Raw genomic sequence first — 56767 nt, forward strand, 5'->3', positions numbered from 1 at the left:
GTCTTCCCGGCCCACCGCAAGCCCATCAACCGACCGTCACACGATCGAGCTAAAACGACCTCGTGCACGCTCCCAGCCACGCAGCTGTCAACCCCCGCGCCCGCCGCCGGCCCTCACCGCTGACCGCACCGGAACACTCACTCCAGAATGTGGCGGCCCTCGGGCTGAGCGCTGCACGAGGCCCGGAACGTGCAGTGGGTGCAGTGCTGGCCGGTCGTGGGTGTGAAGCGTTCGTCCAGGACCCGGCCCGCGGCCGTGGCCAGCAGGTCGGAGACCCACTCGGTGGTGGGCGGTTCCTGGGCCTGCACCTTGGGAAGGGCGTCGCCGCCCTCCTTCTTCGGGGCCGGCTGCCGCAGCTGGACGAGTTCGGCGCCACCGGGGGCGGGGCGGTGGCCGTCGAAGAACTCGTCGACCGCCCCCTCCCGGACGGCCAGCTGGTACACGGCGAGCTGGGGATGGCGGGCGACCTCGTCCTTCGTCGGGGACTGCTTGCCGGTCTTGAAGTCGACGACGTACGCACGGCCGTCGGCGTCCCGTTCGACGCGGTCCATGGAGCCGCGGATCCGTACCTCGTACTCCCCCGCTTCGAGCGTCACGTCGAAGTCGTGCTCGCTCGCGGCGGAGGTGCGGCCGGTGCGATCCATGACATGCCAGCGCAGAAAGCGTTCCAGGGCGACCCTCGCCTGCTCCTTCTCCTGCTGCGACTTCCAGGGGGCGTCGAAGACCAGCCCGTCCCAGACCGAGTCGAGGCGCTCCATCAGGACCGCCAGGTCGGCGGGGGTACGGCCGGAGGCGACCTCGTCGGCGAGTACGTGCACGACGTTGCCGAAGCCCTGCGCGGCCGTCGCCGGGGCGTCCGCCTTCACCTCGCGGCCGAGGAACCACTGCAGGGCGCAGGTGTTGGCCAGCTGGTCGAGTGCGCTGCCGGAGAGCGCCACGGGATGGTCCCGGTCGCGAAGCGGGACGGCCGAGCGGGTCGGCTCGTGCAGCCCCCACCAGCGGTACGGATGGGCCGACGGCACGAGCGGCTGCCCCTCGTCGTCCGTGAGCGCGGCCAGCCGGGCCAGCCGGTGGGCGGCCTCGTCGCGCAGGGCGTCGGAGGCATCGGGGTCGACGGTGGTGGCGCGCAGCTCGGCGACGAGCGCGGCGACGGCGAGCGGGCGGCGCGGGCGTCCGGTGACGTCGCGCGGTTCGATGCCCAGCTCGGTGAGGAAGCGGGACGGCTGGTCGCCGTCGTCGGCGGGGGCCTTCACCGCGGTGACGATCAGCCGTTCCCGTGCGCGGGTCGCCGCCACGTAGAAGAGGCGTCGTTCCTCGGCGAGGAGGGCGCCCGGGGTGAGCGGTTCGGCGAGGCCGTCGCGGCCGATCCGGTCCGCTTCGAGCAGGGAGCCGCGGCGGCGCAGGTCCGGCCAGAGCCCCTCCTGCACCCCGGCGACGACGACCAGCCGCCACTCCAGACCCTTTGAGCGGTGCGCGGTCATCAGCCGTACGGCGTCGGGGCGTCCGACCCGCTTGGAAAGGGTGTCGGCGGCGATGTCCTGGGCGTCGACCTCTTCGAGGAAGTTGAGCGCGCCGCGGCCGCCGGTGCGTTCCTCGGCGCGGGCCGCGGTGTCGAAGAGCGCGCAGACGGCGTCGAGATCGCGGTCGGCGTTGCGGCCGCCCGCGCCGCCGCGCAGCGCGGCGCGTTCGAGCCGCCCCGGCCAGGGGGTGCCCGCCCACAGCTCCCACAGGGCCTCTTCGGCGGTGCCGCCGCCTTCGAGGTGTTCGCGTGCCTTGCGCAGCAGCGCGCCGAGGCGCTGGGCACCGCGGGCGTACGTGGGGTCGTGTGCGACGAGGCGTTCGGGTTCGGCGAGCGCGCGGGCCAGCAGCTCGCCGGAGGGCGGCGGTACCCGGTTCCCGGCGGCCCGCTCCTCGTCGCGCAGCGCCCGGCCGAGCCGGCGCAGATCGGCGGCGTCCATGGAGCCGAGAGGGGAGGTGAGGAGGGCGAGGGCGGTCTCGGTGTCGAGCCAGGGGGCGTCGGGCTCCTCGGACGCGGGGGCGGCGCCGTCGTCCGGGGCCGTCGGCTCCGCAGCCCCCGTGCGGTGCAGCGCGGCCGTGGCGACCGTGCGGAGGGCGGTGAGGAGCGGGGCCACAGCGGGTTCGTGGCGCAGCGGGAGGTCGTCGCCGTCGACCTCCAGGGGCACGCCCGCCGACGTCAGGGCGCGGCGCACCGCGGGGATCGTGCGGCCCCCGGCACGTACCAGCACCGCCATCTCGTTCCATGGCACGCCGTCCTCCAGGTGGGCGCGGCGCAGCAGGTCGGCGATGTTGTCCAGCTCGGTGGAGGCGGTCGGGTAGGTGTACGTCTCGACGCGCCCGCCCTCGCGTACCGCGGCGAGCTCCCGGTGGGCGCGGACCTTCGCCGACGGCAGCCGGGTCAGCGGCATCCGGCGGGTGAGCAGCCGGGTGGCGGCCAGCAGCTGTGCGCCGGAGCGGCGCGACGTGGTGAGGACGCCGACCGGGGCCGGGCCGCCGTCCGCCCGCCGGAACGTCTCCGGGAAGTCGAGGATGCCGTTCACGTCGGCGCCCCGGAACGTGTAGATCGACTGGTCCGGGTCGCCGAACGCGATCAGGTCCCGGCCGCCGTCGGCCCCCGGCGCACTCCCGCGGTTGCCCGCCAGCGCGTGCAGCAGCCGCACCTGCGCCGGGTCCGTGTCCTGGTACTCGTCGACGAACACCGCGTCGTACGCCCCGGCCAGCACCGCCGACACCTCGGGGCGCTCGGCGAGGAGCACCGCCCGGTGGACCAGCTCCGCGTAGTCCAGCACCCCCTGTGCGTCGAGCACGTCCAGGTACTCGGCGAGGAACGCGGCGGCCGCGCCCCAGTCCGGGCGGCCGGTGCGGCGCGCGAAGTCGGCGAGGGCATCCGGGCCGAGGCCCAGCTCGCGGCTGCGGGCGAGCACCGCGCGTACCTCGTCGGCGAAGCCACGCGTGGTCAGGCAGGCCCGCAGCTCGTCGGGCCAGCGGATGTGCGCGATGCCCTCCTGCTCCAGTTCGAGCTGGCCGGCCAGGAGATCGCGGACGGTGACGTCCTGCTCGGGTCCGGAGAGCAGCCGCAGCGGGTCGGCGAAAAGGTCGGCGTCCTGATGGGCGCGGACCAGTGCGTAGCAGAAGGAGTGGAACGTGGTGGCCTGCGGGCCGCGGGCGGCACCGAGCCGGGCGGCCATCCGGTCGCGCAGCTCCACCGCCGCCTTGCGGCTGAACGTGAGGACCAGGATGCGGGCCGGGTCGCCGCCCCTGGCGACGCGGGCGGCGACCGCTTCGACGAGCGTGGTCGTCTTGCCGGTGCCCGGTCCGGCGAGGACCAGCAGCGGGCCGCCGGGATGATCGACCACCGTCTGTTGCGCTGCGTCCAGAACAGGGGGGTCCACGGAACCCGGCCGGGTGCGCACCAGTCGGTACGCGCCCGTGGTCCTCCCCCTACGCCCCTGCGGGCGTGGGGGGACCCCCTGCCGTGCCTGACGGTGCGGACTGTGCCGGGTGAAGGAGGAGGAGCTCACGTGGATCGCCGGTCCTGGGGGTGTGCTGATGGTGAGGGGGCGGGGGTGCCTGCCGCGAACTGTCGACGCTACGCCAGCGGGAGCGTGGGATGCGGCGGGTCCACTGCGTCGAACGTCACGTTCCGCGTCGCACGGCAGGTCACGCAGGATTTCTCGTCCATCGAACGGGCCCGGCTGCGCCCGTCATGGGGCCGAATGGCGGAAGCTGTCAGGTGTGAGCTCCCCCGACCCCGTCCTGGTCCTCGTCCCGGTCGGTGCCCCCGTCCCCACCGGGGACGCCGTCCCACCGTGCGCGCTTCATGTCGAGGCGCGGCACGTGGCCCTCCGCGCTGCGCGAGGCCTCGCGCAGCGGGGTGCTCTCCTCGCGGTAGTGCTCCAGCGCCCGCAGCTCGTGACCGGGCAGCAGCGCCCCGTCGGCCCGCACCACCCGCCACCACGGCGCCGCGGCGCCGTACAGCGCCATGACCCGGCCGACCTGGCGCGGGCCGCCCTCCCCCAGCCACTCCGCGACATCGCCGTACGTCATGACGCGGCCGGGCGGGATCAGGTCGGCGACATCGAGCACGCGCTCCGCGTACTCCGGCAGTGCGTCGTACTCCGGCGACGCGTCGGGCGCCCGGTCGCCCCTCGCCCCGTCGCCGCTCGTCCGGTGTTGGCTCATCCGGCCCATGGTGCCGTACGCCACCGACAGTCCGGCCCGGTCCCCGGCCGAGGGGCGCGTAGGCGTGTATTCACTGAGTGTGCACGCGAGAGCAAAGGGGCGTATCTTGCGCATCGCGCGACCGTGCAGTGCACCCTGATAACCCCCTCTGTCTCCAGGCCGTGCCACCATCATGCGGGCGGTGACCGGTGATACGAGACCACGAAGACCAATCAGAGGCGACGAAGGAGCAGGGCGTGCAGCCACCGAAGGCGGCCGACGCCTCTGACGCCGAACGGCGCCCGGAAGAGCAGCGGGAGCAGCAGGGGCCGACGCAGAAGCGCGAGGAGCGGGAATCCGCCCCGCACCGTCTGGTCGGCTCCACCCTCTCGACCGTCGCAGAGGCCGAACAGGCCGACCGGGTCTCCGGTGACGAGCCGCTGCTCCCCGCCCGGGTGCACCGGCCCTCCGACCTCATGCGGCTCCTCGTCGGTGTCCTGGCGATCGTCGTCCTGTTCTCCATCGCCGCGTTCGCCCACGGCACGACCACCGGTCTCGAAAACGACATCAACAAGGGCACGGACCAGGCACCCGACGTTCTGATCAAGCTCGCCGGCCTGGTCTCCAGCATCGCGGTGCTGCTGGTGCCCGTCGCCTTCGCCATCGAGCGGCTGATCAAACGCGACGGGCTGCGGATCGCGGACGGTGTCCTCGCCGCCGTCCTCGCGCACGGGGTGACGCTCGCCACCGACCTCTGGGTCGCCAAATCCGCCTCCGGCACCATTCAGGACGCCCTCACCCAGCCTCAGCCCGGCGCCGCGCTCACCGATCCCGTACACGGTTATCTCGCACCGGTGATCGCCTACATGACGGCGGTCGGGATGGCGAGACGGCCGCGCTGGCGGGTCGTGCTGTGGGTGGTGCTGCTGCTCGACGCCTTCGCCATGCTGGTGGGCGGCTACACGACCCCGTTCTCGATCGTCCTCACCGTGCTGATCGGCTGGACCGTCGCGTACGGCACGCTGTACACGGTCGGCTCGCCGAACGTCCGGCCGACCGGTCAGCATCTGATGGCCGGTCTGCGTCACGTCGGCTTCCGCCCGGTCACCGCGATGCGCGCCGAGGACACCCCCGACTCCGGCGACCCGAGCGACCGGGGCCGCCGCTATCTGGTCTCCCTGGAGGACGGTCCACCGCTGGATGTGACGGTCGTCGACCGGGAACAGCAGGCACAGGGCTTCTTCTACCGGGTGTGGCGCAGACTCACCCTGCGCGGCATCACCCAGCGCCGGTCCATCCAGTCGCTGCGCCAGGCCCTGGAGCAGGAGGCGCTCCTCGCGTACGCGGCGATCGCCGCCGGAGCCAACGCCCCCAAGCTGATCGCCACCTCGGAGCTCGGTCCCGACGCCGTGATGCTGGTGTACGAGCACATCGGCGGGCGCTCCCTCGATGCGCTGGAGGATGTGGAGATCACCGACGACCTGGTGCGCGGCGCCTGGCGGCAGGTGAAGGCGCTCCAGTCCCGGCGGATCGCGCACCGCAGGCTCACCGGCGACGCGATCCTGGTGGATCGTTCCGGAACGGTGTTCGTGACCGATCTGCGCGGCGGTGAGATCGCGGCCGGTGATCTGGTGCTGCGGATGGACATCGCGCAGCTGCTCACCACCACCGGTCTGCGGGTGGGGGCCGAGCGGGCCGTCGCGGCGGCGCTCGAGGTCCTCGGCCCCGATGCCGTGGCGGACTGCCTGCCGCTGCTCCAGCCGATCGCCCTCAGCCGCTCCACCCGGGCGGCGCTGCGCAGGCTGGCCCGTGAGCGGTCGCAGCGCGAGCGCGAGGCGGTGATCGCGGCGTCGGACGCGGCAAAGCTCGCCAAGGCCCAGGAGGCACAGGCGTCGGTCCCTGCCGACCGCAAGGCGCTCCGCAACGAGAAGCAGGCGGAGAAGCGCGCGGAGAAGCGGGCGATAGACGATGCCCTGGACGAGGCCCGGGAGGAGGATCTGCTGACCCAGATCCGCCGACAGGTGCTGCTGATCCGGCCGCAGGCGCCCGTGGAGCCGGTCCGGCTGGAGCGGATCAAGCCGCGCACGCTGCTCAGCTTCATCGCCGGTGCGATCGCCGCGTACTTCCTGATCTCGCAGGTCACGGAGGCCGACTTCGGCGCGGTCGTCGAGCAGGCGGAGTGGGGCTGGGTGGCGGCGGCGCTCGGGTTCTCGGCGCTCAGTTACATCGCGGCGGCGATGAGCCTGCTGGGGTTCGTGCCCGAGCGGGTGCCGTTCGGCAAGACCGTGCTGGCCCAGGTGGCCGGTTCGTTCGTGAAGATCGTCGCGCCGCCCGCGGTCGGCGGCGTGGCGCTGAACACACGGTTCCTGCAGCGTTCCGGGGTGCGCCCGGGGCTCGCCGTCGCGAGTGTCGGCGCCTCGCAGCTGTTCGGGCTCGGCTGCCACATCCTGCTGCTGGCCGCGTTCGGATACCTGACCGGGACCGAGAAGACTCCGTCGTCGCTCGCCCCGTCCAGGACGGTGATCGCCGGACTGCTGACGGTCGCGGTGCTGGTCCTGGTGGTGACCGCGATCCCGTTCCTGCGGAAGTTCGTGGTGACGCGCGTGCGGTCACTGTTCGCCGGGGTCGTACCGCGCATGCTCGATGTTGTGCAGCGCCCGCAGAAGCTGGTCACCGGTATCGGCGGCATGCTGCTGCTGACCGGCCTGTTCGTGATGTGCCTGGACGCGTCGATCCGGGCGTTCAGCGGTCCCGACGTGCCGCAGCTCAGCTACGCGAGCATCGCGGTGGTCTTCCTCGCCGGCAACGCACTGGGGTCGGCGGCGCCGACGCCGGGCGGTATGGGTGCGGTCGAGGGCGCGCTGACGCTGGGACTGATCGCGGTCGGTCTGCCGAAGGAGGTCGCGGCGCCCGCCGTGCTGCTGTTCCGGCTGATGACCCTGTGGCTGCCGGTGCTGCCCGGCTGGCTCTGCTTCAACCACCTCACCCGCAAGGGCGCCCTCTGACACGCCGCCGCCACCCTGGGGAAACCGCCCACCGGGGAGAACCCCCATGGCGCCTGCCCCGGGTCGACCCCGTACCCGGGTGCCCTGGGCCACCCACTTGGACCGGTGTCCCGCGCGCCGCCCCGCGCGCCGTCGCACGATGGGGCGATGAGGACCTCCCCTGCCCTGCGCGCCGCGGCTCTCGCGGCCACCGCCACCGTTCTGCTGCCCCTCACCGCCTGTTCGGACAACAGCGGCAACGAGGCCGCCGGTACGGACCGTACGAAGAACTCTCCGCACGCGGCGAACGCCGCCGACACATCCGGATCGGCCGACCTGGCCTCCCAGAAGTTGACGTGGAAGCCCTGCCAGGCCCCGTCCACGGCGCAGGGCGGCGGAACCGCCCCGACCCCCCTCCCCGGCGGCGCCGTCTGGGAGTGCTCCTTCATGAAGGTCCCGCTCGATTACGCGAAGCCGCACGGCGACACGATCGCGCTGGCGCTGATCCGCGCCAGGGCCGTCAACCAGAACAAGCGAATCGGCTCGCTCATCTTCAACTTCGGCGGCCCCGGCGCCTCCGGCGTCGCCACGCTGCCCGCCTTCGGCCCCACGTACGCCAACCTCCGAACCCGTTACGACCTGGTGAGCTTCGATCCGCGCGGGGTCGGCCGCAGCTACGGGGTGAAGTGCGAGAACGACCAACAGCTCGACGCGCGCTTCCAGAGCGACGCCACCCCGGACGACGCCGCCGAGGAGCAGGCCCTCCTCAACCAGCAGAAGAAGTTCGCCGCGGCCTGCGAGAAGAACTCCGGCTCCGAACTCCCCTACGTCGGCACCACCAACGCCGCCCGCGACATGGATCTGATGCGCCAGGTGCTCGGCGACGACAAGCTGCACTACTTCGGCATCTCGTACGGCACCGAACTGGGCGGCGTCTACGCACACTTGTTCCCGGAGAAGGTCGGCAGGGCGGTGCTCGACGGGGTCGTCGACCCGACCGAGGACTACAAGCAGTCCTCCCTCGGTCAGGCGAAGGGCTTCCAGCTGGCGCTGGACAACTTCACCCGGAACTGCGCGGATCGCGGCGCCGCCTGCAAGCTTCCCGGTACCACCGGGAAGGAGGTCGAGCAGGGGATCGCCGAACTTCTCGACCGGCTGGAGAAGCAGCCGGTCCCGGGGCTCGGCTCCCGGCAGCTGACGCAGTCCCAGGCCACCACCGGAATCGCGGCCTCGCTCTACTCCAAGGAGACATGGTCGCTGCTGGAACAGGGGATCGACGAGGCGGACGGCGGGAACGGCGCGCTGCTTCTGGCCCTCGCCGACTCGCTGAACGGCCGTTCGGGGAACGGCCGGTACGACAACTCGACGGCCGCCAACGCGGCCGTCAACTGCGCCGACTCGAAGCAGCGGTTCACCGTCGACGGGACGAGGGCGCTGATTCCGGAGTTCCAGAAGGCGTCGCCGGCCTTCGGCGACTATCTGGGCTGGGGTCTGATGCAGTGCACCGGCTGGCCGGTGGCGGGTGCGTGGAAGACCCCGGATGTCAGCGCTCCCGGCGCGGCCCCCATCCTGGTCATCGGCAACACGGGCGACCCGGCGACCCCGTACAAGGGTGCACAGGCGATGGCGGAAGAGCTGGGGCAGGGCGTCGGGGTGCAGATGACCTACGAGGGCCAGGGGCACGGCGCGTACAACAGCGGCAACGCCTGTGTGAAGAAGACGGTGGGCAGCTACCTGCTGGACGGCACGGTCCCGGCAGCCGGTACCGTCTGCCGCTGAAGCTGTCGGCGGCGGCGCCCGGGGCCCCTTCCGGATGACGCCGGGCTCACGGGGTCTGGCCTGCCGCCGCACGCCGTACGCACAGGCACCAAGGGGAGGGACGTACACGTGGTCCACCATGCACGCGCCGGAGCGCTGGCCGCTGCCGCACTGCTGTTCACGGGGGTACTCGCGGGCTGCGGCGGGGGTACGGACCCGGCGTCGGACGACAAGGCGAGCGCCGGCGCCGCACCCACGTCCACCGGATCGTCCAAGGCCTCGGACGGGAAGCCGGCTCTGCCCGCCCTGCCCGCGTCCCTCACCTCCCAGCGCCCGGACTGGAACCGGTGCAAGGCCCCCGAGGGCGGCACCGCACCCGGCGTCGACTGGCGGTGCACGACGGTCAAGGTGCCGTTGAACTACGCGAAGCCGGACGGCAGGACGATCGGGATTGCGCTGATCCGCAAGGAGGCCCAGGACAAGGGCCGCCGGCTCGGCTCGATGCTGTTCAACTTCGGCGGCCCCGGCGGTTCCGGCGTCTCGATACTGCCGCGCGCCGCCGGCTCGTACGGGAAGCTCAACGCCCGCTACGACCTGGTGAGTTTCGACCCGCGCGGGGTCGCGGCCAGCGCCGGGGTGAACTGCCGCACCGACCGGGAGCAGGATGACGCCAACCGGAAGGTCGACATGACTCCGGACACGGCGGCGGAGGAGGCGGCGTTCATGAAGGACGGCGCGGACTTCGGCGCCGGCTGCGAGCGCCGTTCGGGCAAGGTCCTGCCGTACGTCGGTACGACGAACGCCGCCCGGGACCTGGACGTGATCCGCCAGGTTCTCGGCGACAGGAAGATGACGTACTTCGGCATCTCGTACGGTACGGAACTCGGCGGGACGTACGCGCACCTCTTCCCGAAGAACGTGGGACGCACGGTCCTCGACGCGGTCGTCGACCCGACCGCCGACACGATCGGGCACGCCCGCAACCAGACGACCGGCTTCCAGCGGGCCCTGGAGAACTACTTCAAGGATCGCGGCCAGGACCCGAAGGCCGGCACACAGCGCATCGCCCGGATGCTGGAGCGGATCGACAGGAAGCCGCTGCCGACCGGTTCGGGCCGCGAGCTCAACGAGGCGATGGCGGTCACCGGCATCGTGCTGCCGCTCTACTCCAAGAGCAGCTGGCCCGTCCTGACGAACGCGCTGGACGAGGCGGAGAAGCAGGGCACCGGCAATCTGCTGCTGCAGCTGGCCGACCAGTACAACGGTCGTGACGAGAAGGGGCACTACGACACCAAGAACCACTCGCAGCGCGCCATTTCCTGCGCGGACAGCAGCCTCCGGCCGACGGTCGCGGAAACCAGGGCCCTGCTGCCCGAGTTCCCGAAACTGTCCCCGGTCTTCGGCCCGTTCCTGGCGTGGGACACGGCCGGCTGGTGTTCGAACTGGCCGGTGAAGGGTGAGCTGGATACCCCGGAGGCGAGCGCTCCGGGCGCCGGTCCGATCCTCGTCATCGGCACGACCGGCGACCCTGCGACACCCTACGAGGGGGCGCAGAGGATGGCGGACGAGCTGGGCAAGGGCGTCGGCATCATGCTCACCAACAAGGGCGAGGGCCACGGCTCGTACGGTGTGAGCGGCTGTGTGACGTCGACGGTGGACGCGTACTTCCTGGACGGGAAGGTCCCGGCGGACGGCAAGACCTGTTCGTGACGGAGAGAACGGAGAAGGGGCCGGCCGCATGACGCGGACCGGCCCCTTCGAAGCTTTTCGCCTCTAGTGCCGTGGCCGGCAGTGTTTGCCCCATGAGGAGCGTCGTCCGGTGCGTGTGATCGCAGGGCGGCCGGACGTCCCCCAGTGGGGTATCCCCTGCTCGAACGAAGGTGAGAGCTTGGGGAAGGAGCTACCAGGGCTTGTGGCCAACGCGGCGAGCGGGCGTGCCGGGCGGCGCGACGGGGCAAAGCTTGCCGGGAGGGGCACTAGTACACCGGCTTCTCGGGCTCGATCTGGTTGACCCAGCCGATCACGCCGCCACCGACGTGCACCGCGTCGGCGAAGCCCGCCGACTTGAGGACCGCGAGGACCTCGGCGCTGCGGACGCCGGTCTTGCAGTGCAGGACGATGCGCTTGTCCTGCGGGAGGTCCTGAAGGGCGTTGCCCATCAGGAACTCGTTCTTCGGGATCAGCTTCGCGCCGGGGATCGAGACGATCTCGAACTCGTTCGGCTCGCGGACGTCGATGATCTCGATCTTCTCGTCCGCGTCGATCCACTCCTTGAGCTGTTTCGGAGTGATCGTGGAGCCGAGCGCCGCCTCCTGGGCCTCCTCGGACACGACGCCGCAGAAGGCCTCGTAGTCGATGAGTTCTGTGACGGTCGCGTTCTCGCCGCAGACTGCGCAGTCGGGGTCCTTGCGGACCTTGACCTGGCGGTACTGCATCTCCAGGGCGTCGTAGATCATCAGTCGGCCGACCAGCGGGTCGCCGACACCGGCGAGCAGCTTGATGGCCTCGGTGACCTGGATGGAACCGATGGACGCGCAGAGCACGCCCAGCACGCCGCCCTCGGCGCAGGACGGGACCATGCCGGGGGGCGGCGGCTCCGGGTAGAGGCAGCGGTAGCAGGGACCGTGCTCGGACCAGAAGACGGACGCCTGGCCGTCGAAGCGGTAGATCGAACCCCACACGTACGGCTTGTTCAGCAGTACCGCAGCGTCGTTGACGAGATAGCGGGTGGCGAAGTTGTCCGTGCCGTCCACGATCAGGTCGTACTGGGAGAAGATCTCCATCACGTTCTCGGCCTCGAGCCGCTCTTCGTGAAGGATCACGTTCACATACGGGTTGATGCCGAGGACCGAGTCCTTGGCGGACTCCGCCTTGGAACGGCCGATGTCGGACTGGCTGTGGATGATCTGGCGCTGCAGGTTCGACTCGTCGACCTCGTCGAACTCCACGATGCCGAGCGTGCCGACACCGGCCGCGGCCAGGTACATCAGGGCCGGCGAGCCGAGACCGCCGGCGCCCACACAGAGCACCTTCGCGTTCTTCAGCCGCTTCTGCCCGTCCATCCCGACATCCGGGATGATCAGGTGGCGGGAGTACCTGCGGACCTCGTCGACGGTGAGCTCAGCAGCTGGCTCGACCAGGGGTGGCAGCGACACAGGAACCTCAACAATGCAGGTGGTCGGTTTCTACGTACTTCATCTACGTACGGTTGTTCTTGCCGTAACACTGCCACGCCCCCTCTCATTCCGAGATACCAGGTCCGATCCGCGAGACGATTTCGTCCCAGTACCCGGGCAGCGCCGCGAATGGATCGATTTGCCCCCTGCTGCCCCTCCGCACGGTACGGTCGGTGAAGAAGATCGTGCCCGCGCCCTGCCAGCGGGCGATGCGCATGGCCTCGTCGAGGTGGGTGCGCGGAACACTGTGCACGAAGTGCGCGAAGCGTCCCGGCGGGTAGGCGGCGGTCCACTCCGCCACCTGCGACCAGCGGTAGTCGGTCCACGCCCCGGAGAAGGTGACCAGCTGGTCGGCGGTCTCGGCGTAGCCGGGATACGGATGGGTCCCGTGCCCGAGCACCAGCAGCCCGTCCTCGAGGAGCGTGGCGAGCGTGCCGGTGAGGCGACGGACCGCCGGGAGGTCGGCGCGGTCGGCGGGACACCGGTCCAGGTAGAAGCCGTCGACGCGGTACCAGTCGAGGAAGGACTGCGCGTCGGTGATCAGCTCGTCGAACGGACGGTCGCCGTGGGCCAGATCGAGGTGGCCCAGCAGCCGCCCGCCGCCTGCCCGGACGGTGTCCTGCGCGGTCTCGCCGTGCAGGGCCCGTTCGCGGGCGTTGCGGAGCCGGCCCGCGGCTTCCAGACAGTGCGGGTCCGGCCGGGCGCCAGGACCGGTGTCGATGTTGAGGACCGCCCAGTGCAGGTGGGTGCCGGGGCGGGTCAGTTCGGCCCATTCGGCGGGGGCGAGCAGCGGATGTGCGTAGCCGGGGATGCCGAAGCCGAGCTGCTCGGCGCCGCCGGTCCTGCGTGCCGTTCCGGCGCTGGTCAGATGCGGCATGCCGCCTCCATCCAGATGTCGGCGAGGGACTCCTCCAGGTTGATCCGGGGCCGCCAGCCGAGCCGGTCGCGGGCGGTGCGGACGTCTGCCTGCTGCCAGGCGCCGCAGCCGTCGGGGTACGGGGACGGGGTCGCCGAGAGGTGTTCGATGACGGACTCGGAGGAGGTGCGGGGGGCGCCGATGGGCATCCGGGCGGGGGGCGTGTCCAGCTCGTGGAGCGCACCCGGGTAGCCCGCGACCTTGGCAAGCACGGCGGCGGCGTCGCGGAGCCGTACGGCTCGGCCGGTGCCGATGTTGACGACTCCCTGCGCGGCGGAGAGCGAGGCGGCATGCACGGCGCGGGCGACGTCCCGTACGTCGACGAAGTCGCGCTGCACCCCGAGGCCGCTGAGCTTCAGCTCGCCGTCGCCGGACTGCATGGCGCGGCGCATCGCCTCGGCGAGCCGGCCCAGCGGGGAGCCCGCCGGGGTGCCGGGGCCGACCGGCGAGAAGACCCGCAGTACGACCGCGTCGAGGCCGGAGCCGAGGACGAGTTCGGTGGCGGCGAGCTTGGAGACGCCGTACGGCCCACCCGGGCGCGGGATGGCGTCCTCCGCCGTCGAGGAGCCGGGCTGCGAGGGCCCGTACTCCGAGGAGCAGCCCACCTGGACGAGGCGGGCGCTGCAGCCGCTGCGCCGCATCGCCTCGCAGACGGTGGCGACGGCGACGGTGTTGTGCCGGGCCAGGTCGCGGGCGCCGCCGCGGGTGGCGCCCGCGCAGTTGACGACGACGCCGGGGTGGACGGCGTCCAGGAAGCGGGTGAGTGCTCCGGGGGAGCCGCCCGCGAGGTCGAACCGTACGTCGGCGTCGTCGCCGCGGCCGAGCACCGTGAGGTGCACGGCGGGGTCGGCGAGCAGCCGGTCGGCCACGAAGCGGCCGAGGAACCCGTTGGCTCCGAGCAGCAGAACCCTCATCGGGTGCCCCCTTCGTGCCGACGGCGGGCTGCCGGTGCGGGGGATTGGGGGGTCATGTCCGGTGTCTCCTTGGGGAGGTGGTGAGCGGTAAGTGCCTGCCGGCTCCGCGGGGGTCGTACAGGGAGTGGCTCTTCATCGCGGCTTACGCGGTGGTGTGGGCGGACGCCCTGGAGAGGGCGACGGTGGCGTGGATCAGCAGCCCGAGCGCGGCTGCGCCGCAGGCGATGGCGGGTACGGCTCCGGTGCCGCCCGCCTCGATGACCGCATCGACGGGGCGGGCGAGGACATGGAGGCCGGGCAGCCGCCCGGCCAGGATCAGCGCGGGGGCGGCCGCTTCGACGGCGCAGGCGGCGGCGAGTCCGGTGGTGGCGGGCTCCGGGAAGCCGTGGACGGTCAGCAGCCGGGCGAGCAGGAGGAGTACGCCGAGTTCGGCGGCCGCGACGAGGGTGCCGCCGCCTCCGTACCCGAGCTCGGCGAGGCGGAGCAGCCCCGAGAGCACGCAGAGGAAGAGGGCGACGGTCCCGAAGAGGAGGGGGCGCACCCCTGCGGCGAACTCCTCCAGTGCGCGGCTGCCGGTGAGTCTGCGGTGTGCGTGTACGGAGAAGAGGTGTGCGCACCAGGCGGCGGGGGCGACGGCGAGCGCGAGTCCCAGCAGGGGTGCGGGGGTGAGCGCCCAGGGGCCTTCCGGGCCGCCGCTGAGGACCTGGTCGAGCAGCGCCTGGCCGTACAGGACGTAGCCGAGGAGCCAGCACGCGTACAGAGTGGCTGCCGCCGAGGAGCGGCCCTCCGGGGCGCGCAGGGGGCCACTCCGCAGGCAGAGGCCGAGCCCGAGGAACGCGACGAGTGCCCCGACGAGGGACACAATGAGCCGCGCCCCACCGCCGAGTGCGCCTTCGGTGAGTTTCAGGACGACGGCGGTCGCGGTGCAGGCTGCACCGGGCAGCAGCGCGAGGAGCGACCAGACGGCGCGCGTCTCGATGTCGCGCACCGGCGCGGAAGGCACCGCGCGCGCCGGCTCCCCCGTCACGGCGGGCACCCGCGCGTAGAGCTCCTCGGCGAGCGAGAAGACATCGCGGTGCCGGTAACGGGCGGCGGTGCGGTCGGTGACCCCGTGGGCTTCGAGCCCGGCGGCGATCTCCAGCGGGTCGACGGCGCGTTCGCAGAGGTCGCGGTGGCGGTGCATGAGGGTCTTCACGGGATCGACGGGCCCGCGCCGGGAGGCGCTGAGCTTGCGTGCGGGGGTGGCACGGGTGCGCGCGATCTCGGGGGCCCGGGGGGTGGGGGCGGGTGCGTCGTCACTGCCGGGGTGTGTCCGGGTCGGCGTCTGCGTCCGCACCTCGGCAGGCGTGTCGGTCCGTGTCTCGGTCTCGGCCGCCGCCGGGGCGCAGGCGGCGGGCCCGGCAGGGGGCCCGGCCTGCTTGAGAGCTCCGGCCTCGGGCGGTGTGCCGGCCTCGGGCGGTGTGCCGGCCTCGGCCTCCGCGCGGACACCGTCCTCGGACGCGCCTCCGCTCTCCGCCACAACACCGGCGCCCTGCGCAGCGCCAGCCGCACCGGCACCAGCACCAGCACCAGCACCAGCACCAGCACCAGCACCAGCACCAGGCTGTGCGGGCTCTGCGGGGTCCGCACGCACATCGGCGGCTCCGACGCCGGTGAGCGCCCAGCCCGTGACGGCAGGGGACTCATCCGCGGTCGCGGGGCGGTCGGGTGCCGGACTCCCGGTCACGTCCGGCTCCCGCGCCGATTCCCGATCCGGCGCCGGGTCCCGCAGCGAATCCGCGTCCGGGTCCCGTTCCTGCGGGAAGTCCGGCCCCTCGGCCGCCCCCCTCGCCGGCGACTGCTCCATCAGCGCCACCGGTCGCAGCGGTCCCACCCCCGCGAGGCCCGGCATCGCCCCCGTCCCGGGCCGCTCCCAGGCCGGGGCGGAAATCTCCGTGACCCGGGGTTCGGAGACCCGGACTTCCGAGCGGGGGTTCCAGCTTCTGTCGGTCGTCGGGGTGCCGGGGACGTCGAGCGCCTCGGTCGGGCGGCCGCCCATGGGAAATCCTCCGTGATCCATGCCGAGTCCGCCGGACCGGCTCGTCCTTCTGTCCGTCTGCTGCTCACACATCGCGGTCCGCCGTCCCGCGCGCACCCGCGCACACGCCCTCGATGGCCCAGCTCGGGGTGTGCGCGGGAACCGTCCAGCTGCCCAGGACCTGGGCCTCGGGCGGAGTCGCGAACGGGCGCGGGGCGCCGTCCGCCTCCCTGCGCACCGGGGAGCGGGAGATCAGCTCCAGGTAAATGTCGCGAAATGCCGCGAGGTTCTGTTCGACGGTGAAGAGTTCGAGCGCGCGGGCGCGCGCCGCCGCGCCAAGACGTGCACGGCGCTCGGGGTCGCGCAGCAGCGTGATGCACGCGTCGGCGAGCGCCCGGGGGTTGCGCGGGGGCACCACAAGACCCGTACCGCCGATGACTTCGACGACCGCGCCGACATCCGTCGACACCGTGGCCCGTCCGCAGAACATCGCCTCGACCAGACTGATCGGGAAGCCCTCGACGACGCTGGAGAGGACGACGATCCCGCCCGCCGCGTACGCCTCGGCAAGGTCCGCGACCTCGGCGCCGCCGATGTCCTCGAAGGAGACCGGGTTGTCACCGACGGCATGTGCGTCGGCGGCCTCGTCCGGGAAGAGCTGGGCGGCGAGTGCCCTGCAGTGCGCGAGGTACGTGGCGCCTTCCGCGCCCGGCGCCGGCGCGCCGACGATCCGCAGCCGGGCGTCCGGTTCGGCCTTCCGTACTTCTGCGAAGGCGTGCAGCAGTGCGATCAGGTCCTTGGACGGCTCGATCCGGCCGACCCAGACCAGGGTGTCGGGACCGCCTTCGTCGTTGCTCTCCCCCAGGGCTGCGAAGCGGGCCGCCTCCATGCCGGGGTAGACCGTGCGCAGCTTGGCGCGGTCGGCGCCGCACCGTTCCTGCCAGCGGCGTGCGTGCGTATTGCCGGGGGTGATGAGGGCGGCCTGCCGGTACACCTCGGTGGCGAGCCGTCCGTGGAACGCGGCAAGCAGGGCGCGTACCGGTGCACCCAGGGGTGTGCCTGTCGCTGAGAGGTAGTGGGCCCGCAACTGCACGCCGTGCTCGGTGACCAGCAGCGGAACGCCGAAGAAGCGTTTGGCCAGCAGCCCGGGCAGGGCCGCTGCCCCGCCGGACGCCGCGTGGCAGAGGTCGACCGCACCGAGGCTCTCCTCGTCGTACCAGTCGAGGGAGAGCGGGCGCAGGACGCGGTCCAGTTCCGCGGCGAGGGCGAGGAGGTCGGGGACGGTCGCGGCCTGGACGGTCCGCCCGGTGCCCGGGGCGCGGCAGGCTGCTTCCAGTACGCGCACAGCGGTCTCGGAGCGGAGCGCCGCGGGAAGTCCGCCGTGTTCGCGGGCCAGTTCGGCGAGTCCGTACAGCCCGTCGGTGAACTGTGTGCCGGCGGCGCCGGCCGTGGATCCGCCACCGCCGGCCTCCGCGGTCGCTTCCACCGTGCAGATCGACGTGGCGAGCGCCGTGAAGTGCGACGTGAACCGGCGCCGTTCGCGCCGTCCGTACGACCGCCCGCCCCCTCCGGTCACCAGTCGGGCGAGCAGCCCCTTGGGGGCACGGCCGCCCAGGATGTCCTCGTCGGTCATCCACAGCGGCGCCGTCCGTACCCGGCTGACCTGGGGCGGAAGCTGTACCCAGCCCTGCGCCTCCTGCTCGGCGGAGCGGCTGAGCGCGTAGAGGTCGAACTCGTGCTGCGTCAGCCCGCGCACCAGACGGTCGCACCAGAGTCTGGACTCACCAGTCGCATACGGATAACCACCGTCGGTGAGGAGTCCGATCCGCACGAGCGCACCCCCGATCTTCCTTAGTGGGCGGCCGCCGTTGGTTTGGCGACTCGCAGCGGGACGACCGTAAGCGGATACGCCGGTGGCGCGACGGACGGTTGTCCGTCGCGCCACCGAAAGGGGTGAACCGTCGTAACTTTCCCGTCCCCGTAGCGTTCTGTCGCGCTATAAGGATGCTCGGTTACGCAGGGTCAGGCTGTGGCCAACTCCTTGCGGGCCGCCCGGCGCACCGTCGCGAGCGCCGGATCGAGCGCGGGTACGGCGGCGAGAAGCTGCTTGGTGTACGGATCCTGCGGTGCCCCGTAGACCTCGTCGACGCTGCCCTGTTCTACGATCCGGCCCTGCCGCATCACCGCGACCCGGTCGCTGACCTGCCGGACGACGGCGAGGTCATGCGCGATGAAGACCAGCCCGAGCCCCAGTTCCCGCTGGAGTTCGGCGAGGAGTGCGGTGACCTGCGCCTGGGTGGTGACATCGAGCGCGGAGACCGGTTCGTCGCAGACGATCACCTTGGGGTCGGCGGCGAGTGCGCGGGCGATACCGACGCGCTGGCGCTGCCCGCCGCTGAATTCGTGCGGGTAGCGGTCGTACCGGTCGGGGTCGAGCCCGACGCGTTCCAGCAGTTCCCGGACACGACTCCGGATCCTGGTGTCGTCGAGCACGCCCGCGGCGCGCAGCGGATCGGCGACGGATTCGCCGATCGAGCGGCGCGGGTTGAGCGAGGCGACGGGGTCCTGGAAGACCATCTGGAGCTCGCGCCGGTACGGCCGCAGTGCTTTGTCGGACAGGGAGCCGATCTCCGCACCCCCGTAGTGGAGCCGGCCCCCGGTCGGGTCGAGGAGGCGTACGAGCATCCGGCCGAGCGTCGTCTTGCCGCTGCCGCTCTCGCCGACGATGCCGAGTGTCTCGCCGCGGTGGACGGTGAGCGATACGCCGTCCACCGCGGTGACCCGGTTGCGGCCCTGCCCGAATTCGCGTCGCAGATCGACGGCTTCGAGCAGCGGCTCGCCCGCCTGCGCCACGCGAGGCACGGCACCTTCGGGCCTCGGCCCGCCCGCGTCCGCGACACGAGCCGCCGGCACCTGCACCGGTTCCGGGCGCTTCGTGTCCACCCGCGGTACGGCGGCCAGCAGTTCGCGTGTGTACGGCTGCCGCGGCGCGCCGAGCACCTCGGCGACCGGCCCGCGCTCCACCTCCCGGCCCGACTGCATGACCAGCACCTCGTCGACGCTCTCCGCGGCGACGCCCACATCGTGGGTGACCAGCAGCAGTCCCATGCCGGTCTCCCGGCGCAGGGTGTGCAGCAGGTCCAGGATCTGGGCCTGGACGGTGACGTCCAGCGCGGTCGTCGGCTCGTCGGCGATCAGCAGCTGCGGCTCGCAGGCGAGCGCCATCGCGATGAGGGCGCGCTGCCGCATCCCGCCGGAGAACTCGTGCGGCCGGGACCGGGAACGCCGTGCCGCGTCGGGGATGCCGACCTGGTCGAGGACCTCCACGGCCCGCGCCCGCGCCGCCCGCCGTGAGGCGCGCGTGTGGACCCGGTACACCTCGGCGATCTGGTCGCCGACCACGTAGTAGGGGTCCAGGGACGACAGCGGGTCCTGGAAGACCATCGCGGCCTTCGCCCCGCGCAGCGCCCGCAGTTCCGCGTCGTCCGCCGCCTGTACATCCACGCCCGCGACCCGGATCGAGCCGCCGACGGTGGCGCCTGTCCCCCGGTGCAGTCCGAGCAGGGCGTACGCCGACGCGCTCTTGCCGGAGCCGGACTCACCGACGACACCGAGCGCGGCGCCCGCCTCCAGCGTGAAGGAGAGTCCGTCCACGGCCCGGACGCCTGCCGCGCTGTCGAAGGAGATCGTCAGATCGGAGACCTCGACGAGGCTCATGACAGCACCACCCGACGGTCGGCCATCGCCTGCAGGATGTCCGCGACGGCATTGGCAAGGACGACGAAGAAGCCGGTGACGAGCACCAGGCCGACGACGACCGGAATGTCGACGTTCTTCACGGCGACGACGAGTTCACGTCCGACGCCGGGGATGTTGAACAGCGATTCGGTGAGGACGGCGCCGCCGAACATCGAGCCGATGTCCAGTGCGCCGAGCGCGATCACGGGGCCGAGTGCGCCGCGCAGCGCATGCCGCCCGACGAGTCCCCGCTCGCTCACCCCGTATGCGCGGAAGGTGCGCACATGGTCCTCCGCGAGGGTCTCCAGCATGGACGACCGGGTCATCCGGGCGTACGGAGCGGCGGAGACCAGCGCCAGCGAGACCCAGGGCAGCAGCAGGTTCCAGGCCCACTGCTCCGGGTTCTCGGTGAGCGGTACGTAGTCGGGGAACGGCAGCATTTGAAGCGCCGAGCAGAACACGATGATCAGCAGCAGACCGATGACGAAAACCGGCGTGGCCATGCCGGCCAGGGTCAGTCCGGTGAGGATCCGCTCGGTCGCACGGCCGCGCCGCCACACCGAGAGCAGTCCGGTGCCGACGCCGAGCAGGATCCACAGCACGAAGGCGCCGATGGCGAGCGAGGCGGTGGCCGGGAGCTTGGTGAGGATCATCTGGGTGACCTGCTGGTCGTCCTGGTAGGAGCGGCCGAGGCAGGGGGCCTGGCAGTGCAGGATCCCGGTGCCGGTCGAGTAGTCGCGGCCGACGAAGATCCCCTGGAGGAAGTGCGCGTACTGCAGGTACAGCGGGTCGCCGAGCCGGAGCTGGTCGCTGACCTGCGCCACCTGGGCGGGTGAGCAGCGCGGCCCGCAGGCGATCTGTGCGACGTTGCCCGGGGCGACGTAGAACGCGGCGTAGACGACGACGCTGAGGGCGAGGAGCACGAACAGCGCCCCGCCGAGACGCCGCAGCAGGAACCGGGTCATGCTCCGGCCTCCTTCTTGCGTCCGGTGCCGATCCGCAGCCGCGAGGCGACGCGCGGGTCGAGTGCGTTGCGTACGCCCTCGCCGAGGACGGTCAGCGCCAGCACGGTGATGAAGATGAGCAGGGCGGGGATCAGCAGATAGGTGGGCGCCGCCTGGTACCAGGTGTCGGCGTCGCTGAGCATCTGTCCCCAGGACGGCGTAGGCGGCTTGATGCCGACGCCGAGGAAGGACAGCGCCGCTTCGACGACGATGTTGCCGGGGAAGAGCAGCACGGCGTACGTGATGACGGGTGCCGCGAGCGCGGGCAGCAGTTCGCGCCGGGCGATCCGCAGGCCGCCCCAGCCGCTGAGCCGGGCGGCGGCCACGTGGTCGAGCGACTTCAGTGCGAGGGTCTGGGCGCGCACGATCTTGGAGATGCCGGACCAGCCGACCAGCCCGACGATCGCGGCGATCAGCACCGGGCGCGGGAAGCCGGCGGGGACGACGGCGAGCGCGCCGAGCGCGATCACCATGACGGGCAGGGCGACGACGATGTCGGTGACGCGGCTGAGCGCCTGGTCGACGAACCGGTTGCCGAGTCCGGCGGCGAGACCGACGACCACGCCGATGATCACCTGGAACAGGGTCGCGGCCAAGGCGACGCCGAGCGAGACCCGCGCCCCGTACACGACGCGGGCGAAGAGATCGCGGCCGGTGAGCGGTTCGACGCCGAGCCAGTGCTCGGCGCTGATGCCGCCGAACGATCCCAGCGGTACGCCGCCGGTGGCGGAGTCGACGAGGTTCGCGTGGTACGTGGTGGGGTCCTGACCCTCGATGCCCGCCAGCAGCGGCGCGGCGAGCGCGACCAGGACCAGCAGGGCGACGACGACGGCCGCCACGACGGCGGAGCGCCGCGCGCGCAGCCGCCGGCGGAACGAGGAGGCCCCGGAGACGGGGGCCGCCGCAGCGGCCCCCGTCTCCTTGACCAGCAGTGCTTCGGCCATGGCTACTTGACCGCGACCTGCGAGATGTCGAGCACGCCGGTCCAGTCGCTGATGACGACGTTCTTGACGGCCTCGCCGTACAGGCGCTTGTAGACCGGGTGGAACAGCGGCACGGTCACCGCCTGGTCACCGATCTTCTTGTCGAGTGCGCCCCAGCGCTTCGCGGCCGCGCTCAGGTCGGTCAGCTTGTTGATCTCGTCGACCTCCTTGTTGACGGAGGCGTCGTCGAGCTGGGAGGCGTTGAAGTTGTACCCGTTCTTGACGATCTGGCGTCCGTCGAAGATCGGTGCGAGGAACGGGCCGCCGGACGGCCAGTCGGCGCCCCAGCCGGTGAGGAAGAAGCCGGGCTCGCTCTTCACGTTGTAGATCTTGTCCGAGTAGGCGTTGCCCTCCAGGCCCTCCAGCTGGACCGTGATCCCGGCCTTCTTCAGCGCCTCCTGGACGGCGGTGGCGATCTCCGGGCTGGTGGCGAAGTTCTTCTCGTTGGAGTGCGTGAGGGTGATGGTCAGGCCCTTGGCGTAACCGGCCTCCTTCAGCAGCTCCTTGGCCTTGGTGGCGTTGCCCGACTTGCCGGCCGGGAAGGCGTCGTACGCGCTGTAGCCGAAGGACGCCTGGTCCGGAAGGAAGGTGGTGGCGGGCTCGGCGAGCGAGGAGCCGCCGGCCGCGTTGATGACCGAGGTGCGGTCGATGGCGTACGAGATCGCCTGGCGCACCTTCGGGTTGTCGAACGGCTTCACCTTCGGGTTGAAGGCGATGTAGTTCGTGTAGCCGAAGTGGCCGGTGCCGACACGGGCGGCGAGCTTCTTGTCGCCGGTGACCTTGGCGAGCTCGGCCGGCCCGAGGTTGGTGTCGGTGGTGACGGCGGCGGCGTCCGCGCCCCGGGAGGCGGAGAGCCGCTGGTTGATGACGGCGGAGTCGAGTCCGGAGCGTACGTCGATCCGGTCCGGGTACGCCTTGCGCTCCTCGTCGGTGGCGGCCGACCAGAACGTGTTGCGCTCCAGGACGAGGCGCTCGCCGTCGCCCTCGTTCTCGACGACCTTGTACGGACCCGAGGAGATCGGGTGGTTCTCGTACTTCGCGCCGTTGTCCTTGGCCTTCGGCACCGGGGTCGTCTGGGTCTGCGTCGCCAGGTAGGGGAACTCGCCCTCCGGCTTGTTGAGGTGGAAGACGATCGTCTTCGCGTCGGGCGTCTCGATCGAGGCGAGGCCCTTCTTGTCCTTGTACGGGCCCTGGTAGTCGGCGCCGCCGATCAGCCAGTCGCGCAGGTAGGGCGCACCGCCGGAGAGTTCGGCAGCGAAGGAGCGCTCGATGCCGTACTTGATGTCGGCGCTCGTGATCGCGGTGCCGTCCTCGTACTTCAGGCCGCCCTTGAGCGTGTACGTCCAGACGGTGGCGTTCTTGCTGGGCGTGCCCAGGTCGGTCGCCAGGTCGGGCACGACCTTCGCGCCGGCCGCGCCGTCTTCCCGGTTGCGGGTGGTCAGCGTACGGAAGACCAGGGACGGGACGTTTCCGCCGCCGGAGGTGTAGAGCCGCGCGGGGTCGAAGTCCTCCTGCGGGTTGCTGTTGAGGACGGTGAGCGTGCCGCCCTTGGCGGGCTTGCCCGCAGCGCCGGAGTTGCCGTCGCTGCCCTTGCTGTCCTGGGGCCCGCACGCGGCGGCGCCCGAACCCACGACGAGAACCACGACGGCCGCTGCCACGCGGCGCGATATGACGGACGGTTGACGCATCGGAAGATGACCTCTCGGAGTACTGCTGACGGAAGAAGGCTGAACGAGGATCCGTGCAGGCAGCAGCGAGGGTGCGGGGTGAGACAAACGGTCAAGGATCAGGATGAACCGGACCAGGACCCCAAAACTGCCGCGCCTGCGGACGGAGTGCGCCCGGTGCGGCAGTCGGGAAGAGCCGTTCCCTGCGAGACAGGGCTCGGGGAAAGGGAGTCGACGCGCGCTCAGGCAGGCGTCAGCAACAGTGAATGTCGGCGACGCTGTGCCCGGTCACACCGATGAGCGCCAGCTCTATGGCGGCGCGTTCGAAGGTGACGGGGTTGCGTGACATGCCGAGAAATATGCGCGACGGCACCCTTGATGTCAACGCAGAATGAGACAGCTGTCCCACATGCTGGACACCCTTACCAAGGGCCGGACGCTCGGCCCGATCGCGGGCATCGGCCGGGAGGCAGCCGGCGGGGGCCGACGGGCGGTCCGGCCGGACTCAACTGCTCGGATACACCCAGGCGTTGGGCCGGCACTTGATTCCGTCGATATCGAGGGACTTGGTCTGCTGCTGCATCACGGGAGCCAGGGCGCCCGGCGTGCGGCAGCTCACATGATTGCGACCCAGCCGGTGGCCGACCTCGTGGTTGATCAGCATCTGACGGTAGGAGAAGAGCTTCTTCGGGCCGAACGTCGACGATCCCTGCGCCCAGCGATAGGCGTTGATCATCACGCGCTCGGTCGCCGCCGAATCGCACGAGACATTGTCTTCGGTCGTATCGAGACCCGACTTCCCGCACCAGTCACCGGTGGTTCCCGGGCTGGCCAGAGTGATCACGAAATCCGGATCGCCCGAGGAGATCCGCTCGAAAGTCATAGCGCCGTCGTGTGCCCAACTACGGTCGTCGTTAAGGGTTCTCTGGACCGCCTCGGCAAAAAGTCCGGCGTCGAGACCGAGACCTTTCTCGACATCGATCCGATAGCGATACTTATGCCCCTGGCCCGGAGCCTTCGCCGTTCCCGGGACCGTCTCGAAGCGTCCGGAACCCTTGAGTTCCGGAGCGAGCGGATAGGCCATGGCCATCTTCTGTCCGTACGAAAGAGGCGCGACCGCCACCGCTTTCGGCGCCTGCCGGTCGTCCGAGCGGGAGGAGCTGTCCTCGCCACTGTCCCGGTCGACGCCCGCCCCGGGTGCGGCCATGCCGACCCGCCCGCTGCCGTCATGCGCGACCTGACCGGCCACGACCACCGCCAGCACGGTGGTCACGGCGGCGGCCGCGACACCGGTGAGGGTGCGCCCCTTGCTGCTCTTGGTGACCGGCGGGGCATCGGCGTCGCCGGGAGGCGGCTGCTCGTCCCCGTCGCCGACCGAGGTGAACGGGTCGACCGGCGGGGCCGGTGGGGCGGACGGAGAACGAGGGGCGGGTGGCGCGGGCGGTGCGTCGAAGGCGTCGACGAACTCCCGTCGCGGACCCGGTATCAGCGACCGCGTACCGGCCGCAGGCTGCCGGTCCGGCCGGGCCATGGGCCGAGGCATCTGCGGCGTCCCGGGCCGCAGACCCGGGCCGCCCGCCCGCCCCGGAGCCTGCCGGTCGCCGAACACCGGCTGCGGTCCGGTCCCCCAGCCACCGCCCGGCTCGCGCTGCTCGGGATGGCCGCCACGCACCTGCGGGACCCCCTGGAACGGAGTGTGCCCGTCCGTGCCGGGCGGTGCTCCGGCCACCCTCCTGCGCCGTCCGCTGCCGGGCTCCGCCCGGATCGCCTCACGAGCGCCACCCCGGTCCGCCGCGGCGGCATCGATATCTCGCTCGCTGACTTGGGGCCCTTTTCGGCTGTGTCGTCCCACGCCCCGGATCAGCTCCCGCCGCATTCGTCGAGCAGTTCCCGGAACGCCTGGGCGACCGCTTCCGGGTACTCCATCATCGCCACGTGCCCGGCATCGGGCAGTGTCAGCAGCCGCGAATCGCGGAAGGCCGCGGACGCTCTGCGTGCCATCCGGTACGAGACAAGCTGGTCCCGTCCGCCGTACACGAGCTGGGTCGGCGCGAGCACACGCTCGGCCTGGCGCCACAGTCCGTGCTGCCCGCCCAACGTGTACGCATCGACGATGCCACGCGCCGAGCGCGCCATCGCATCCCAGAAGTACGGCAGTTCCAGCCGTCGCTCCATTTCGGCCACCGCTTCGCGGAAGCCGGCTTCGGAGACGCGCGCCGGATCGCCGTAACAGAGTGCCATGACTCCGCGCGTCCGTTGTTCCGCCGTCATGTCCTTGGTCATCCTGGAGAACAGGGATGCGACCCCCGGAACGGCGAGCAGTCCGGTCGGTACGGCGGGCCACTGCACCCGGATCTCGGGCAGCGCCGGCGAGATGAGGGTGAGCGTCCGCACCAGGTCGGGGCGGACGGCCGCGACCCGGGTGGCCACCGCGCCGCCGAGCGAATTGCCAAAAAGATGGACGGGGCCGCGCTCCCCCGCGTCCAGGAGCCGGATCACCGCGCGGGCGTGCCCGGTGACCGAATAGTTGCCGTCGTCCGGCGGCGGGGAGTCCCCGAAGCCGGGCAGGTCGACCGCCTCGCCGTCCACCACGTCCTGGAGCAGCGGCATCAGCGCCGACCAGTTCTGCGAGGAGCCGCCGAGCCCGTGCACGTAGAGCGCGGGCGGCAGCCCGGTCCGCTCCGGCGGCCGGGTGCGGACGTTCAGCGCCAGGCCGGGGAGCGCGACGGAGCGCAGCTCCTCCCCCTCGGCGACCCGGACGGTGCCCACCGTGGGGGCCGCCGCTGCAGCGGCGGCTCGGACTCCCGGCAGCTCGGTCGAAGACATGCGGCAATGTTACGAGACGATCACGCCGTGGTTCATGTGTTCGCCGTCACAGATCGCATAGCGCCGTGCCGGGGTAGCTCCTACGCTCGAAGCTAAGGAAGGGAGTCACCATGACGGTCGACCCCAGCGACCCGGAGACCTTCGAGAGAATTCAGCCGGACGAGCCGGACCCGGAGGCACCCGAGGCTGACGCGGCCGAGCAACAGGCCGATCTCCAGCCGAAGAGCGACGATCCGCTCACGGACATCGACCGGGACACCGCAAATGAGGCGGATGCGGCGGAGCAGGCGCGCGTCGTCGCGGAGGACGAGGACGATTACCGCTGATACGCCCCGCTTTGCCGTGCAGGTCGACGAATCTGTGGCTACCGCAGCCGTCCGGTCCGTGAAATTCTGCGTCCGCGCCGCGCGCACCCGGGTTACTCAAAAGTACGATGGCTGTACGGCGCAGCGTGCAGAAAAAAAGCTGTGTTCGATCACAATTTTGGGAGGCGGCGTGACAGCCATCGAGCAGACAGAGGCGGCGCGCCCGCGGGGCACTCGCCTGCCTCGCCGCGCCCGACGCAACCAGCTGCTGGGCGCCGCGCAGGAGGTCTTCGTCGCGCAGGGTTACCACTCCGCCGCGATGGACGACATCGCCGAGCGGGCCGGCGTCAGCAAGCCGGTGCTCTACCAGCACTTCCCGGGCAAGCTGGAGCTCTATCTGGCTCTGCTCGACCAGCACTGCGAATCGCTGCTGCAGGCGGTCCGTACCGCGCTGGCGTCGACGACGGACAACAAGCTCCGTGTCGCCGCGACGATGGACGCCTATTTCGCGTACGTCGAGGACGAGGGCGGCGCCTTCCGGCTGGTCTTCGAGTCGGACCTGACGAACGAGCCGGCGGTACGGGAACGGGTCGACCGGGTCTCGCTGCAGTGCGCGGAGGCGATCTCCGACGTCATCGCGGGGGACACGGGGCTCTCCAAGGACGAGTCGATGCTGCTCGCGGTCGGTCTGGGCGGCGTGTCCCAGGTCGTCGCCCGGTACTGGCTGTCCAGCCAGTCGGCGATCCCGCGCGACACGGCGGTACAGCTCCTCACCTCGCTGGCCTGGCGTGGCATCGCCGGGTTCCCTCTGCACGGCATCGATCAGCACTGACGTCCGGTCGGTGCTCCTCCGTATCCGCGGTACGTGTTCGCTGCGGGCGTTGCCTGCCGACCTCTGACAGCTCCGCTCACCGGGCTAATGTGTGGTGCGTACGGCGCGGCTCACGCGCAAGAGGACTGACCGTCGGAGGGACATAGCCGTGGAGGTCAAGATCGGCGTGCAGCACGCACCCCGGGAGATCGTTCTGGAGAGCGGGCTTTCCGCCGAGGAGGTCGAGAGCGCGGTCGCCGAGGCTCTCACCGGCAAGACGCAGCTGCTCAGCCTCACGGACGACAAGGGCCGCAAGGTCCTGGTGCCGGCCGACCGGGTCGCCTATGTGGAGATCGGCGAGCCGAGCACGCGGCGGGTGGGGTTCGGCGCGCTGTAGGGACAGAGGCGCAGCAGTTCGAAGCGGCCCGGAGGGGTATATCCCCTCCGGGCCGCTTCTGCGTTCTGCCGCTGCTCAGTGCCGGTTTCCGCTGTGCGGCACCTGTGCGGAACCTGTCCCAGGAGGGTTGCGTTCCGCAGCCCACGGGTAGTACGGCCTACGACCGATTTGCCCTCCCCCATCGCTCTGGAAGCATGGGAGATACCCCTCCGCAACCCGCGAGGTGATCGTCTGTGATCTGGGAATCCCTCGGCTCCGTCGTGCTCGGACTCGCCCTCTCCTGGGCGGCGCTCCGCTCGCTGCCCGGCCGGCTCCCGTCCCGCCGTGCCGTCTACGCCACCGGTGCTCTGGGTGCCCTGTTCGGCGCGTATCTGATGCACTCGGTGCTGGGACCAGGGCACGTCCTGCCCACCCTGATCGGCGCGGTGCTGATCGGCGCGGTGACGCTCTCGCTGCTGATCCGCCCGCGCAGCCGCCGCCTGAGTCGATCAGCGGCGGCCTGAGGGGGCCGTCGGCGGTCTGTCAGGCAGCCAGTCCGAGCGCGGCCATCCGCTTGGTGTGCGCCTCGGTGATCCGCGAGAACATCCGGCCGACCTCGGCCAGGTCGAACCCGTCCGCCACGCCGCCCACCAGCATCGTCGACAGCGCGTCGCGGTCGGCAACCACCCGCTGGGCCTGGGAGAGCGCCTCACCCATAAGCCGCCGGGCCCACAGCGCGAGCCGGCCGCCGACCCGCGGGTCGGCCTCGATCGCGGCACGCACCTTCTCGACGGCGAAGTTGCCGTGGCCCGTGTCGTCCAGCACGGCGAGGACGAGCGAGCGGGTGTCCGAGTCGAGGCGGGCGGCGACCTCACGGTAGAAGTCACTGGCGATCGAGTCGCCGACGTACGCCTTGACCAGACCCTCCAGCCAGTCCGACGGGGCGGTCTGGCGGTGGAAGTCGTCGAGCGCCTTGGCGAACGGCTCCATGGCCCCGGTCGGCTCGGCCTCGATCGCGGTCAGCCGGTCCGTCAACCGCTCGAAGTGATGGAATTCGGCGGACGCCATCTTTGCCAGCTCCGCCTTGTCGGCCAGCGTCGGCGCGAGTTTTGCGTCCTCGGCGAGCCGCTCGAAGGCCGCCAGCTCCCCGTACGCGAGTGCTCCCAGCAGATCCACGACCGCGGCACGGTACTGCGGCTCAGCGGATGCGGTGGCCCAGTCCTGGGCGGCGATTCCGGTGGGTGCGGGGGCTTCAGTGGCGTTGTCAGGCGTCTCCATGAACGGCAGAATAGCCCGCCCGTCGAAGGATGGAAGGGCCTGGTCAGCCGGTGACATCACACCGTTCCGACGAATTCGCCCAACACACATGCGCGAATCCGGGGTACAGTGGTATTGCGGCTACTGAGTATTTTGGATGTACTCGTGGCGCGAAATTGAATGAGGATGCCCGGTCGGTGGCCCGATCGGCTCCGACCCGACAGCCCTCCACGCGGGGCGTACGCCACGTACGACCGCAGATGAGGGGCCCCCTCAGCGGCACGAGCGCTCGAGCGACGGCAGTGGTCCCGCGCCACCCGGCCCATCCACGGCCGGATGACCAACCCCGGCACGGTACGACCCCCAGCGTTCGCCTCGGACCGCGTCTCACAGAAGAGGCAGCACCCTGACTACGTTCCGAGACCTCGGGATTCTTCCCGAGACGGCCGAGGCCCTTGAGGCCGTCGGCATTGTGTCCCCCTTTCCCATCCAGGAGATGACGCTCCCCGTCGCACTCTCCGGCTCCGACGTGATCGGACAGGCCAAGACCGGTACCGGCAAGACGCTCGGTTTCGGTCTTCCGCTGCTGGAGCGCGTCACCGTCCCCGCGGACGTCGAGGCGGGCCGGGCCAAGCCCGAGCAGCTGACCGAGGCGCCGCAGGCGCTGGTCGTCGTCCCCACGCGTGAGCTCTGCCAGCAGGTCACCAATGACCTGCTGACCGCCGGCAAGGTACGTAACGTCCGCGTTCTCGCGATCTACGGCGGCCGTGCGTACGAGCCGCAGGTCGAGGCCCTGAAGAAGGGCGTCGACGTGATCGTCGGCACCCCGGGCCGCCTGCTCGACCTGGCCGGCCAGCGCAAGCTCGACCTGTCGCACGTGCGTGCCCTCGTCCTCGACGAGGCCGACGAGATGCTCGACCTGGGCTTCCTGCCCGACGTCGAGCGAATCATCACCATGCTGCCGCCGACCCGCCAGACGATGCTGTTCTCGGCGACCATGCCGGGTGCGGTCATCGGCCTCGCGCGGCGCTACATGTCGCAGCCGACGCACATCCGCGCCACCTCGCCCGACGACGAGGGCGCGACCGTCGCCAACATCTCGCAGCACGTCTTCCGTGCCCACTCCATGGACAAGCCGGAGATGGTCTCGCGGATACTGCAGGCCAACGGACGTGGGCTGGTGATGATCTTCTGCCGCACCAAGCGGACGGCCGCCGACATCGCCGAGCAGCTGGAGAAGCGCGGTTTCGCGTCCGGCGCGGTCCATGGCGACCTCGGCCAGGGCGCCCGTGAGCAGGCGCTGCGCGCCTTCCGCAACGGCAAGGTGGACGTGCTCGTCTGCACCGATGTCGCGGCCCGCGGTATCGACGTCGAGGGCGTCACGCACGTCATCAACTACCAGTCGCCGGAGGACGAGAAGACCTACCTCCACCGCATCGGCCGGACCGGCCGTGCGGGCGCCAAGGGCATCGCGATCACGCTGGTCGACTGGGACGACATCCCGCGCTGGCAGCTGATCAACAAGGCGCTGGACCTGAAGTTCCCCGACCCGGTCGAGACGTACTCCACGTCGCCGCACCTCTTCGAGGAGCTCGACATCCCGGCCGGCACCAAGGGTGTCCTGCCGCGCACCGAGCGGACCCGTGCGGGTCTGCGGGCCGAGGAGATCGAGGACCTGGGCGAGACGGGCGGCCGCGGCCGCAAGTCGTCCGCGCCGTCGGCTCCTGCCGCACGGGAGGAGCGGGCGCCGCGTACGCCGCGTCAGCGTCGTCGCACGCGGGGCGGATCCGAGTTCGCGGACGGCGCCGCTGCCGCGGTGCCGGCGCCGGCCACGGAGCCCGTGCAGGCTGCGGTGGCCGCGTCTGCCGCTGACGCCCCGGTGGAGCCGCGTACGCCGCGCCGCCGTCGCCGTACGCGGGTCGCGGTCCCGGATGTCGCGGCCGAGGCCGCGGTGGCCCTGGCAGAGGCTCCGGCCGTCGTCGGGTCGTCGGCCGTCGTCGAGGCGGAGGCCGAGGCCAAGCCGCGTCGCCGTCGGGCCCGCACCGTCACCAAGCCTGCGGACGAGGTCGACTTCCAGATCGCGCCCATGACCGAGCCGGTGGTGGAGGCGAAGACGGTGACGAAGCCGCGGCGCCGCGCCCGGATCGTCGCCAAGCCGGCCGAGGACGAGGTCGACTTCCAGATCGCGCCGATCGCCGAGCCCGAGCCGGACAGGCCGCGTCGACGGACGCGGGCCGTCGCGAAGCCGAAGGCGGAGACCGTGGTGGAGGTTCCGGTCGCGGAGGGCGAGGCCAAGCCGCGGAGGCGGCGGGCGCCGCGCACTGCGGCCAGGACCGAGGGCTGAGCACACGCCGATGGTCGTTCGGGGCTCCGCCCCGGACCCCGCTCCTCGACTGCCGGAGGGGCTTGATCGTGCGGGACGGGCTTGAGGACATCCTCAGGCCCGTCCGGCGTTTGAGGACGCAGTCGGCCCGTCCGGTGGGTGAGCACATCCGGCCTGCCCCGCGGTAGGGAGTGGGCTCCCGACGCCCTGCGACTCCGCTTGCGGCGTCGTCGTCAGTCACCGACGCTCCGCGTCGACTCCGTCCTCCGCCTTGCCATCGAAGCCGCACGACGCCACTCGCTGATCCACTCCCTACCGCGAGGGAGGCCGATAGCCTCGTGTCATGAGTCGGCCGCCCACCTTCACCCCGCCCCCCTGCACCCGCGCCCACGCGCTGCCCACCGCGCGCGGGGCCTTCGCCGTGCTGGATGCCTCGCCGCCCGCCCATCCGCGCGGCACCGCCCTTCTGCTGCCCGGATACACGGGCAGCAAGGAGGACTTCATCGCGCTCCTCGAACCGCTCTCCGCCGCCGGCTACCGCATCGTCGCCGCCGACGGGCGCGGGCAGTACGAGACTGATGGAACGGACCATCAGGAAGCCTACGTACAAAGCGAGTTGGCTCGCGACGTGCTCGCGCAGGCCGATGCGCTCGGCGGCTCCGTACATCTTCTCGGGCACTCGCTCGGCGGGCAGATCGCCCGCGCCGCCGTGCTGCTCGACGCCTCACCGTTCCGTTCGCTGACGCTGATGTCCTCCGGCCCCGCCCAGGTGGTCGAGGCCCAGCAGCTCAAGGTGAAGATGCTCAGCGACGCGCTCGCGACGCTGAGCATGGCCGAGGTGTGGGACGCGATGCGCGCCCTCGACCCGCCCGAGGACGCGGCGGCAGCGGACGGCGAGGGGCTGCGCCGGCGTTGGCTGCGCCACCGCCCCGCCCAGCTGATCGCCACCGGGCAGCAGCTGGCGACCGAGCCGGACCGGGTGGCCGAACTCGCCGCCGTACCGCTGCCCGTCCATGTGCTCTCCGGCGAGCGCGACGACACCTGGCCGGTGCCGTTGCTCGACGAGATGGCGCAGCGGCTCGGCGCGCACCGCAGCCGGATCGCAGGCGCCGAGCACTCCCCCAACACGGACCGCCCGGAGCAGACCGCTGCCGCGCTGGCCGCCTTCTGGGACGGCGTGTAGCTCAGACCGGCCGGCAATGGGGGGCGGCGTCACGGGGCCGGGGCACGCACCTCGCGGCGTTGTCGTCAATCACCATGGCTCCACCATGGCTCCACCATGGCTCAATCCTCCGCCTTGCGATGCACGCACCCCAGCCCCGCTCCTTCACCCACCCCCCAATAGCCGGCCGGTCTCAGTACTGCGCCTGCAGGTGCTGCCAGAAGCCGTCGCGCAGCGCCCGGCGCAGATGGGCGTGGCCGCGCAGCGAGTGCTGGAGCAGCCGTTCGGCCTCGACCAGCAGGTCCTGGTCCACGGAGCCCGGCAGGTAGGGGTGTCCGGGCAGCAGGTCGGCGAGGGCGTCGCGGCCGCGGGCGGAGAGCCAGGCGGCGGCGATCTGCGCGCCGACGAAGCGGACGTCCTCGCGGGAGGGGGCCGGAGTGTCGTCCTCGTACGTGGTGACGGGGCGTCTGGTGACGTACGGGCGGCAGAAGTCCAGGTCGAAGGTGCGCTGGCTGTCGACCTCCCAGAGCAGCGGTTCGGCCTGGTTGCGCCCCTCGCCCGCCTCGATGCCCCAGAGGTGGACCCGGGCCCCGTAGCCCTGCGCCGCCTCGACCGCGGACACCAGGTCCTCGTCACCGCCGACGAGCGCCGCGTCGCTGATCGCGCGGTGCCGGGCGAGGGATTCGAGGTCGGTGCGGATGAGTGAGTCGACGCCCTTCTGCTGGTTGTTGGCGTTGAGGTTGCCGAGTCTGACCTTGACGTCCGGAAGTTCGGCGATGGACTGCTGCTCGACCGTGTGGATCCGGCGCCTGGCCCCGTCGTACCAGTACACGCGCAGAAGTCTGCTGTCCGCGAAGATGGTGCGGGCCTTGTCGATGAAGGCCTCGATCAGCCCTTCCGCGTCGAGATCGAAGGAGCGCCGGTCCTCCGTGCCGGTGACGAGCAGCCCGGCCGCGGCGTACACATAGCCCGCGTCCACGAAGATCGCGTGGGTCGAGGGGGTTTTGGACACCTCGGCGAGCATGCGCTGGAGCAGCTCGTTGGTGCGGTCCAGGCGTTCGCCGATCTCCGCCTCGTTCATGCGGACCTCATTGCCCGCGCACGGCCGATTTCCCGCTGATACTTAGACATCCAAAAAATTTCCTTAGCGTAGGGAATGTTTGCCGGTGGCAAGCCGTTGTACACCTTGTGGAGCGCGGGACGCCGATGTCCGACGCTCCACATCCTTGCGGACGGATCACCCGTCCTCCCAGTAGTTCTCCAGCAGGAGGATCAGACGAAGGGAAGCCATATGCGCTTCGAGATCATGCGACTCGACGATGTCGACGGTACCGCCGTGGACAGCACCGTCGTGGACGCCGCCTCCGTCAACCGGATCGTGCAGCAGGCCGCCTCGATAGGCCAGCGCATCTATATCCGCCCGGCCGAGAACTCGGCTTCGTAACGCCTCACCGACGTACAAAGACGAAGCGCCCCCGCACGGACGGTCCGTGGCGGGGGCGCTGTGGTGTCCGGGGCCGCGTCAGGAGTTCTGGATGACCTGAGTGACCCCGTTGATGATCTGCTGAACGGCGATGGCCGAGAGCATCATTCCCGCGAGCCTCGTCACCAGGACGACGCCGCCGTCCTTGATCACGCGGATGATCAGCAGCGAGTAGCGCATGGTCAGCCAGAGCACGAGGTGCATGGCGACGATCGCCGTCCAGACCGAGAGCTGACTCCCGAAGCTGTCGGCGTGCTGCACCGCAAGGATCACCGAGACGATCGCGCCGGGGCCGGCGAGCAGCGGCATGCCCAGCGGTACGAGCGCGACGTTGACGTCCTTCGTCTGCGTCGGTTCGTCGGTCTTGCCGGTCAGCAGATCGAGTGCGATCAGCAGCAGGAGCAGCCCGCCCGCGATCATCAGGGCGGGGACGGAGACATGCAGATAGTCGAGGATCTGCTGACCGAGCACACCGAAGACGGCAATCACGCCGAAGGCGACGGCAACCGCCTGGAGCGCCATCCTGCGCTGCATCTTGGCGGGCCGGCCGGCGGTGAGGGCGAGGAAGATCGGGGTGATTCCGGGTGGATCCATAATCACAAAAAGCGTGAGAAATAGGGATCCGAAGACAGCAACGTCGAACACAGTGAGGCCTTGCGAGAAGAGAGCGGGTCGAGACGGGACGTTCACAGCCCGCAGCCGTGAGCGGCCGGGCGTGCGAGAAGAGGTGAGGAGGGACGAGATGCGCGGACAGGCGCTTACGCGTTGCGGGGCCCGCCGGCGCCCGGCACCGGGAAGGCTCCCGTGGCACGCCGGGTGATCTCGCCGTAGATCTCCGGGTCGGTGGTGTACTCGCCGAGCTGTACGGTCTTCCGGCTGCCGTGGTAGTCGCTGGAGCCGGTGGCCAACAGCCCCAGTTCCTTGGCGAGCCCGCGCAGCCGGGCCCTGGTCGGCTCGTCGTGGTCCATGTGGTCGACCTCGATGCCGTCGAGGCCCGCGGCGGCGAGCCGCGCGATGGCCGCCTCGGGCACCACTTCGCCGCGCTTGACGGCGAGCGGGTGGGCGAAGACGGTGACGCCACCGGCGGCCCTGACCAGCCGGATCGCGTCGAACGGGTCGAGCTCGTGCTTCCGTGCGTACGCGCGTCCGCCGTCCGCGAGCCACTCGGGCGTGAAGGCGTCGGAGACCGTCTCGACGACGCCGAGCTCGACGAGCGCGGTGGCGATGTGCGGCCTGCCGACCGAGCCGTCCCCCGCGATCCGTGCGACCTGCTGCCACTCGACCGGGACGCCGAGCTCCTGGAGCTTGCGGACCATGGTCTGCGCGCGCGGCACCCGGTCGTCCCGTACCAGCTCGCGTTCGCGTGCCAGTTCCGGCTCGTCGGGGTCGAAGAGGTACGCGAGCATGTGCAGCCCCACACCGTCGACCCGGCAGGAGAGCTCGGCGCCGGTGACGAGGGTGAGGCCCTCGGGGAGCGCGGCGATCGCCTCGGCGTGGCCGCGGGCGGTGTCGTGGTCGGTGAGGGCGACGACATCGAGGCCCGCGGCGGCGGCGTTCCGCACCAGCTCCGCGGGGCTGTCCGTGCCGTCCGAGGCGGTGGAGTGGGTGTGCAGGTCGATGCGCACGACGCGTACTCCAGTGCTCGCAGCCGGACAGGGGGACCGCCCAAGGATAACCGGCATTCGAACAGCGCCCGGCCGGTCACGACAGCGCCCGGGCGCGCGTCCGGCGATCAGGGCCGGTCGAGCAGCCGTGGTGTGAGCGCCCCGCACGGCACGAGTTCTGCCTCCGCCCCGGCCTCGCGCAGATCGGTCAGTATCAGTTCGTCGTACATCAGCAGCCCGGACTGCTCGGGCCAGACGATCGCCCAGAGCCAGAGCCCGCGCGCCTCACCGGCGAAGACCGCCCGGTCCTCGGGGGCGCCCTTGACGTGCCAGAGCGAGGTGGGGCGTCCGGCGGCGAGCACCTTGGCGTCGGGAGGTCCGTCGACACTGAGGTACGGGCCGGGGTCGGGGCCGTCGATCCCGGCGTAGCGCGCACCGAGTCCGACCCCCAGCTCCTCGGCGACGAGCAGCAGCTCGCCCATACCGCCGAGTGGACCAGGGCCCGAGCAGGCGACGACGGTGGCGCGGCCGCCGCTGCGGTCGTCGCCCGCGTACGAGACACCGGTGAACAGCCAGCCGACGGGCAGCGGCCAGGGCATCCACACCGGCACCCGGGCGCGGGCCACCACCACCCCCAGCGCCTCGACGCTGGGCGGGATCACCGGCTGCAGCGGATACACGGCGCCATGCACCGCGCACTGCCAGGTGTCGGCGAAAAGACCGGGCGCCCTGACCCGGCCTCCGCACTTCGGGCAACTGGGTTCGCCCCTCATAGCGACCAACGGTCCTCCCCGGCTGTCGCCGCGTCAAGGACGATCACCCGTCCGCAGCGTGGCCCCCATCAGGGAAATTAGATGTAATTTGCATTCATTAGCTTCTCTAACTTATTCTGTGCAATACGCATCGATCTAATGGAGAGCGAGAAGACCCATGCAGGGAGAGGATCCGTTCGACCAAGGAGCGGGCAGCATCCTGCGCCAGCCGAAGGCCGTCTGGGCCACCGCGGGCGCCTCTGTTGTCGCGTTCATGGGAATCGGGCTGGTGGACCCGATTCTGCCGTCCATCGCCAAGGGGCTCGAGGCGACGCCCAGCCAGGTGTCCCTGCTCTTCACCTCGTACTTCCTGATCACCGCGGTCGCGATGCTCGTCACCGGCTTCGTCTCCAGCCGGATCGGCGGCCGCAAGACCCTCCTGACCGGTCTCGCGCTCGTCGTCGTCTTCGCCGCACTCTCCGGCACCTCGTCGTCCGTCGCGGAACTCGTCGGGTTCCGGGCCGGCTGGGGACTCGGCAACGCGCTCTTCGTCTCGACCGCGCTCGCCGTGATCGTCGGCGCGGCGGCCGGCGGCAGCTCGGCGGCGATCCTGCTGTACGAGTCGGCGCTCGGCCTCGGCATGGCGTGCGGGCCGCTGCTCGGCGCGCTGCTCGGCGACGCCAGCTGGCGCTACCCGTTCTTCGGCACCGCGGCCCTGATGGCGATCGGCTTCATCTGCATCACGGCGTTCCTGAAGGAACAGCCGAAGCCCGCCCGCAAGACCTCACTGCTCGACCCGGTCAAGGCGCTCGGCCACGGCGGCCTCGCCTCCGTCGCGACCTCGGCGTTCTTCTACAACTACGCGTTCTTCACGATCCTGGCGTTCACGCCGTTCGTGCTGAACATGACGCCGTACAAGTCCGGAGCGGTCTTCTTCGCCTGGGGTCTGCTGCTCGCGGTCTTCTCGGTGCTCGTCGCACCCCGGCTGCAGAAGCGCCTCGGCTCGCTCAAGGTGCTCGGCGCCTCACTGGTGCTGCTCGCCGCCGACCTGCTGATCCTCGGCTACGGCAACCACACCACGGCCATCGTCTGCACGATCGTCTCCGGCGCCTTCATCGGCATGAACAACACCGTCTACACGGAGCTGGCGCTCGGCGTCTCGGACGCGCCGCGCCCGGTGGCGAGCGCGGGTTACAACTTCGTCCGCTGGTTCGCCGCGGCAGCCGCCCCGTACCTCGCCCCGAAGATCGAGGAATGGAGCAACATCCACATCCCGTTCGTGGTCGCCGCGTTCGCGGCCGTCGTCGGCGCCGCCGTCGTCCGGGTCCGGCGCACGGCACTGACCCACGAGGCGGAGGAGCTGGAGCCGAAGCACGCCACCGAGGACGGTGTCACGGCCTTCGCCGACTGACCGCTGCGCGAACCCTGTTCCGCCCCGCCCGCGGCTCCCCCTCCTGGCCGCGCGGCGGGGCTTCCCCCATGCCCGTATGGCGTTCGTCTCAGAGCCTGTCGGGCGACCTTCGATCGGAAAGCGGACACGGTCTGGTGCGTGCGATTCCAAGGCGCTGGAAGGTCCTCGGATGGGGTCTCCCCTGCTCGAACGAAGCTGAGAGCTTGGGGAAGGAGCTACTAGGGCATTTCGGCAACGCGGGAAGCGTGCGTGCCAGGGCGTGGCCGCCCGATCAGAGGTCACCCGACAGGCTCTCAGACCGACCGGCAATTGGGGGGCGGCGTCACGGGCCTGGGGGACTCACCTCGCGGCGTTGTCGTCAATCACCATGGCTCAATCCTCCGCCTTGCGATGCACGCACCCCAGCCCCGCTCCTTCACCCACCCCCCCAATTGCCGGTCGGTCTCAGTCCAAGGTCACGGAGGTACGCAGCGGATCCCGCAGATCCGTCCCGTGCGACAACCACCGCTCCTGGAGCTCCTGCGCCCCGCGGACCCGCTTCCACGCCGCCTCGTTGGGCGTCATCGGCAGCAGCGGCAGGAACCGCACCGGCTCCATCGGCCCGACCGTCTCCCCGCCCCCCACGGAGCCGCTGCGCGGCGCAGGCTCATTCAGTTCCAGGTCCTCGACCAGCCCGCCCGGCTCGGCGACCAGTACGGAGCTGAACGGCGCCCCGGGCCACAGCGGTTCACCCAGGTCCAGCGAGGCGCCGGGAGCCACGATCAACCCCTCGACCTGCGGGGAAGCCGCCAGCACGGCCAGTCCGCGGAGCACCTTGTCGGTGTCGGCGAGCCCGGCCCGCACGGAGAGGACGAGCTCGGCGCGCGGCCCCTTCACGGGGTCCGCGAGGGCCGCGGTCGGATCGGACATCGGCTGGGCGGACATGCCGAGCGTGGCGTAGCGCACCACATCGCCGTCGACGAAACGGAGCACCACGATCCGGTCCGTACCGAGAAACGTCACCGCGGCGCGCGCGTCCGGTTCACCGAGAGCCGTACGGAGCCGGGCCTCGACCAGAGCAAGAATTTCTTCCATGCCGCGAGCATAGGACGCGTATGGAATGGGCAAAGTAAGGGATTGGCCCGGAGTCGGCTGATAGTCTTGGCCGCTGGTCAGGACAGCACGCAGAAGCGTCGCTCTCAGTCCCGACAACACGTCATCCCCCACGGGGGACCGGCTGGAGGAGGTGGGGCTGCAATGGATCGAAGTCGATCGTGCAGTACCAACCGCTCTTCCGCCCCACACCCTTCTTCGGTGATCTGACGCCTCCCCCGTCAGGACCCAGGGCGTTGCGCACGACGGAAGAGCACTCCTTTTTTGCCTGTCTGTAGCGAACGCCGTCATCGCGCCGCCGCGGTGCCGCCCGCTTTGCGGATGTGAGCACACGTCCCCATTCCGGGCTGTTCCACGCGCCCGACGACGGCCCTCCGTGAAGGAGCCAGCCATGTCGATGATCCGCGACCTGCGCGCCGCCGTGCGCCCGTCCCTGCGCAAGACCAACGCCCTGCACAGCAGTTACGACACCACCCGTGACCCGTCCGCCTCCAGCGCGGTGGTCGACTGCGCGGTCTACCGCGACGGACGCCGCATGGAGAGCGCCGGCTGTCTGACCCCGCACGAGGCAATGCTTCGGGTGCGCGAGGACGGCGGCTTCGCCTGGATCGGCCTGCACGAGCCGACCGAGGAGGAATTCGCCGGGATCGCCCGGGAGTTCGGCCTCCACCCGCTCGCCGTCGAGGATGCCGTCCACGCCCACCAGCGGCCCAAGCTGGAGCGGTACGACGACACGCTCTTCACCGTCTTCAAGACCATCCACTACGTCGAGCACGCCGAGCTCACCGCGACCAGTGAGGTCGTCGAGACCGGTGAGGTGATGTGCTTCACCGGCCGGGACTTCGTCATCACCGTCCGGCACGGCGGACACGGCTCGCTGCGGGCGCTGCGCCACCGGCTGCAGAACGACCCGGAGCTGCTTGCCAAGGGACCTTCGGCGGTCCTGCACTCCATCGCCGACCATGTCGTCGACGGCTACATCGCCGTGGCCGGCGCCGTCCAGGACGACATCGACGAGGTGGAGATCGAGGTCTTCTCCACCCCCGCGAAGGGCAGCCCGCGCGGCTCTGACGCAAGCCGGATCTACCAGCTGAAGCGTGAGGTCCTGGAGTTCAAGCGGGCCGTCTCCCCGCTGCTGCGGCCGATGCAGCTGCTCAGCGAGCGGCCGATGCGGCTGGTCGATCCGGACATCCAGAAGTACTTCCGGGACGTCGCCGACCACCTGGCACGGGTGCACGAAGAGGTCATCGGCTTCGACGAACTGCTGAACTCGATCCTGCAGGCCAACCTGGCGCAGGCGACCGTCGCGCAGAACGAGGACATGCGCAAGATCACGTCCTGGGCGGCCATCATCGCCGTACCGACGATGATCTGCGGCGTCTACGGCATGAACTTCAAGCACATGCCGGAGCTGCGGTGGACGTACGGCTATCCGATGGTGATGGGCGTCATCGGGGTCGTCTGCTTCTCGATCCACCGCTCGCTCAAGCGCAACGGCTGGCTCTAATAGAGTTGACGGCATGACTGCTGCTGCCGCTGACTCGCTGCTCGGACCGGCCCTCGTCGAGGAGGCCACCAAGAAGTCCGGTCTGATCTGGGTACGGGGCACCGGGCCCGCACGGGCGCTGTGGCACGTATGGCACGAAGGCGCGGCCCATCTCGTCGGGGGCGGCCCCGGCGAGCAGCCGCTCCCGGCCGGTCTCGCCGACGGGTCCGCCGCAGAGGTGACCGTGCGCAGCAAGGACAAGGGCGGCCGGCTGATCGCCTGGACCGCCACCGTGACGGAGCTCGCACCGCACTCCGAGGAGTGGGAGGCGGCGGTCGCCGAACTCAAGGGCAAGCGGCTGAACGCGCCGGACGCCGAGCAGATGACCGAGCGCTGGGCACGCGAGTGCCGGGTGCTGCGGCTGACGCCCGGCGAGTTCCGTACGGAGCTGCCGGACACCTCGCACGCGGCGGCGCCGCTGCCGACCCGGGCGACCACCCGCCGCCCCGTCCCCGACGCCCTCCCGCGGTTGCTGCTGAAGCGCCGCCGCTGACGGCCTCCCCCGCGACAGGGAGTGGGCTCCCGACACCCTGCGACTCCGCTTGCGGCATTGTCGTCAGTCACCGACGCTCCGCGTCGACTCCGTCCTCCGCCGTGCCATCGAAGCCGCATGACGCCGCTCGCTGATCCACTCCCCATCGTGGGGGAGGCCGTCAGGGCTGTCACGAGGTCGACTTGGGGAGCTGCTGCCCGTAGTCGACGGTGTCGTCCTTGGCCGGGGCTTCCAGCGTGAAGTCCATGCCCCAGTCGGCGAGCGTGATGGTGCCCCCACCGCCGCCACGGGCGAACCGCAGCGGATACGGCGTGCCCTTCAGCGAGACGTCGAGCGCCCCGCCCTCACCCTTGCCGCCCAGGATCTGGATGGTGCGGACGGAGCCGACCTTGCCGCGGTCGCCCTTGTTGACCTTGCCGTGCAGCGTGAGCATGCCGTCGAGCAGGGTCTTCATGTCCGTGAAGCCGCGCAGCTGCTTGTACGTCGGGTCGTCCTGCGGGACCTTCACATACTTGTCCTGGAGCTTGTCCCCCGCCGCCGCACCGGAATGGCTGCTCTGTTTGTCCTTCTCCTCATGGCTCCAGAAGCCGGAGTCGGCCTTCAGATAGACCTGGTCACCGATCCGCAGCAGCTCGAACGTGCTGGTCTTCGAAGTGACGGAGCCCGTGCCGCCGTCCTCCTTGAGCCGCATGTTGAGCTTGTACGTGCCGCCCTTGCCGACCAGGGTCCCGGCCAGCCGCACCGCGTCCGCGGAGTCGGCTGCCGCCTGCGCCTTCTTCTCGATCAGGGCCGCCGAGAGTCTGCCGATGCCGTTGGTCCCCTTGTCCGGATCCTCGTCGCCGCACCCCGTCAGGGCTGCGGTCAGCCCCGCACAGAGCACGACGGCAAGAGCGGTCCGGCGGCGGGTCCGGACGGGCGGGACAAAAGAGGTCACTGGCGCACTGCCTCTCATCTGCATGTCGGGGGCTGGCAGACCGCAGCGTACCCGTGTCGCCTACGCCGTCCGGCGCAGAGCCGTACGGACTGCTCACCGGGCCGACCCCGAGCGGTACGGGCTAGCCTGATCACGTCATAACAGTGCAATTCATCCCTGAACGGACCGGCCCCTCTCCACGGGACGGAAGGAGGCGCAGAGCATGGCGGCAGGTGCCCCCCGGATCTTCGTCTCGCACCTCTCCGGTGTGCCGGTCTTCGACCCCAACGGGGACCAGGTGGGCCGGGTCCGCGATCTGGTCGCGATGCTGCGGGTCGGCGGCCGTGCGCCCCGGCTGCTCGGTCTGGTCGTCGAGGTGCTCAGCCGCCGCCGGATCTTCCTCCCCATGACCCGGGTGACGGGGATCGAGTCCGGTCAGGTCATCACCACCGGCGTCGTCAACATGCGGCGCTTCGAGCAGCGGCCCACCGAACGCCTCGTGCTCGGCGAGTTCCTCGACCGGCGGGTCCGCCTCGTGGAGACCGGCGAGGAGGTCACCGTCCTCGATGTCTCCGTGTCGCAGCTCCCGGCCCGCCGCGACTGGGAGATCGACAAGTACTTCGTACGCAAGGGAAAGGGCGGGGCGCTGCGGCGCAAGGGCGAGACCCTGACGGTCGAGTGGTCGGCGGTCAGCGGTTTCTCGCTGCAGGAGGACGGGCAGGGCGCCGAGTCCCTGGTCGCCACGTTCGAGCAGCTGCGGCCGACCGACGTCGCCAACGCTCTGCACCATCTGTCGCCGAAGCGACGGGCCGAGGTCGCGGCCGCGCTCGACGACGACCGGCTCGCCGACGTCCTGGAGGAACTGCCCGAGGACGACCAGGTGGAGATCATCGGCAAGCTCCAGGAGGAGCGCGCCGCCGACGTCCTGGAGGCCATGGACCCGGACGACGCCGCCGACCTGCTGTCCGGGCTCCCCGAGGCGGACAAGGAGCGGCTGCTGACCCTGATGCGGCCGGACGAAGCGGCGGATGTGCGGCGCCTCATGTCGTACGAGGAACGGACTGCGGGCGGTCTGATGACGACCGAGCCGATCATTCTGCGGCCGGACGCAACCGTCGCCGACGCGCTCGCGCGGGTCCGGCAGGCGGACCTGTCCCCGGCGCTCGCCGCCCAGGTGTACGTGTGCCGCTCCCCCGACGAGACACCGACCGGCAAGTACCTGGGCACCGTGCACTTCCAGCGGCTGCTGCGCGATCCGCCGTACGCCCTGGTCAGCTCGATCGTCGACAGCGATCTCATCCCCCTCACACCGGACACTCCGTTGCCGGCCGTGACGAGCTATCTGGCCGCGTACAACCTGGTCTCCGTGCCGGTCGTGGACGAGAGCGGATCACTGCTCGGCGCGGTGACCGTCGACGACGTCCTCGACCACCTGCTGCCCGAGGACTGGCGGGAGACCGACTTCCACGGTGGGGAGGAGGTCGCCCGTGGCCGGTGAGGACCGCTCGAAGGGGGCGCCGGCGGGTGCCTCGGGCATTGCACGCTCGCCCCGTTCCCGGCTGGACCAGCCGAAGGCCCCGCGGCGGCGGCTGCTGCCCGATTTCGACCCCGAGACATTCGGCCGACTCTCCGAGCGCATCGCCCGATTCCTGGGCACCTGGCGCTTCATCGCCTGGATGACACTGGTCATCATCACCTGGCTGGTGTGGAACGTCTCCGCGCCCGCGGCGTGGCGGTTCGACGGGTACCCGTTCATCTTCCTGACGCTGATGCTGTCGCTCCAGGCCTCGTACGCGGCCCCGCTGATCCTGCTCGCGCAGAACCGGCAGGCCGACCGCGACCGGGTCACCTACGAGCAGGACCGCAAGCAGAACGAGCGCTCCATCGCGGACACCGAGTACCTCACGCGGGAGATCGCGTCGCTGCGAATGGGTCTCGGCGAGGTCGCCACCCGCGACTGGATCCGCTCCGAACTGGAGGATCTCGTGAACGACCTGGACGACCGGCGCGTCCTGTTCCCGGCCGAGAGTGACGAAGACCGCTGACAGGGCTACTCGCGCGTAGCGACAGGCGCCGTAACATCGTCGGTATGGCTACCGAAGACGCGGTGCGCGAAGCACTGGCGACAGTGAACGACCCGGAGATCCACCGACCGATCACCGAACTCGGCATGGTCAAGTCGGTCGAGATCGCAGCTGACGGTGCGGTCGCTGTCACGGTGTATCTCACTGTCTCCGGCTGCCCGATGCGCGAGACCATCACCAAGAACGTGACCGATGCGGTGGCGAAGGTCGAAGGCGTCACACGGGTCGATGTCACGCTCGACGTGATGAGCGACGAACAGCGCAAGGAGCTCACGTCGTCGCTGCGCGGCGGTACGGCTGAGCGCGAGGTGCCGTTCGCCAAGCCCGGCTCGCTGACCCGGGTGTACGCGGTGGCGTCCGGCAAGGGCGGCGTGGGCAAGTCGTCGGTGACAGTGAACCTGGCAGCGGCGATGGCGGCCGACGGCCTCAAGGTCGGCGTCGTGGACGCGGACATCTACGGGCACAGCGTGCCGCGGATGCTCGGCGCGGACGGCAAGCCGACCCAGGTCGAGAACATGATCATGCCGCCGTCGGCGCACGGCGTGAAGGTCATCTCCATCGGCATGTTCACCCCGGGCAACACCCCGGTGGTGTGGCGCGGGCCGATGCTGCACCGCGCACTGCAGCAGTTCCTCGCGGATGTGTACTGGGGCGACCTGGACGTCCTGCTGCTCGACCTGCCGCCGGGCACCGGTGACATCGCGATCTCCGTGGCCCAGCTCGTGCCGAACGCCGAGATCCTCGTCGTCACGACCCCGCAGCAGGCCGCGGCCGAAGTGGCCGAGCGGGCCGGCTCGATCGCCGTACAGACCCACCAGAAGATCGTCGGCGTCGTCGAGAACATGTCGGGTATGCCGTGCCCGCACTGTGACGAGATGGTCGACGTGTTCGGCACCGGTGGCGGCCGGAAGGTCGCCGAGGGCCTGACGAAGACGGTCGGCGCGGAGGTCCCGGTGCTCGGCTCCATCCCGATCGACGTACGGCTGCGCGAGGGCGGCGACGAGGGCAAGCCGGTGGTCCTCTCGGACCCGGACTCCCCGGCCGGCAAGGCCCTGCGCACGATCGCCGACCGGCTCGGTGGCCGCCAGCGCGGTCTGTCGGGCATGTCGCTGGGCATCACCCCCCGCAACAAGTTCTGAATCGTGGCCCCCTGATGGGGCCGCAACAAACCGCCGGGTAGGGCCGATCGGCCCCGCCCGGCGGTTTGTTGCGCCCGTCCGGCGATTGAGCACGAAGCGGCAACCGGGCGTCCCGGTCACCACTCCCGCTACGCGTACGTCGTGATGTCCTCCACGACGGAGAACCCCAGCCCGTACGCGCTCATCCCCCGCCCGTACGCCCCGATGTGCACCCCGCCCGGGGCCGATCCCGCCAGCACCCACCCGAACTCGGACTCCCGGTAGTGGAACGGCACCGGAACACCGTCCACCGGCAGGGACAGCACCGACCACGCGGGCCCGTCCAGATCGTCGGCGAGTTCGAACGCCGTCTCCGTCTGCTGGTCCAGCCAGTCGTCGCGCAGCGTGTGGTCCAGCTGCGAGGGCCACGTGTACGCCAGCAGACCCGAGCCCGCCAGCCACGCCGCCGACGACACCGTGGTCGCCTCCAGCACCCCCGTACCGTCGCCACTGCGCCGTACCGGACTGCTCGCCACCGTCACCACGACCGCGAACCGCTGCTTCTCGCCGCCGGAGTCACCCCGTACCACAGGCTCCTCACCGTGCCCGGTCGAACCGTGCTGCACCGTGCCGTCCGCCGCCGTGCCGACCTGCATCAGCCAGCGCGGCCCGGTGAAGGCCTCGTCCAGTCCGTACCAGGGGAACGACGCCTGCAGATAGCCGTCGACCGTACGCCGGGTCGCCGGCACCCCCTCTGCGGTGACTGTGCTGGGCGCACCTTCCGCGCCTGCCCGACTCGTCGTCTCCATCTGCCCGGCCGCCTCCTCGATCCCTAGGGGTCCGCAGCGGCCCGCCCCCCTCGGGCGTCCTCGCAACCGGACAGATGGAGAATAGCGATACCGTCCGGACGAGTCGGGATTGACCGGCGTCAGGTGGCGTCTGCGTCGAAGGGCGGACGATCGTCCTTCGCGGGCTGCTCGCGCTTCTTGAGCAGGTCGGGGGCGCCCGGGGAGCCGTTCGCCGCAGTGATCGCCGCGCCGCCCGCGGAGTCCTTGGACGCGCTCTCGCGACCATTGACCGCGTCGGTGACCTCGGCCATCTCCTTACGGAGGTCGAAGCTCTCGCGGATCTCCTTCAGCCCGAGATCGTCGTTTCCGTCCATGAGCTGCTTGCGGACGAACGTCTTCGGGTTGAGGTCCTCGAACTCGAAGTCCTTGAACTCCGGGCCGAGCTCCGTACGGATGTCTTCCTTGGCGCTCTCGGAGAACTCACGGATCTTGCGGATGAAGCGTGAGGCGTCCTGGATGACCTTGGGCAGCTTGTCCGGGCCGAAGATCAGCACACCGATGATCACGAGCGTCACCAGCTCTAGTGCGCCTATGTCATTGAACACCTTGTTGCTCCTCGTGTTCCCCGAGCCCAGGTCGGATGAGGTCCGGACCCGGCCCACGGTACCCGGCCGAACTGTCCGGACGGTAGCGTCCCGTGGCCGTCAGGTGCCGGTTGCCGACCCCAGGGCCAAAGTCATGGACAGGTCTTTACCACCGCGGGTCAGACCGAGGTCCAGGCGGTCACCCGGACGGTGCGCGCGGATCTTCACGATCAGCTCCTCGCCGCTGTGCACCCGCTGCCCGTCCACCTCGGTGATGATGTCGCCCGGCTTGATGCCGGCCTTCGCGCCGGGACCGCCGGGTGTCACCGCGGGCTTGCCCGCGGCGCCCTTCGCACCGACCTTGGCGCCGTCACCGGTGTACTTCATGTCCAAGGTCACACCGATCACCGGATGCGTGGCTCTACCGGTGTTGATCAGCTCCTCGGCGACCCGCTTGCCCTGGTTGATCGGGATGGCGAAGCCGAGGCCGATGGAACCGGCCTGGCCGCCCTCGGTCGACGAACTGTTGTCGGCGGCGCGGATGGCGCTGTTGATGCCTATGACATGGGCGTGGGTGTCGACGAGCGGGCCCCCGGAGTTGCCCGGGTTGATCGGGGCGTCGGTCTGCAGCGCGTCGACGTAGCTGATGTCGCTGCCGTCGCCCTTCTCGCCACCCGCGGTGATCGGCCGGTCCTTGGCGCTGATGATGCCGGAGGTGACGGTGTTGGACAGGTCGAAGGGGGCGCCGATGGCCACCACCGGGTCGCCGACCTGCACATTGTCGGAATTGCCCAGCGGCAGTGGCTTGAGTCCGGAGACGCCGGTGACCTTGACCACAGCCAGGTCGTAGCCGCTGTCCTTGCCGACGACCTCGGCGCGCGCGGTCTCGCCGCCGCTGAACGTCACCGTGATGGAACCGGAGGAGCCGGCCGGGGCGACGACATGGTTGTTGGTGAGGATGTGGCCCGACTTGTCGAGGACGAAGCCGGTGCCGGTGCCGGATTCGGTGGTGCCGCTGACATGGAGGGTGACCACGCTGGGCAGGGCGCTGGCGGCGATGCCCGCGACGCTGTCGGGGGCGCGGCCGCCGCTGTTCCTCGCGGCCTGCGGAAGCTCGACCGTGGTCAGACCGCCGTTGCGCTCGACGTAGGCACCGATGCCGCCGCCGATGCCGCCCGCCACCAGGGCGAGCAGCAGCGCGCCGACGAGCAGGGAGCCGCGTCGGCTCTTCCTGCGCCCGCCGTCCGACCCGAGCGGGGGGCCGGGGTGGGTCAGCGGCTGCCGGGGCGCACCCCAGGGGTCGTACTGCAACCACTGCGAGGACTGTGGCGGCTGGGGCGGGGGTGTGAAGGCCGGGGCAGGGGCCGGGAGGAGCGCGGGGGCCGTGGGCATGCCTGCGCCGTTCGTGCCGGTGCCTGCGTGGGGCGGCGGTACGGGAGTGCCGTGCGCAGGTGTCGGGACCGGCCGCTGTACGGGTGGTGCGGGCGCCCAGGGGCCGGGGCCGCCGTACGGCGGGGTGCTGTACTGATCGGGCTCGTGCAACGGCTTCACCGCAGGCACCGGCGCTTGGACCGTCGCTGCGGGTGCATGCACCCCGGGCTCGGGCGTCACCGGCGCGGGTGCCACCAGCGGTGCTGGCGCCATGGGCTCGGGCGGTACGGGCTGGGCGGGGAGTACGGGCGCCGGACTCACGTCTGCGACGACCGTGGTGTCCGGGTCACCGGCCGGTGTGCACACGGGTCGCACGTCCTCCGCCGGTGCCCCCGCCGGGGCGGGAGCCTCCTGCGGCGCTGATGCGGTGGCGCGCCCCGCCGTGGGGCGGCTCCACCACTTCGCCTTCGGCCCGGTGGGCTTCCCGTCGTCCATGCTCTCCCCGCAACCGCCGCAACTGGCCTCTGCACGCGCCCGAAAGGACGTCCCTCCCGGAATTCCTCCGGGGATTCAACCAGGTTTACGAATCGCTGCGCAGATCCCCGTCAGCGCCGGGCGGAAAGCGGCAGACGGCGATCGGCGGAGGAGGGCAGGACGGCCGCAGACGTGGGTGTCCAGGACGCGGTCGGCGAGGGCGTGGGGGAAACGGGGTTCAGGCCGCTTCCGAGCGCGTGCGTGAACAGCGGGCTGGTGGCGGTCGGACGTATCAGGGGGGACGCGGACACATCCGTCAGTACCGCCGCGGCGAAGGGGTTGGCCGTGAGCCGGCCGGTGCCGAACAGGGCGGGGACGGGTGCCGCGGTATTCGGCGGCTGGGCCGGGGGACCGGTCATGGAATCACCGCCGGGCACGCCGGACGTGCCGAGGCTGCTGCCACCGCGACGGCTGGTCACGCTGCCGCTCTCGGCCCGCGCGGCGGCATCGAGCGGGGTCACGTTGTTTCCGGCGCCCTCGGCGCGGGTCGCGGCGTCGGGACCTGCTCCTGTCGGCAGGGCGCCACTCAGCGCGATGGCCGCCAGCGAGACGGCGCTGGCCGCCGCGAAGGCGAACCTGCGGCCGAGCCACGGCGACCGGTCCCCCTCCCGGCCCACCTCATGGATCCGGAACGCCGAACGCGATCCGTCGACCGGAAGCACGGCCGTCGAGCCGTGCGGCGTCCCGAGGTAGCCGAAACGGTCCAGCGACGACTTCCCCGAAGGCGAATCGGTGCGGCTGCCGGGGGGCTGCATCACCGGGAAAAGTCCGTCGGCGAACCGCCCGGAGCCGCCGAATGGTCTTCCTTGACGGTCGTCGTCACCGCCCGGTCCCCCGGGAAGGCCCTGCAGCCGGGCGAGGAACCCCTCGGACGGCGACGGCGGGGCGGACTGTGCGAAGACACTCTTCAGCCGCCGCTGGGCGGCAGCCTCGGCCTTGCACTTCGCGCAGGTCGCGAGATGGGCGAGCACCCGCTCGCGGGCGTCATGTTTGAGCTCACCGTCGACAAGCGCGGCGAGGCGGTCCCCCAGGTGCTGTTCCGCCGGGGTCGGACCTGTGCCACTCACGCCGGCCCGCCCTCCCCTGCCACCACGGCTCCCGCCAGCGAGCGCTGCTCGGCGCGGGCCTCGGGAGAGCGGTGCTGCAGAGCCTTGCGCAGGTGCGAGCGGCCGCGGTGAATACGGCTGCGCACGGTACCGAGCTTCACGCCGAGGGTCGCGGCGATCTCCTCGTACGAAAGTCCCTCGATGTCGCAGAGCACGACCGCGGCACGGAATTCGGGCGCAAGGGTGTCCAGCGCCTGCTGTACGTCCGCGTCGAAGTGGGTGTCGTTGAAGGCCTGCTGCGGGGACGGCTCACGGCTCGGCAGCCGCTCGGCGGCGTCGTCACCGAGGGAGTCGAAACGGATCCGCTGCTTACGACGGACCATGTCCAGGAACAGGTTGGTCGTGATGCGGTGCAGCCAGCCCTCGAAGGTGCCGGGTGTGTAGGTCGACAGCGAACGGAACACCCGGACGAAGACCTCCTGAGTGAGGTCCTCGGCATCGTGCTGGTTTCCCGTCAGACGGTAGGCAAGGCGGTAGACACGACCGCTGTGCGTGCTGACGATCTCTTCCCATGAGGGCGGCGTCCACGCCTGGGAGTCCGCATCTGAGGCGAAGGTCGCGGTCGGTGCGGAGTCGTTGGAAGAACGGTCAGCAATGTTGGTCACGGATTTCGGCTCACCCGCCGACCTGAGAAAGCGCCGCAGCACTCGTCCCCGATCCACAGGCGCAGCCGCACCTCCCCTGTCGGCTCTGGTGGTGTCCAGTGGAGCCCCTACCATAGCCACCTCGCCCGTTAGCTCCGGATAAACCTTTTTTCTGCTGCGTCCGGGATCATCCCCGGGAGCCGCCGGCCCATGATCCCGGGCCCGATCTGCGGGCCGGATCCATGAGCTTTCCCCTGTCCTTTCCTAACGCCCGGTCCCATCTGCGGGTTCCCGGGTGCAGCGGATACAGTCACCGTTGCGCCAACTACGGGGACAGGAGAGGGTCATTACCGCCAACCGGCAGACGAGCTGGGCGTTCGCCGACGCCTTTGTCGCCGAGGACGAAGCACTGCGCTGGGCCAGAGACCGGGCCCGGGAGGCAGGGCTCCGCTCGGTGTCACCGGGCACCGGCGCCGCGCTGCGCTTGCTCGCTGCCACGACCGACGCCAAGGCGGTGGCCGAAATCGGCACCGGAACCGGCGTGTCCGGCATCTATCTGCTGCACGGGATGCGGCCGGACGGGGTGCTGACCACGGTCGATCCGGAGCCGGAGCGGCAGCAGTTCGCCCGCGCGGCCTTCCGGGCTTCGGGGTTCGCGGCCAATCGGGCCCGTTTCATCCCCGGCCGCGCCCTCGACGTACTTCCGCGGCTCGCGGACGGCGGATACGACCTCGTGTTCTGCGACGGCGACCGGCTGGAGAGCCTGGACTGCCTCGCTGAATCGTTGCGCCTGCTGCGACCTGGCGGTCTGGTCTGCTTCGAGGGCGTCTTCGCGGACGGCCGTACGGTCGACTCCGCGGCGCAGCCGGCGGAGGTACTGCGACTGCGGGAGCTGTTGCGGGCGGTGCGGGAGAGCCAGGAGCTGATGGCTACGTTGTTGCCGGTGGGCGACGGGTTGCTCTGCGCCGTCCGGCGTGGGTGACCGTTCGTCGTTCCGTGCCCCTCGCCGGGCCGGCCGGGCGTCCTGGTGACGTGACCGGCAATGCCTGCCCCATGAGGAGCGTCGTCCGGTGCGTGCGACCGCAAGGCGGCCGGAAGTCCTCGAGTGAGGTCTCCCCTGCTCGAACGAAGGTGAGAGCTTGGGGAAGGAGCTACCAGGGCTTGTGGCCAACGCGGCGAGCGGGCGTGCCGGGCGGCGCGACGGGGCAGAGCTTGCCGGGAGGGGCACTGGGTCTCCCCCGACCTCCCCCACAGCCTCGAAGGACCGGGAACCCCTTCGACGGGCTTGTTCCGAATGCATCACTGCCCCGGCACGGACCCGTGCCGGGGCAGTGATGAAGTGTGGGCGCCTCTGCGTCAGCCGACGACCTTCTTGAGGGCGTCGCCGAGTGCATCGGCCTCGTCCGGAGTCAGCTCCACAACAAGCCGACCGCCGCCTTCGAGCGGAACGCGCATGACGATGCCCCGCCCCTCCTTTGTCACCTCGAGCGGGCCGTCGCCCGTCCGCGGCTTCATGGCCGCCATGCTCGTTCCCCTTCCTGAAACCAGCTCATAACAACCGGCGGCCCCATGACAGGCGCTGTCTCACCGGCATCGAACACATTGCTTCCAGGCCATTATCCCGCATCACAGACCCCCATGACCAACATCAGTCTGCATCGCTTGCGCAACGCGCTCTCGCAAAACCACCCAATTCGGCGATCCGACTGCGATACTCCGTCGCCTTCACCCCTCCATCGCAGCGCAATTGTTAGACGCAGGTCACATGTTCCCCCTCGGTGATGTCGGCCATGCTTGCCTGGACAGGCATTGCCCGAGGCGCAAAGGGGACATCACATGGCGGACCACGTGGCCGACACCGTGCTCTACGAAGTGACGGACGGACTCGCGACGATCACGATCAACCGTCCCGACGCGATGAACGCCATGAACACAGCCGCCAAGGTGGCCCTCCGTGACGCGCTGCAGTCGGCCGCGGCCGATACCGCTGTCCGGGCGGTTCTGCTCACGGCGGCCGGCTCGCGCGCCTTCTGCGTCGGCCAGGACCTCAAGGAACACGTCGCCACGCTGACCGCCACCCGCGAGTCGGGTTCCGGCAATGCGCTGAGCACCGTGCAGGAGCACTACAACCCCGTCGTGCGGGCGATCACCGAAATGGAGAAGCCGGTCGTCGCCGGGGTGAACGGGGTCGCCGCCGGTGCGGGCTTCGGCTTCGCGCTCGCCTGCGACTACCGGGTGGTCGCCGACAGCGCGTCGTTCAACACCTCATTCGCCGGGGTCGCCCTCACCACTGACTCAGGTGTCTCGTGGACGCTGCCCCGGCTGATCGGCCGGAGCCGCGCAGCCGACCTGCTGCTCTTCCCGCGTTCGATCTCGGCGCAGGACGCGTACGAGCTGGGCATCGTGAACAGACTGGTGCCCGCGGCCGATCTCGCCGCGGAGGCCCTGGCAGTGGCCCGCAAGCTGGCGGAGGGCCCGACGGTGGCGTACGCCGCGCTCAAGGCGTCGCTGGCCTACGGCACCGGCCACACGCTGAGCGAGACGCTGGAGAAGGAGGACGAACTCCAGACGAAGGCGGGCGCCTCGGAGGACCACACCATCGCGGTGCAGGCGTTCCTGGACAAGGCGAAGCCGAAGTATCTGGGCCGATAGGGCCTCGCAGGGGTCGGTCCGGGCCAGGGGGCGTGGACGGTTGCTCACCGGTGGGTGGCTTCCTCCACGGCACCGCCGACCCCGCTGCGCGGCTACGCCCCCGTGCCGCGGGCCACACAGTCGGCCAGGTGGTCGTCGACCAGGCCGCACGCCTGCATCAGGGCGTAGGCCGTGGTGGGGCCGATGAAGCGCAGGCCGCGCTTCTTGAGGTCCTTGGCGAGCGCGGTGGACTCCGGTGTGACCGCCGGGACGTCGCCGAGGGTGCGCGGGGCGGGCCGGGTGGCCGGGTCCGGGGCGTACGACCAGATCCGTTCGTCCAGCTCGCCGTCCGGCCATGCGGCCAGCACCTTGGCGTTGGCGAGCGTCGCCTCGATCTTCGCGCGGTTGCGGATGATCCCGGCGTCGGCAAGGAGGCGTTCCTTGTCGGCGTCGGTGAACTCCGCCACCGCACGGATCTTGAACCCGGCGAAGGCGCTGCGGAAACCTTCCCGGCGGCGCAGGATCGTCAGCCAGGACAGCCCGGACTGGAACGCCTCCAGGCAGAGTCGCTCGAACAGGGCGTCGTCGCCGTGGACGGGGCGGCCCCATTCCGTGTCGTGGTAGGCGAGGTAGTCATCGGTGGACAGTCCCCACGGACAGCGCAGCCGGCCGTCCGCCCCCGCTTCGGCGCCGCCGCTCATCGCCGCGGCTCCTCGCCGGACCGGGGCCCGGACTCCGGACCGGATGGCAGCTCCTGCTGGGATCCGGACCGGGGTCCGTACTGGGGGCCGGACGGGGGCCAGGAACGCGGCTCCGGCTGCCGGTCGGGCTGCTGCCCGGGCTGCGGCGCCGACCGGGGTGCCTGCTCGGGCCGCGGCCGGTCCTGCGGCTCCTTGAGGAGCCCGACACCGCCCACCGCCGTCGCCTGCGCTCCGGCGAGCGCCGACTCCAGCTCGGCGATCCGCGCGTCCCGCTCGGCGAGCTCGGCGCCCAGCCGGCCGAGCGCGTCGTCGACGTCGGCCATCCGGTATCCGCGTGCCGTCACCGGCAGCCGCAGCGCCTCGACGTCCGCGCGGCCGACCGGACGGGTCGCGGGCAGCGGGTCGGTCAGCTGCTCGGGCGCCACGTCCTGCAGGACGGCACTCTTCCCTCCGCCGACCACCGCGAGGGTGACCGCGGCCACGACCACGACCATCGCCAGCAGCAAGAACCAGAACACACGCATCTCCCCTGGGGCGGAAACCTGTCCGGCTCCGATCGTGCCATGCGGTACTGACAGTTAGGGTCGCAGGCGGCGGCGGGGGATCTATCCAGAGGAGAAACACAGGATGCGAAGCGGTGCGCTCAGGCTGGGGCAGCGCGAATTCGGGGCGCACGAGCCAGTGATCATGGCGATCGTGAACCGTACTCCGGACTCCTTCTACGACCAGGGCGCGACCTTCCGCGACGAGCCCGCGCTCGCCCGGGTCGAGCAGGCTGTCGCCGACGGCGCCGCGATCATCGACATCGGCGGAGTGAAGGCCGGTCCCGGCGAGGAGGTGACCGCCGCGGAGGAGGCCCGCCGCACCGTCGGGTTCGTCGCCGAGGTGCGGCGGCGTCACCCCGATGTGGTGATCAGCGTCGACACCTGGCGCCACGAGGTCGGTGAGGCGGTCTGCGAGGCCGGTGCCGATGTGCTGAACGACGCGTGGGGCGGCGTCGACCCGAAGCTCGCGGAGGTGGCCGCGCGGTACGGAGCGGGGCTGGTGTGTACGCACGCGGGCGGAGCCGAACCGCGGACCCGGCCGCACCGGATCGCGTACGACGACGTGATGGCGGACATCCTGCGGGTGACGGTGGGGCTGGCCGAGCGGGCCGTGGAGCTCGGGGTCAGGCCGGACGGCATCATGATCGACCCCGGTCATGACTTCGGGAAGAACACCCGGCACTCACTGGAGGCGACGCGTCGCCTCGGTGAGATGGCGGAGACCGGCTGGCCCGTCCTCGTATCGCTGTCCAACAAGGACTTCGTCGGGGAGACGCTCGACCGGCCCGTGAAGGAACGGGTGATCGGGACACTGGCGACGACCGCGGTCTCGGCGTGGCTGGGCGCGCAGGTCTACCGGGTGCACGAGGTGGCGGAGACGCGACAGGTGCTGGACATGGTGGCGTCGATCGCGGGGCACCGGGCGCCGGCGGTGGCCCGGCGCGGGCTGGCGTAGCGGCGGTGAGGCAGCGGGCGGGCGCGAGCCGGGCCGGGGCGGCGGGGCCGCTGCGCGAGACGTGTCCCCTGCCTGCCCCTTCCCGAACCTGGGCGCTGCCCCGGATCCCGCTCCTCAGTCGCCGGAAGGGCTTACGGCCTCCCCCACGATGGGGAGTGGATCAGCGAGTGGCGTCATGCGGCTTCGATGGCACGGCGGAGGACGGAGTCGACGCGGAGCGTCGGTGACTGACGACAATGCCGCAAGCGGAGTCGCAGGGCGTCGGGAGCCCACTCCCTGTCGTGGGGGAGGCCGTTACCGTGGTCAGCGGCCGACTTCCTTCGTGACCAGGTCGACCGCCTCGTGCACGTCGTCCGTGACGTGGAACAGCAGCAGGTCCCTCTCGGACGCCTTCCCCTGCGCCACCACCGTGTTCCGCAGCCAGTCCACCAGGCCGCCCCAGTACGCGGTGCCGAAGAGCACGATCGGGAAGCGGGTCACCTTCCCCGTCTGGACGAGGGTGAGCGCCTCGAAGAGCTCGTCGAGTGTGCCGAGGCCGCCGGGCAGGACGACGAAGCCCTGCGCGTACAACGAGTATTTAGATCAGGCCGCTGACCCGCGGGTTTGCCTCTTCGAGCCGTTCGTCCAGGTCCAGGAGGAGCCGCAGCCCCTTCGCCCGGGGGTCCTCGTCCCCGTCGAGCTTGGCCGCCAGGTAGTCGAGCTGACCGGGCGTCAGGGTGATCGTCTGAGACCCCGAGGGAAGCATCCGCTCGTGCATCTTGGCCGTCATCTGGTAGCGCAGCAAATCGTCTGCCGACGGGTGGTCGGCGATGGGTCGGGCGCTTTGTTTTGGTACGGCTCTCAGGTGCGTCATTCTGCGTGATCGTAGCGTCACAGATGTGCAGGTTGCCACCCGAACAGTCGAGTTGCCCAGCCTCCCGACGTGGGGTCACCTAGCGTGCTGGGCATGGACGTTGACGAACAGTTGAGCGCCTTGCTGCACCTGGCGGGCGCCCCGGTTAGGGAGCCAAATCTGCTGGCCTTGGCGGAGCTGTACGCGGGCCTGCCGAGTCTGAATTGCCAGGGTAAATGCTGGTCCGCTTGTGGCGGAGAAATTCCCGCGAATCCAGTGGAATCGGCGCGAGCCCGAAAAGCCGGATTCGAGCTGGCCGGCAGGCCACCTGGAGCGTGCGCCGGACGGGCGCCCGGTGGCTACCGCATGCGGCGCTTTGGACACACAGACGCACCGGTGTCGGATTTACGCGGACCGTCCGATGATTTGCCGTCTGTGGGGCAGCTTCGAGTCCCTGGCGTGCCCGTGGGGGTGTGAGCCGGAGGGCGGGCGTCTGGACGATGTCGAGGCGCTGCGCCGGATGGCTGTACGAATGAGCCCCAACCGGCGGCCGTCCAGGCAGCAAAAAGGCTGGGAGCACCGGTTCTTCGACAAGGTCGACAAAGGCACCGAGCACGACGACTGCCACATATGGCTCGGCGCGAAGGACGACTCCGGCTACGGAAAGTTCCGCCTGCCGAACGGCCAGGTCAAGGGCACCCACATCATCGCCTGGGAACTCGCCAACGAACGCACCGTTCCTCCGGGATGGCACGTCGACCACCAGTGCCGCATCCGCTCCTTCTGCAACCCCGAGCATCTCGAACCCGTGCCGGCCACCGAAAACGTCGCCCGCGGCGAATCCTTCTCGGCCCGCAACGCCCGCAAGACGCACTGCCCCAAGGGCCACGAATACAGCGACGAAAACACGCGCTGGCATTCCGGGCGCCGCGAATGCGTCACCTGCATCCGAGCCCGCGAACGCCGCATCGCGAAACGCGCCGAGCAGGAAGAGCTAGAAGCCCAGGAAGAACACTGGTCGTCCACCTACTACTACGAACTCGACCTACTACTACGAACTCGACTGAAGGAGCACCATGCCGCTCGACATGACCGAATCCGAAGCCAACTCCGACGGCCTCAAGGTCCGCACCGCGTTCCTCATCGTCCAGCACGAGAACGGCGAATGGGAGGCCATCAGCGGCCTCTCCAAGGCCGTCACCCCCGAGCACCCCGCCAACGTGCTGGAAATGAAGTTCGGGGCG

The 56767-nt window shown here is 70.7% G+C and carries 49 protein-coding genes and 3 pseudogenes (1 of these 52 cut by a window edge); 21 read left to right on the forward strand and 31 right to left on the reverse strand.

Annotation, left to right across the window (positions count from 1 at the left end):
* Window positions 1-137: 137 nt before the first annotated feature.
* Both ACWD6R_RS23370 and ACWD6R_RS23375 read right to left on the reverse strand, forming a co-directional pair.
* The gene (locus tag ACWD6R_RS23370; RefSeq protein WP_451820474.1) at window positions 138-3539 is read right to left on the reverse strand and encodes an ATP-dependent helicase; all 3402 of its coding nucleotides are present in this window, start codon (window positions 3537-3539) and stop codon (window positions 138-140) included.
* Window positions 3540-3747: 208 nt separating this feature from the next.
* Window positions 3748-4200 (reverse strand): MGMT family protein, encoded by a 453-nt coding sequence (locus ACWD6R_RS23375; protein WP_451820475.1) that lies wholly within the window; start codon window positions 4198-4200, stop codon window positions 3748-3750.
* Between the two features lie 236 nt (window positions 4201-4436).
* Here ACWD6R_RS23375 and ACWD6R_RS23380 point away from each other — a divergent pair, with 236 nt between their 5' ends.
* From ACWD6R_RS23380 to ACWD6R_RS23390, 3 genes are all read left to right on the forward strand, one after another.
* Entirely contained in the window at window positions 4437-7184 is a 2748-nt protein-coding gene (locus tag ACWD6R_RS23380) for a lysylphosphatidylglycerol synthase domain-containing protein (protein WP_451820476.1), read from the forward strand.
* A gap of 147 nt (window positions 7185-7331) precedes the next feature.
* Entirely contained in the window at window positions 7332-8942 is a 1611-nt protein-coding gene (locus ACWD6R_RS23385; RefSeq protein WP_451820477.1) for an alpha/beta hydrolase, read from the forward strand.
* A gap of 108 nt (window positions 8943-9050) precedes the next feature.
* Window positions 9051-10631, forward strand: coding sequence for an alpha/beta hydrolase (locus tag ACWD6R_RS23390; RefSeq protein ID WP_451820478.1), 1581 nt, complete (start codon window positions 9051-9053; stop codon window positions 10629-10631).
* A 266-nt stretch (window positions 10632-10897) separates the two neighbouring features.
* On the opposite strand, the gene moeZ is transcribed toward ACWD6R_RS23390, so the two are convergent.
* The 12 genes from moeZ to ACWD6R_RS23450 form a co-directional block, all read right to left on the reverse strand.
* On the reverse strand, window positions 10898-12076 hold the full coding sequence (gene moeZ, locus ACWD6R_RS23395; protein WP_266981773.1) for an adenylyltransferase/sulfurtransferase MoeZ: 1179 nt from the start codon (window positions 12074-12076) through the stop codon (window positions 10898-10900).
* Window positions 12077-12161: 85 nt separating this feature from the next.
* Window positions 12162-12974 carry a spherulation-specific family 4 protein gene (locus ACWD6R_RS23400; RefSeq protein WP_451820479.1) on the reverse strand — a complete coding sequence of 271 codons (813 nt, stop codon included), beginning with the start codon at window positions 12972-12974 and terminating at the stop codon, window positions 12162-12164.
* Entirely contained in the window at window positions 12962-13927 is a 966-nt protein-coding gene (locus ACWD6R_RS23405; RefSeq protein ID WP_451820480.1) for an NAD-dependent epimerase/dehydratase family protein, read from the reverse strand. The genes ACWD6R_RS23400 and ACWD6R_RS23405 overlap by 13 nt, the downstream gene beginning before the upstream one ends.
* A 142-nt stretch (window positions 13928-14069) precedes the next feature.
* Window positions 14070-15263 (reverse strand): hypothetical protein, encoded by a 1194-nt coding sequence (locus ACWD6R_RS23410; RefSeq protein WP_451820514.1) that lies wholly within the window; start codon window positions 15261-15263, stop codon window positions 14070-14072.
* A 766-nt stretch (window positions 15264-16029) separates the two neighbouring features.
* On the reverse strand, window positions 16030-17775 hold the full coding sequence (locus ACWD6R_RS23415) for a DUF3492 domain-containing protein (protein WP_451820481.1): 1746 nt from the start codon (window positions 17773-17775) through the stop codon (window positions 16030-16032).
* 191 nt (window positions 17776-17966) lie between these two features.
* Window positions 17967-19661, reverse strand: a complete 1695-nt coding sequence (locus ACWD6R_RS23420) for a dipeptide ABC transporter ATP-binding protein (RefSeq protein ID WP_451820482.1) — start codon at window positions 19659-19661, stop codon at window positions 17967-17969.
* Window positions 19658-20647: an ABC transporter permease gene (locus tag ACWD6R_RS23425; protein ID WP_451820483.1), complete on the reverse strand. Its 990-nt coding sequence runs from the start codon at window positions 20645-20647 to the stop codon at window positions 19658-19660. The genes ACWD6R_RS23420 and ACWD6R_RS23425 overlap by 4 nt, the downstream gene beginning before the upstream one ends.
* On the reverse strand, window positions 20644-21630 hold the full coding sequence (locus ACWD6R_RS23430; protein ID WP_451820484.1) for an ABC transporter permease: 987 nt from the start codon (window positions 21628-21630) through the stop codon (window positions 20644-20646). The genes ACWD6R_RS23425 and ACWD6R_RS23430 overlap by 4 nt, the downstream gene beginning before the upstream one ends.
* Before the next feature lie 2 nt (window positions 21631-21632).
* Window positions 21633-23357, reverse strand: coding sequence for an ABC transporter substrate-binding protein (locus ACWD6R_RS23435; protein WP_451820485.1), 1725 nt, complete (start codon window positions 23355-23357; stop codon window positions 21633-21635).
* A 232-nt stretch (window positions 23358-23589) separates the two neighbouring features.
* The gene (locus ACWD6R_RS23440) at window positions 23590-23685 is read right to left on the reverse strand and encodes an Ms4533A family Cys-rich leader peptide (RefSeq protein ID WP_406421901.1); all 96 of its coding nucleotides are present in this window, start codon (window positions 23683-23685) and stop codon (window positions 23590-23592) included.
* A 156-nt stretch (window positions 23686-23841) separates the two neighbouring features.
* Entirely contained in the window at window positions 23842-25212 is a 1371-nt protein-coding gene (locus tag ACWD6R_RS23445) for a DUF3152 domain-containing protein (protein WP_451820486.1), read from the reverse strand.
* Window positions 25197-26162 (reverse strand): alpha/beta fold hydrolase, encoded by a 966-nt coding sequence (locus tag ACWD6R_RS23450; protein ID WP_451820487.1) that lies wholly within the window; start codon window positions 26160-26162, stop codon window positions 25197-25199. Before ACWD6R_RS23450 ends, ACWD6R_RS23445 begins: the two co-directional genes overlap by 16 nt.
* A gap of 110 nt (window positions 26163-26272) precedes the next feature.
* Here ACWD6R_RS23450 and ACWD6R_RS23455 point away from each other — a divergent pair, with 110 nt between their 5' ends.
* From ACWD6R_RS23455 to ACWD6R_RS23470, 4 genes are all read left to right on the forward strand, one after another.
* Window positions 26273-26488, forward strand: a complete 216-nt coding sequence (locus ACWD6R_RS23455) for a hypothetical protein (RefSeq protein ID WP_393301885.1) — start codon at window positions 26273-26275, stop codon at window positions 26486-26488.
* 169 nt (window positions 26489-26657) lie between these two features.
* Entirely contained in the window at window positions 26658-27299 is a 642-nt protein-coding gene (locus ACWD6R_RS23460) for a TetR/AcrR family transcriptional regulator (RefSeq protein ID WP_030915445.1), read from the forward strand.
* A 148-nt stretch (window positions 27300-27447) separates the two neighbouring features.
* Window positions 27448-27675 (forward strand): DUF3107 domain-containing protein, encoded by a 228-nt coding sequence (locus ACWD6R_RS23465; RefSeq protein ID WP_277328233.1) that lies wholly within the window; start codon window positions 27448-27450, stop codon window positions 27673-27675.
* A gap of 233 nt (window positions 27676-27908) precedes the next feature.
* Complete coding sequence (locus ACWD6R_RS23470) at window positions 27909-28178, forward strand: hypothetical protein (RefSeq protein ID WP_451820488.1); 270 nt, start codon at window positions 27909-27911, stop codon at window positions 28176-28178.
* A gap of 19 nt (window positions 28179-28197) precedes the next feature.
* Here ACWD6R_RS23470 and ACWD6R_RS23475 read toward each other — a convergent pair whose 3' ends face one another.
* Window positions 28198-28932, reverse strand: a complete 735-nt coding sequence (locus ACWD6R_RS23475) for a ferritin-like fold-containing protein (protein ID WP_451820489.1) — start codon at window positions 28930-28932, stop codon at window positions 28198-28200.
* 475 nt (window positions 28933-29407) lie between these two features.
* Here ACWD6R_RS23475 and ACWD6R_RS23480 point away from each other — a divergent pair, with 475 nt between their 5' ends.
* Together ACWD6R_RS23480 and ACWD6R_RS23485 are read left to right on the forward strand one after the other, a co-directional pair.
* Window positions 29408-31255: a DEAD/DEAH box helicase gene (locus tag ACWD6R_RS23480; RefSeq protein ID WP_451820490.1), complete on the forward strand. Its 1848-nt coding sequence runs from the start codon at window positions 29408-29410 to the stop codon at window positions 31253-31255.
* Window positions 31256-31577: 322 nt separating this feature from the next.
* Complete coding sequence (locus ACWD6R_RS23485; protein WP_451820491.1) at window positions 31578-32417, forward strand: alpha/beta fold hydrolase; 840 nt, start codon at window positions 31578-31580, stop codon at window positions 32415-32417.
* A gap of 172 nt (window positions 32418-32589) precedes the next feature.
* Here ACWD6R_RS23485 and ACWD6R_RS23490 read toward each other — a convergent pair whose 3' ends face one another.
* Complete coding sequence (locus ACWD6R_RS23490) at window positions 32590-33477, reverse strand: NYN domain-containing protein (protein ID WP_451820492.1); 888 nt, start codon at window positions 33475-33477, stop codon at window positions 32590-32592.
* 210 nt (window positions 33478-33687) lie between these two features.
* Here ACWD6R_RS23490 and ACWD6R_RS23495 point away from each other — a divergent pair, with 210 nt between their 5' ends.
* The gene (locus ACWD6R_RS23495; protein WP_167747282.1) at window positions 33688-33840 is read left to right on the forward strand and encodes a hypothetical protein; all 153 of its coding nucleotides are present in this window, start codon (window positions 33688-33690) and stop codon (window positions 33838-33840) included.
* A gap of 78 nt (window positions 33841-33918) precedes the next feature.
* Here ACWD6R_RS23495 and ACWD6R_RS23500 read toward each other — a convergent pair whose 3' ends face one another.
* The 3 genes from ACWD6R_RS23500 to ACWD6R_RS23510 form a co-directional block, all read right to left on the reverse strand.
* Window positions 33919-34524, reverse strand: coding sequence for a MarC family protein (locus ACWD6R_RS23500; RefSeq protein WP_393301871.1), 606 nt, complete (start codon window positions 34522-34524; stop codon window positions 33919-33921).
* 113 nt (window positions 34525-34637) lie between these two features.
* The gene (locus ACWD6R_RS23505) at window positions 34638-35504 is read right to left on the reverse strand and encodes a PHP domain-containing protein (protein ID WP_451820493.1); all 867 of its coding nucleotides are present in this window, start codon (window positions 35502-35504) and stop codon (window positions 34638-34640) included.
* Window positions 35505-35611: 107 nt separating this feature from the next.
* On the reverse strand, window positions 35612-36256 hold the full coding sequence (locus ACWD6R_RS23510; protein ID WP_451820494.1) for a DUF6758 family protein: 645 nt from the start codon (window positions 36254-36256) through the stop codon (window positions 35612-35614).
* A gap of 157 nt (window positions 36257-36413) precedes the next feature.
* Here ACWD6R_RS23510 and ACWD6R_RS23515 point away from each other — a divergent pair, with 157 nt between their 5' ends.
* Window positions 36414-37646, forward strand: a complete 1233-nt coding sequence (locus ACWD6R_RS23515) for an MFS transporter (RefSeq protein WP_451820495.1) — start codon at window positions 36414-36416, stop codon at window positions 37644-37646.
* Window positions 37647-38090: 444 nt separating this feature from the next.
* Here ACWD6R_RS23515 and ACWD6R_RS23520 read toward each other — a convergent pair whose 3' ends face one another.
* Entirely contained in the window at window positions 38091-38720 is a 630-nt protein-coding gene (locus ACWD6R_RS23520; RefSeq protein ID WP_451820496.1) for a suppressor of fused domain protein, read from the reverse strand.
* Window positions 38721-39129: 409 nt separating this feature from the next.
* Between ACWD6R_RS23520 and ACWD6R_RS23525 the strand changes: the two genes are divergently transcribed.
* Both ACWD6R_RS23525 and ACWD6R_RS23530 read left to right on the forward strand, forming a co-directional pair.
* Window positions 39130-40245: a magnesium and cobalt transport protein CorA gene (locus tag ACWD6R_RS23525; RefSeq protein WP_451820497.1), complete on the forward strand. Its 1116-nt coding sequence runs from the start codon at window positions 39130-39132 to the stop codon at window positions 40243-40245.
* Between the two features lie 13 nt (window positions 40246-40258).
* Window positions 40259-40777, forward strand: coding sequence for a hypothetical protein (locus ACWD6R_RS23530; protein ID WP_451820498.1), 519 nt, complete (start codon window positions 40259-40261; stop codon window positions 40775-40777).
* 169 nt (window positions 40778-40946) lie between these two features.
* Here the strand turns inward: ACWD6R_RS23530 and ACWD6R_RS23535 are convergent, their stop codons facing one another.
* Entirely contained in the window at window positions 40947-41711 is a 765-nt protein-coding gene (locus ACWD6R_RS23535; protein WP_451820499.1) for a hypothetical protein, read from the reverse strand.
* 202 nt (window positions 41712-41913) lie between these two features.
* On the opposite strand from ACWD6R_RS23535, the gene ACWD6R_RS23540 reads away from it, so the two are divergent.
* The 3 genes from ACWD6R_RS23540 to ACWD6R_RS23550 are packed head-to-tail and all read left to right on the forward strand — an operon-like array spanning window position 41914 to window position 44913.
* The gene (locus tag ACWD6R_RS23540; RefSeq protein WP_451820500.1) at window positions 41914-43188 is read left to right on the forward strand and encodes a magnesium transporter MgtE N-terminal domain-containing protein; all 1275 of its coding nucleotides are present in this window, start codon (window positions 41914-41916) and stop codon (window positions 43186-43188) included.
* Window positions 43178-43735 (forward strand): DUF1003 domain-containing protein, encoded by a 558-nt coding sequence (locus ACWD6R_RS23545; RefSeq protein ID WP_451820501.1) that lies wholly within the window; start codon window positions 43178-43180, stop codon window positions 43733-43735. The genes ACWD6R_RS23540 and ACWD6R_RS23545 overlap by 11 nt, the downstream gene beginning before the upstream one ends.
* 44 nt (window positions 43736-43779) lie before the next feature.
* On the forward strand, window positions 43780-44913 hold the full coding sequence (locus ACWD6R_RS23550; protein WP_451820502.1) for an Mrp/NBP35 family ATP-binding protein: 1134 nt from the start codon (window positions 43780-43782) through the stop codon (window positions 44911-44913).
* A gap of 128 nt (window positions 44914-45041) precedes the next feature.
* Here ACWD6R_RS23550 and ACWD6R_RS23555 read toward each other — a convergent pair whose 3' ends face one another.
* The 5 genes from ACWD6R_RS23555 to sigE all read right to left on the reverse strand — a co-directional run bounded on the left by ACWD6R_RS23555 (window position 45042) and on the right by sigE (window position 49994).
* Window positions 45042-45701, reverse strand: a complete 660-nt coding sequence (locus tag ACWD6R_RS23555) for a hypothetical protein (RefSeq protein WP_451820503.1) — start codon at window positions 45699-45701, stop codon at window positions 45042-45044.
* A 119-nt stretch (window positions 45702-45820) separates the two neighbouring features.
* Window positions 45821-46285, reverse strand: coding sequence for a sec-independent translocase (locus ACWD6R_RS23560; protein WP_451820504.1), 465 nt, complete (start codon window positions 46283-46285; stop codon window positions 45821-45823).
* Between the two features lie 99 nt (window positions 46286-46384).
* Window positions 46385-48130: a trypsin-like peptidase domain-containing protein gene (locus ACWD6R_RS23565; protein WP_451820505.1), complete on the reverse strand. Its 1746-nt coding sequence runs from the start codon at window positions 48128-48130 to the stop codon at window positions 46385-46387.
* 110 nt (window positions 48131-48240) lie between these two features.
* Entirely contained in the window at window positions 48241-49236 is a 996-nt protein-coding gene (locus ACWD6R_RS23570) for a zf-HC2 domain-containing protein (protein ID WP_451820506.1), read from the reverse strand.
* Window positions 49233-49994: an RNA polymerase sigma factor SigE gene (gene sigE / locus ACWD6R_RS23575; RefSeq protein ID WP_451820507.1), complete on the reverse strand. Its 762-nt coding sequence runs from the start codon at window positions 49992-49994 to the stop codon at window positions 49233-49235. Before sigE ends, ACWD6R_RS23570 begins: the two co-directional genes overlap by 4 nt.
* 181 nt (window positions 49995-50175) lie before the next feature.
* On the opposite strand from sigE, the gene ACWD6R_RS23580 reads away from it, so the two are divergent.
* Window positions 50176-50841 carry an O-methyltransferase gene (locus ACWD6R_RS23580; protein ID WP_451820508.1) on the forward strand — a complete coding sequence of 222 codons (666 nt, stop codon included), beginning with the start codon at window positions 50176-50178 and terminating at the stop codon, window positions 50839-50841.
* Between the two features lie 374 nt (window positions 50842-51215).
* Here ACWD6R_RS23580 and ACWD6R_RS23585 read toward each other — a convergent pair whose 3' ends face one another.
* Entirely contained in the window at window positions 51216-51383 is a 168-nt protein-coding gene (locus tag ACWD6R_RS23585) for a DUF3117 domain-containing protein (RefSeq protein ID WP_003966491.1), read from the reverse strand.
* A gap of 312 nt (window positions 51384-51695) precedes the next feature.
* On the opposite strand from ACWD6R_RS23585, the gene chcB reads away from it, so the two are divergent.
* A complete protein-coding gene (gene chcB, locus ACWD6R_RS23590; protein ID WP_451820509.1) occupies window positions 51696-52511 on the forward strand; it encodes a 2-cyclohexenylcarbonyl CoA isomerase in 816 nt (271 codons plus the stop codon).
* A 92-nt stretch (window positions 52512-52603) separates the two neighbouring features.
* On the opposite strand, the gene ACWD6R_RS23595 is transcribed toward chcB, so the two are convergent.
* Both ACWD6R_RS23595 and ACWD6R_RS23600 read right to left on the reverse strand, forming a co-directional pair.
* Window positions 52604-53191 carry a DNA-3-methyladenine glycosylase I gene (locus ACWD6R_RS23595; RefSeq protein ID WP_451820510.1) on the reverse strand — a complete coding sequence of 196 codons (588 nt, stop codon included), beginning with the start codon at window positions 53189-53191 and terminating at the stop codon, window positions 52604-52606.
* Between the two features lie 128 nt (window positions 53192-53319).
* Window positions 53320-53715: pseudogene (locus ACWD6R_RS23600) on the reverse strand (hypothetical protein); the annotation flags it as partial.
* 103 nt (window positions 53716-53818) lie between these two features.
* On the opposite strand from ACWD6R_RS23600, the gene folP reads away from it, so the two are divergent.
* Window positions 53819-54691 (forward strand): dihydropteroate synthase, encoded by an 873-nt coding sequence (gene folP, locus ACWD6R_RS23605; protein WP_406421876.1) that lies wholly within the window; start codon window positions 53819-53821, stop codon window positions 54689-54691.
* A 303-nt stretch (window positions 54692-54994) separates the two neighbouring features.
* On the opposite strand, the pseudogene ACWD6R_RS23610 reads toward folP, so the two are convergent.
* Window positions 54995-55258 (reverse strand): annotated as a pseudogene (locus ACWD6R_RS23610) (LOG family protein); the annotation flags it as partial.
* 10 nt (window positions 55259-55268) lie between these two features.
* On the reverse strand, window positions 55269-55544 hold the full coding sequence (locus tag ACWD6R_RS23615) for a hypothetical protein (RefSeq protein ID WP_451820511.1): 276 nt from the start codon (window positions 55542-55544) through the stop codon (window positions 55269-55271).
* 229 nt (window positions 55545-55773) lie between these two features.
* Between ACWD6R_RS23615 and ACWD6R_RS23620 the strand changes: the two are divergent.
* Window positions 55774-56340 (forward strand): annotated as a pseudogene (locus ACWD6R_RS23620) (HNH endonuclease); the annotation flags it as partial.
* 271 nt (window positions 56341-56611) lie between these two features.
* Window positions 56612-56767 carry the start of a hypothetical protein gene (locus ACWD6R_RS23625; protein WP_451820512.1) on the forward strand. The gene runs 216 nt beyond the window's last position, so the window shows 156 of its 372 coding nt (coding positions 1-156); its start codon is at window positions 56612-56614; the stop codon falls past the right edge of the window.

The organism is Streptomyces sp. NPDC005151, from assembly GCF_053599875.1.

What these genes read in the sequence shown, in the direction of transcription:
- ACWD6R_RS23405 (WP_451820480.1), bottom strand. Translation starts at nt 13,927, where the DNA reads ATGAGGGTTCTGCTGCTCGGAGCCAACGGGTTCCTCGGCCGCTTCGTG.
- ACWD6R_RS23615 (WP_451820511.1), bottom strand. Translation starts at nt 55,544, where the DNA reads ATGACGCACCTGAGAGCCGTACCAAAACAAAGCGCCCGACCCATCGCC.
- ACWD6R_RS23375 (WP_451820475.1), bottom strand. Translation starts at nt 4,200, where the DNA reads ATGAGCCAACACCGGACGAGCGGCGACGGGGCGAGGGGCGACCGGGCG.
- ACWD6R_RS23525 (WP_451820497.1), top strand. Translation starts at nt 39,130, where the DNA reads ATGTCGATGATCCGCGACCTGCGCGCCGCCGTGCGCCCGTCCCTGCGC.
- ACWD6R_RS23555 (WP_451820503.1), bottom strand. Translation starts at nt 45,701, where the DNA reads ATGGAGACGACGAGTCGGGCAGGCGCGGAAGGTGCGCCCAGCACAGTC.
- ACWD6R_RS23420 (WP_451820482.1), bottom strand. Translation starts at nt 19,661, where the DNA reads ATGAGCCTCGTCGAGGTCTCCGATCTGACGATCTCCTTCGACAGCGCG.
- ACWD6R_RS23540 (WP_451820500.1), top strand. Translation starts at nt 41,914, where the DNA reads ATGGCGGCAGGTGCCCCCCGGATCTTCGTCTCGCACCTCTCCGGTGTG.
- ACWD6R_RS23475 (WP_451820489.1), bottom strand. Translation starts at nt 28,932, where the DNA reads ATGGAGACGCCTGACAACGCCACTGAAGCCCCCGCACCCACCGGAATC.
- folP (WP_406421876.1), top strand. Translation starts at nt 53,819, where the DNA reads ATGCGAAGCGGTGCGCTCAGGCTGGGGCAGCGCGAATTCGGGGCGCAC.
- sigE (WP_451820507.1), bottom strand. Translation starts at nt 49,994, where the DNA reads ATGGTAGGGGCTCCACTGGACACCACCAGAGCCGACAGGGGAGGTGCG.
- ACWD6R_RS23595 (WP_451820510.1), bottom strand. Translation starts at nt 53,191, where the DNA reads ATGAGCGGCGGCGCCGAAGCGGGGGCGGACGGCCGGCTGCGCTGTCCG.
- ACWD6R_RS23440 (WP_406421901.1), bottom strand. Translation starts at nt 23,685, where the DNA reads ATGTCACGCAACCCCGTCACCTTCGAACGCGCCGCCATAGAGCTGGCG.
- ACWD6R_RS23430 (WP_451820484.1), bottom strand. Translation starts at nt 21,630, where the DNA reads ATGGCCGAAGCACTGCTGGTCAAGGAGACGGGGGCCGCTGCGGCGGCC.
- ACWD6R_RS23510 (WP_451820494.1), bottom strand. Translation starts at nt 36,256, where the DNA reads ATGAGGGGCGAACCCAGTTGCCCGAAGTGCGGAGGCCGGGTCAGGGCG.
- ACWD6R_RS23495 (WP_167747282.1), top strand. Translation starts at nt 33,688, where the DNA reads ATGCGCTTCGAGATCATGCGACTCGACGATGTCGACGGTACCGCCGTG.
- ACWD6R_RS23450 (WP_451820487.1), bottom strand. Translation starts at nt 26,162, where the DNA reads ATGTCTTCGACCGAGCTGCCGGGAGTCCGAGCCGCCGCTGCAGCGGCG.
- ACWD6R_RS23515 (WP_451820495.1), top strand. Translation starts at nt 36,414, where the DNA reads ATGCAGGGAGAGGATCCGTTCGACCAAGGAGCGGGCAGCATCCTGCGC.
- ACWD6R_RS23530 (WP_451820498.1), top strand. Translation starts at nt 40,259, where the DNA reads ATGACTGCTGCTGCCGCTGACTCGCTGCTCGGACCGGCCCTCGTCGAG.
- ACWD6R_RS23565 (WP_451820505.1), bottom strand. Translation starts at nt 48,130, where the DNA reads ATGGACGACGGGAAGCCCACCGGGCCGAAGGCGAAGTGGTGGAGCCGC.
- ACWD6R_RS23435 (WP_451820485.1), bottom strand. Translation starts at nt 23,357, where the DNA reads ATGCGTCAACCGTCCGTCATATCGCGCCGCGTGGCAGCGGCCGTCGTG.
- ACWD6R_RS23550 (WP_451820502.1), top strand. Translation starts at nt 43,780, where the DNA reads ATGGCTACCGAAGACGCGGTGCGCGAAGCACTGGCGACAGTGAACGAC.
- chcB (WP_451820509.1), top strand. Translation starts at nt 51,696, where the DNA reads ATGGCGGACCACGTGGCCGACACCGTGCTCTACGAAGTGACGGACGGA.
- ACWD6R_RS23485 (WP_451820491.1), top strand. Translation starts at nt 31,578, where the DNA reads ATGAGTCGGCCGCCCACCTTCACCCCGCCCCCCTGCACCCGCGCCCAC.
- ACWD6R_RS23400 (WP_451820479.1), bottom strand. Translation starts at nt 12,974, where the DNA reads ATGCCGCATCTGACCAGCGCCGGAACGGCACGCAGGACCGGCGGCGCC.
- ACWD6R_RS23425 (WP_451820483.1), bottom strand. Translation starts at nt 20,647, where the DNA reads ATGACCCGGTTCCTGCTGCGGCGTCTCGGCGGGGCGCTGTTCGTGCTC.
- ACWD6R_RS23385 (WP_451820477.1), top strand. Translation starts at nt 7,332, where the DNA reads ATGAGGACCTCCCCTGCCCTGCGCGCCGCGGCTCTCGCGGCCACCGCC.
- ACWD6R_RS23585 (WP_003966491.1), bottom strand. Translation starts at nt 51,383, where the DNA reads ATGGCGGCCATGAAGCCGCGGACGGGCGACGGCCCGCTCGAGGTGACA.
- ACWD6R_RS23455 (WP_393301885.1), top strand. Translation starts at nt 26,273, where the DNA reads ATGACGGTCGACCCCAGCGACCCGGAGACCTTCGAGAGAATTCAGCCG.
- ACWD6R_RS23480 (WP_451820490.1), top strand. Translation starts at nt 29,408, where the DNA reads ATGACGCTCCCCGTCGCACTCTCCGGCTCCGACGTGATCGGACAGGCC.
- ACWD6R_RS23520 (WP_451820496.1), bottom strand. Translation starts at nt 38,720, where the DNA reads ATGGAAGAAATTCTTGCTCTGGTCGAGGCCCGGCTCCGTACGGCTCTC.
- ACWD6R_RS23490 (WP_451820492.1), bottom strand. Translation starts at nt 33,477, where the DNA reads ATGAACGAGGCGGAGATCGGCGAACGCCTGGACCGCACCAACGAGCTG.
- ACWD6R_RS23445 (WP_451820486.1), bottom strand. Translation starts at nt 25,212, where the DNA reads ATGCGGCGGGAGCTGATCCGGGGCGTGGGACGACACAGCCGAAAAGGG.